This is a genomic window from Lysinibacillus antri (assembly GCF_003977595.1).
Taxonomy (GTDB): Bacteria; Bacillota; Bacilli; order Bacillales_A; family Planococcaceae; genus Ureibacillus; species Ureibacillus antri.
This window is the reverse complement of the sequence record NZ_RYYR01000033.1, coordinates 1-44,881: the sequence shown is the minus strand read 5'-3', so window position 1 is coordinate 44,881 and position 44,881 is coordinate 1. Positions and strand designations below refer to the sequence as shown.

The window sequence follows — 44,881 nt, the reverse complement described above, 5'->3', positions numbered from 1 at the left end:
TAAGGTAAAACTAAAAGGCATGAGTCCAGTACAGTACCGAACTCATGCCCAAGTAGCTGCCTAATATTCATGTCTAACTTTTTGGGTTCACTTCATTTTGGGGTTCTTTTTAATTTGCAAAAAAACCAATTGTTAGAAACTCTAAGTATGTAAGCATAAAAAAATAATGATAAGCCACTATAACCACTAAGTCTAAAAAAACCAATTTGAAGGAGAGAATCAATGAGGAATTTTTTACGAATGACAATGGTTTTTATGCTAGTTCTTGGTTTTTCTTTAAGTGGCACAATGACGACGAAAGCGCAAGTTCAGTCCGTTCCCAATGCAGGTGTTTTCATCAATGGAAAAATTGTGAATGGCATTAATCCGATAATAGAAGATGGTGTCTATTATTTACCGTTTGTAGATCTGGCAAAAATTTTAAATTATAATTACATCAAATTTGAAGATCAAGCAAGGGCTTATGAGATTACGGATGGCTCTACAGTTATTCGAATCGCGTTAGGTGGAACAAGAGCAAAAAAGGGGAATGAATATATAAACATAGAGCCACCAAGATGGATTAATGAAAAAGCCTATGTTACCTTTCATGCAGCCGGAGCTATTTTTAACTCGTATATTATATACAAGAAAGAAAATGGTTCGATTCAAATCGAAAACCCTGCAACGAAATATGAAGTGACGAAGGGAGATACACTGTATAATATTTCTCGTATTCACCATATTAGTGTGGACGAATTAAAAAGAATCAACAATCTTACTTCCAATATAATTTACGATGGACAAATTTTAAAGCTTCCAAGTGCCGATACATCCAAAGGGGAGATGGAGCCGGTCAAAGAGCATGAGCCTGTAAAAAACAATAGTAATGAATCGGTTGCGCAACAAGTGAAGAAAATTCTTGATGATGCTAAGAAATATATTGGAGCCAAATATAAATGGGGAGCAACATTAGCAGAAGCTCCAAACGCATTTGACTGTTCATCATACACACAATATGTCTTTGGTAATGCAGGTCTTCAACTTCCGAGGGTCTCTAGAGATCAAGCAAGTAAAGGTGTCGCGGTTTCAACAGGTACATTAAAAGCCGGGGACTTAATGTTTTTCACAATGAATGACACGTATACGGATGGACGAGTAGCCCATGTTGGTATTTATATGGGAGATGGCAATATGATTCATGCGTCCACATCAAAAGGTGTTATGATTACAACGAATGTCCTACAAAACCCTTATTGGTCTAAAAATTATCTCTTTTCTAAACGTGTAATCCAATAAGTATTAGCTTTATAGTGCTAGGATTAATATGAATGCATTGATTCAAATTTTCTTTTGAGTCAATGCATTTTTTAATGTTAAATTAAAAACAAGCCAACTACTTTAACTTTTTATGTGCACAGCATTGACATTTTAAGTTAAATTCAAAAAATAGGGGGATAAAATAATGGCAGAAATCAAATTCGAAATCACAAAACAAATTGCGATCCTTTCTGAATCACCAAAAGGATGGACGAAAGAATTGAACCTCATCAGCTGGAATGGACGGGAACCAAAGTACGATATACGAGATTGGGCTCCAAATCATGAAAAAATGGGGAAGGGTGTTACGTTAAGTAACGAAGAGGTGGAAAAGCTGAAGGAAGCATTGCGTTCGCTTGATTAACGAAGAAGTAAAAGGAGCATTATCTGTGAGAATGGGATGTTGCTAGACACAAAAAAACACACGTCAATTGAATTGGACCGTGTGTTTATTGTATTTGATCATTATTCGTTAGGCAGTTGGTTTTGTTTGTAGTAATTTAATACCCATTGCGATAAAAACAACGCCCGTTAATTTATTTAATACTGTTGAGACTTTGGTATTGCCTCTTAATTTTGTCGTTGCCATGGAAGAGAAGTAGGCCATGATTAAACACCATATTCCACCTGTTAATGTAAATGTAAGACCTAAGACGATAAAAGGAATTGGTGTAGCTATTCCTGAATCTGTATGAATAAATTGTGGAAGAAACGCTAAGAAAAATAAAGCTACTTTTGGGTTTGTCACATTGGTGATCATACCTTGAAGGAATATCTTCTTATTGCTTTGTGTTGGCAATGTCTGCTGTTCATTTGTTGTGTTTCTTGTAATGAGCATTTTCAGACCAAGATAAGCTAGATAGATGGCCCCTACAATTTTAATTAAAGTAAATAAAAAAATGGATTGTGTTAAAATAATGGATAGTCCAAATGCAGCCAAAAGTGTATGTACTACTACACCGGCAGTAATACCAAGGGCTGAAAAAATTCCTGCTGTTCTTCCTTGTGATATACTCCTGCTCACAATGTACATCGTATCGGTACCGGGAGTTAAATTTAACAAAATGGCAGCAAATAAAAATACTTCAAAGTTGATTATTCCAAACATCCATACACTCCTCTCTCGAATTATCGTAATATACAAAATATTTTGATGTTAATGGTAATATGATAACTGGAATTTGTAAATATCTTAGTTCAAAATAAAGTTACTTACTTTACTTAATGAAAGGGGGAAAGGTATGACGAATCCTATAAAACCAAGAAGAATACTTTTAGATTTAGCTGTTACGTTAGATGGCTTTATTGAAGGGGAAAATGGAGAAATCGATTGGTGCATCATGGACCCAGAAATGGAGTTTATGAATTTCTTAAATGGCATCGATAGCATTTTATATGGAAGAAAGAGCTATGAATTATGGGGGCAGTTTACGCCTGAATCATTTGAAAATGAATTGGATAAAGAAATGTGGGAAGTTATCAATAGTAAAGAAAAATATGTGTTCTCTAGGTCACAAAAAGGGACAGACTGTAATGCGATCTTCATTAACGATCAAATAACGGAAGAGATGCAAAAGTTAAAGGCGAAACCTGGTAAAGACATGTGGCTATATGGGGGAGCTAGTCTTATTACGACATTTATTAATTTAGGACTTGTGGATGAATACCGACTGTCCATTCATCCAGTAATTTTAGGAAAAGGGAAACCCCTATTTATCGATATTCACGAGAGAGTAAATTTAAAATTGGTAAATACAAAAACATATTCTTCAGGGGTTGTCCAGCTCATCTACCATTCGAAGGACAATTAACGATCAGGAAACTAGAGCATCTTTATGATTTCTATTGTTCAAAATGTAAAGTAAAAAATGATTTCATATAAAGTAGTATAATACTCAATAATCCATTGTGGTAAGAGCTAAATGCGTTGGTAGAGAAAAAGTTCTCTCACCAGCGCATTTTTAACTACTGCACTTCTAACGTGACATCGATATTCCCTCTTGTCGCTTTTGAGTAAAGACAAACGTGATGTGCTTTATAAACTAAATGTTCTAGCTGACTTTTTTCGATGTTCGTTCCTTATAACAAATTTTATTATGTAATATATCATTTAGTTGAGCTTCAAAGAATTATTGGATGAAAATCTATTTGTAGGAAAAAAGTAATTAGATAACGAAAATTAAAAGTGTACAAACCTATGATTTTTCTGCATAATGAATAGTAAATTATCAATATACTTCGAAGTAATTAAAATGGTATGATATAAGTTGCATAAATTATGGTTGCTAGCATTGCTATTGAAAAGGGGACTAAAAATGAAACAGAATAATATTTATTGGATTATGATTGTCCTCTTTACAGTACTCCCTATTCTTATTAATAGTCTTTTGAGCGATGAAGTAAGCAAAAATCACCATTTTATTTGGTCACTCTTTTTAATTCCAAGTATTTTAATGATGAGTATGTACCCAAAATGGAGCGTTATTATATCTTCGGCAGTTTTCTATAGTTCTTTTAAATTGGTTATAGCATTTTTTCAAAACCCAGATGTTGATAAAAATGCAATTACTGTACTGATTCTAGGCTCAATGGTGAATTGGTCTATACATATTACAATCGGTTACTTCATCAATAAATCGCATAAATTACTACAGCTAGTAGAAGAGTTGACTTTAGTTGATGTATTAACGGGAATAAACAATAGAAGGTATTTTAATTTATTTTTAGAAAAGACAATTCCAAATATAGAGAAAACCAACAGTTCATTAATTATGATGACATTAGACATCGACCATTTTAAAAGGATTAATGATACGTATGGTCATTCCTGTGGTGATGAGGCGCTTAAGCATATTTCAAACGTCATTAGAAGGAATGTCAGAGATACGGATGCTTATGTTCGTATAGGTGGTGAAGAATTTGCCATTGTTATGCCTTCTACAAGCCTGGAAGAAGGGGGAATTATTGCGGAACGACTACGTAAGACTGTTGAGGAATCTAGCTTTACTTATAAACAAGAAGTTATCCAATTTACCATTAGTATTGGATTATCCCAGTATCATGGAGAAGCAATAGAGGACTTTATAAATAAGGCAGACAAAGCACTGTATCAAGCGAAGGAAAATGGTCGAAATAATATAGTAGTTTTTGTTTAATATGGATTTAAAATAAGGAACTACCCAAAAAGGAGGAATGTACAATTCAGTGAAAATTTGAGTTGTACATTTTTGCTTTTGGAGTCTTTTGATTTTCGCTACGGTGGACGCTTTGGCGTGGGCACCTTCGATTCAATCAAAAAGCTACTTAGAACAATAGGATATAAGAATACACCAGTAGTATAACCTAAATGAAGAAAACGCGGCCTACCACTGTAAGCCGCGAACTAAATCAAGAAATATTAGCTGGCATTTTAATATGTGTGCTTAGTCCGCTCACTACGCCAACTTTTTTCGAAATTCTGTTAGTATATATTAATCGAGCGGATTTTTATCATTTCTAAAGCTACTATTATAATTTATAAGCACTTATTAGATAGCCTCTTCTTTTTCAACTATTTGAATGATTAAAGTTCTAGCTTTTTTACTAAAGGAACGCCAATTCTATTAAGTAAGAAAGATAGTATGCGCCAAAAAGATTGTTGAGAGTAGGGAAGATGGCGAACGTATAATGCGGTATATTCAGGTGTCCCTTCACCACTTCTTGCTTTTTTAAACTGTCCCGCCCCAGCACTTTGATGATATAAGTACTTATTTTCAAGAGCTAATTTCGTATTGAGATGTCTCAAAACCCGATAAAGCTGATGTTTAGGGAACAATGAAAGGTTATAACCATAAATGGGATTGGTCATCATATCGTTCAAAACAAATGTTCCAGAAATCGCTTCTAATCGCCCATTGATTCGAACCCCTTGAAAAACGAATAACTTCTTCTCCAACAAGTTTTTTATGAATGCTTCTGTGAATTGAGGATTTAAATCAGAATACTTATCAATGTATAGTTGATCATAAAGCTCCACAATGCGCGGGATATCCTTTAGCGAAAGATCATCATTTGTAACGATTGTCATATCTGAAGTCAAACATTTTTCATCTTGTCTTCGTTTTTTACGTTCACTTTTCGTAGGTGTATGTAATCGTTCTTGAGTAGAGACATATATATATCGGCTTGGTAACAATTGAAACTCCTCATTTTTGAAAGCGACCATCGTTTCATTATGACAAATTTCATTGATGGAGCGGAAGCCAAGTTGATAGTTTGGAAAACGTTCTATTAATAGTTCCTTCAATTGATGAATCTCTTCACTAGATAATGGAGAGATGAGATTTGTTGAAAGGCAATAGTTATTGATATACACGATTTTATTGATTTGAATCTTCTTTGCGATTCCACCAATACCATTTAGCAACGTTTTTAATAAGAATCTTAAAGGCTTTGGCGAAACGAAGCGCAACTCTTCTTTGGCGTAGGTAATATAATGAGTAAAGGGCGAACAGACATAAGAATTTTCATAGGTTGCATCATTCACCGTACAAGGGATTAATTTTCTACCCACCGCTGCAAAGAAAATTTCTGTATTGACGTTTTTCATATACTTCGTCGTATCTTCTAAAAACTCTTCAAAATAGGCTTTTAGGAAAGTCCCGTTTTCATAAAAGTGCCAATCTAATTTGTCTATATTGTCTTTAGTGAAAAGCACACCGTTATTCAACATGGTGACGGACCTCTTTAACTGGCATTTTATTTTCAATACGCTTTAATTTTATTAACGGCTGCGGTTCTTCGTATGGACCAAAAGTAATTGTCGGAGTAACATATTTATCTTGTAAAAATGCTAGTAAATTTCCCTGGATATGTTGTTCGGTTTCTTGCCTTTTCATTTCGTCATTTACTAAACATTGCACTTCGATGGCATGCTCGCTATGTTGAATGACTTTATATTCTTTTAAGTTTTCAGAAGCGGTAATACAAGCCCGTCGAATAAAATCAGGGAAAACGTATTCTAATTGATTTTTAATTTTATTTCTTAAAATAAATAAATCGTCCATTCTGCCTTCGATTTGTTCAATCGCTAGTAAGGGTGATCCGCATGGGCAAGGGTCATTTTTCAAAGTGAGAATATCGTTTAACCGATAGCGAATAATTGGTTGGGTACGTCTTCTAAAATCCGTGATGATCGGATAAAATTTTATTTTTTGCGGATCTAAAAACTGCTTTTCAATAAAGACGATATCCTCGTTTAAATGAATCGTCCCATGGCTACACGAGCATCCTAAAAATCCTTCTGTACATTGATAGACTTGATGAATCTTTTGTTGAAATACTTTTTCGATATAGACAGCATCGATTGGGTCCAAAACTTCAGCCATTGTAATAATTTTAATGGGATGAATGGTTAATTTCTTTTCTTGGACTGCTTCAGCAAGACGACGAACCATTGAAGGCGGTGCTGCTAGAATGGTTGGTTGATATTCCTCAAGTCTACGAATGTGTTGTTCAAAGTCATGTAATAAATCAAAGAAAGCAAATTCGATTTTTTTATTTTTAACGGATTCATATAAATTGCTATTGGCACGTAAAAAGAAGGCAATCTTCTCTTTGTTTTTGAATCCATTCGGTAACAATTTTGCTAAGATAGTGCCGGCCCAAGCAGATTGTTCCTCCTCTGAAACTAAGAAAATCCCTCTATTCCCAGACGTTCCGGATGATAACCCGACTGTAGTGTTGCCGATTGTCGGTGAAAAATCGCGATGTTCTTCTGCATTAAGTGCAACTTGAAAAGCGGCTTCTTTCTTTATCCCTTTCGTATTGAGTTCATCAAAGTTGTCCATCATGATTTGTTTATCCATAAAAGGATACTGAGTAATGTTCGTTAAATTTTTGATTTTCAAGCTTTGAAAGTAAGGCGAATGAAGGTTTACCCATTTTAGATGTTTTTGTAATTGTTTATTTTGCCATTTATGAAATTTCTTATTAGAAAACGTTTGAATTCGTTTAACGTTTAAGTAGTTTTGTAGAATGTTCAGTATTTTTATCATTTGAAACCTCGTACTTGTTGAAATGGTTCTTCACAATGAGATGGGATGATTTTGATATTCTTATCTAACGAATGGAGTCGCACAATTTTTTCAAAGTTGTCTTTGTATTCTCTCGCATTATCCATAATGAGATAGGCTAGTTTGCTTGGAGGGCGATTTTCTCGAAAGGCGCGAGATCTCCACACGGCATCTGCAACTAAAAAAATCGTCTCACGGTTTTCATTTGCAAAAATTAATCCATATTGCCCTTTAGCGTGACCTGATAAATTAATGGCTAAGAAACTCCCATCTCCCCAAAGATCAAATAGAGGCTTTTGGAATGCGTCAACAATTGTGCTTATATCTTGATTCCCAGTAGTAATGGTTTTTGTATCTTCTATAAAAAGGACGCGATTCTCAAAATCATCGGGTAATAAATTTGGAATATACGCGGATAAAACCGCACGTATTCCTTTTTTATTTTTCACAGATAGAAACGCCTCTTTTGAGCAAATAAATGCACTAGAAGGGAAGTCTTTCAGTGCGCCCATATGATCTGCATGAAAATGACTTAAAAATATATAGTGAATCTCGTCAGGATGAATGTTTTCCTTCTTTAGTTGGGCCACTATGCTTTCTTCTGCTTTTACATAAACCGGTGTGATTTTTGCGTATAAAGAAAAAGGGAACTTTCTTGTTTCTTCATAAAATCGTTCCGTGTAGCCTGTGTCGAACAATATATAGCCATGAACAGGGTGTTTTAATAAGGCTACCATTGCGGGAAACTTCATTTCATAGGAAGGTTCACCCTTTAAGGCCACTTTTGCGTCATGTGTACAATATCCAGTCTGAAATAATTGATATGTAATCATGCTTGAGCTTTCCACCATTCTGCAAACTTTAAAATGCCTTCTTCTACTGAAATACGCGGTTCGTAGCCTAATTCTTGTTTAGCGGCATCAATATTTAATGTTTGGGAGTGTCCTAGTACCGTCACTGTATAAGGCGTAATAATTGGCTCTTTTTTAATACGGAGGAAGCGATACGTTCGTTCTAATAGACTTGCAATGCGTAATATTTTTTCGTATTGCATTTCTCTTTTTTTCATCGGTTCGTTTAGCACCGCAAACACTTTTTCTAATAAATCGCATAAATAGACCGGCTCACCATTTGTAATGTTATATTTCTTTCCTAAAGTACGCTCATCGGACTGTAGACAAAGACATAATGCATCCACCACATTTTCAACATAGGTAACATCGGTTAGAACCTTGGCCCCGTCAATATACGGAACTCCTGATTGTTTGTTTGCTTTAATTAAGCGCGGAATAATTGCATTATCACCAGGACCAAATAGTGCTCGTGGTCTAATTGTAATGGTAGGTAACCCTTTTTCAAATGCTTCATCAACAATTTCTTCTGCTATCCGCTTTGTTTTTGCATAGAAGTTAATTGCAGGATTTGGTAAGCTACTATTCTCTTTCACATCCACTTTTGTGCGATCTTGCAAATTAAAGTAGATGCTTGGTGTTGATACGTGAACGAATCGTTTCACTTTCGCTGATAGGGCAGCATCCACCATGTTTTGTGTACCAACGACATTTGATTGATAAAAGTCTTCGTATTTCCCCCAAACGGAAGAGAGTGCACCACAATGAATAACATAATCTTGGTTTTCCATTGCTTTGAAAATGCCAGTTCGATCTTCTAAAGAAAGGGGGATGAATTGAACCTCTTTTGGAAATGTTGCAGCTAACGCTTTATTACGCCCGATCGCAGTCACGTGAAAGCCATTGTTTACTAGCCTTTTTACGACATGCTGGCCTAAAAATCCCGTAGCGCCTGAAACTAATATATTACTCATCTATTTATCACCCAATTCTCCATTCCACTCAATATCTAATGTACTCATTTGATAACTGGATATTTTTCTTTTCTTTGATTCTTTCAATAGATAGAGGAAGCTACTTATTTGATCGAAAAAGACTTTTGGATCTTCACGGTTCCAAATAATATCTTTTGCTTTTATCATTTTATAAATTTGCTTTACTAGATTTTTAGAAAATAATGTTTGTAGCATGGCTAAGCCCACCATTGTTTTTTCAGTTCCTACTATATAATGGTCTTTCTTTTCGTTGTGCTTTGTAAGAGGAAACATACAGATTCCACTCGTTGTTCTTGGATTACATTCAATCGGATAAACTTCACCCTGTTTTGTTTCGATTAAATCAAAAGCAATTTGCCCGGTGTATTCATTTTTTTCTATATAGCATTTTACGAATTCTTCTAATTTCCGATTATTATACGGTTCAAAATAAATCGTCGCACCTAACCCAACTGTATCGTTCGTTTGATATGCGCTATAACATTTCATTTGGCCTTTGTCTGCTATTGCGTACGTGCATAGTTGTTTTCCCTCAATTTTTTCTTGTACAACCCAAATCGTTTTCTGAGTAGAAAGGAAGTCAATTAACTCATGTCCTTTCTTAAAAACTACTTCTGTTCCAAATCTTGAATAGGCTGGCTTACATACATAAGTCTCGTCTAAATGAATAGTATTAGCTTCAAATATCTTAGCGATAGCCGTTTTTGACTTCATTTGATTTGTATCGATGACGATTGTGTAAGGGATCTTTATGTATCCATCATAATTTCTGATTAAAGTTTGAATGAATAATCCTTTATGATGAAACGTGTTGATCTTTTCTAACGGCTCACAAAAAGGACGACAAAATTGAGAGAGTGGTTCGTATCCTGCTGCGATATGGAACACCTCTTCGCATGTAGGGATCAGTAAATCGATATTATGATCTTGTACAATTTTGATTAAATCTTGTATATACGTATGTTGATTTTCGTTCGGTGCACATACACGATAGGATCTTTCAAAAAGGTTAGAGTGCATACATAGGTGTTTCGGTAAACTTTCTGCCATAAATAATGTATGCCCTTGTTGCTTTAATAAACGAGCGAAATAATAAGTAGCTGGTGCGCGGCCTCCTGTGAGTAAAATGTTAATACTCAAACACAACCCCTCCGATAGAAAGTCCTGCAGAAGTACCGATTAGCATTATCTTATTGCCACGTTGAATTTTATTTTGCATGATCGCTTCATGTAACGCCATGGGAATACTCGCAGCGATTGTGTTGCCATGATTGTGAATGATGTTCATAAATTTCCTTTCTTCAATGCCTAATTTATTTCTTAAAATTCGCATCGCCATACCACTTGCTTGGTGTGGAACAACTAAATCAATGTCATTCATCGTGCAATCCGAAGCTGCTAATAATTTTTCTAAAAAAGCAGCGATATTTCTTGAGGATAATTTAAATACAGATTTCCCGTTCATATCGAATAAAAAATCATCTTTTTTGCCATTTGGGTTATTAGGGTGTAGCTTTGTTCCACCGCCTCGTATTTCGGTAAAATGCGCACCATCACTGAATGTTTCCATATGGCCACATAACACTTTAGATGGTTCGTTTTCGGGCGTCTTTGTTAAAACAACGGCAGCTGCGCCATCTCCAAAAAGAATCACATTTTCTTTTTTGTCCCAATCTAAACCAACTGATGCAACCTCGCTTGATACAAGTAGTACGTTTTTGTATCGACCACAATGTACTAAGTAAGAAATCGTATCAAAGCCAGTGACGAAACTTAAACAGGTAGAGTTGATATCAAAACAAGGAATTTTAGAGTCGTTTAATCCTAATTGCTGTTGGATCAGTGCTGCGTTACAAGGGATAGGTTGTTCCATTGTCCCGCTTACACTCACGATACAATCAATGTCTGTTTTCTGTAGCCCTGAAGCCTTTATTGCATCATTTGCTGCATAAGCCGCCATTTCTGAAGCAGTTTCCTGTTCGACGAAAGAGCGTACTACAACACCTGATTTTTGTTCTACCCAACCATTCGTTACACCTAATAATTCATCAATCTCATGTGAATAGACTTTTTTCATCGGTAAATATTTACCAGTACCTAATATTTTTACATTTCTAACTTGGGACATTCTGTTCTTCCTTCCGAAACAAAAAATAAAAATTGAATTTACTCAAACTCTATTCCATCTCGGTCTATAAATCAATTTCTAAAATTACTAATTTAACAATTTACCAGGAATTACATCTAACTTATTTGAGAATAAGGGCAAAGTTTATAATTTCCTCCTAAATGACACCAAGTAATTAAAGCCTTATAATAGGGGAGGCATCTAAGAGATATTTTTTGTGTTCATTAAATCGAAACGCATTTTAATGTATGCACGTGGTTAAAATTGAAAGTAAATACGTTTCGACATGAACAATTCGAAACGAACATCTATACATAAAAGGAGAAACGAACATGACAAACAACGATTTACTCATCCGATTACGATATGCATTAGATATAAAAGATACGGATATGGTGGAGATTTTCCAATTAGGTGGCATCAACGTAACAAAAGAAGAAGTACGTAAAATTTTAACGAAACCAAAAGAAACAGAAGAAGGGGAATACGATCTAACACCAACTGATAATTTTACCCCATGTGACTATGACATGTTAGAAGCATTTTTAAATGGATTTATTACATTTAAACGTGGAAAGCAAGAAGCGAAGCCAGAGCAAGATAAAAAGCCAGTACAGCCACTAGCGAAGAGAGATACAGCAAATAACTTATTTATAAAACGAGTGAAAGTAGCGCTTAGTTTAACAACAGAAGACATGATCGCGATTTTTTATGATGGCGGATTAAACGTATCGAAGGGCGAGATTGGAGCAATTTTACGAAAAGCAGATCACCGTAATTATAAAGAATGTGGTGATAACTTCACACGCAATTTCATTAAAGGATTAACCTACAGACACAGAAAAGATATTTAATTTATTACCCACAATAAAACTGAGGCATGCCTAAAAGTGAAAAATGTATAATTCAATTTGAATTGTACATTTTTGCTTTTAGAGGCCATTGATTTCCGCCTGAAGTGAGGACATTGAGCCAACTTTAGCTGAACATGGAGTTTGTATAGAAGATATTCGTTGGATTTTGCTCACACATGGTCATGTGGATCATTTAGGCGGCGCTTATAATGTTTGGGAAAAAAAGGACGACAAGCAAAAGTGGTCGTTCCTAAAAAGGAAGCTTAACTTTTGCGAAATCGAAATGAACAAATTATAGATTAAAAAGCTGTACAAGGGAAGTACATCACTGACCCAGGTATTCAAGAAAAGCATATGAATATGTTACTATCGAATAGTAGGAAAGGAAATTGAACCAAGCCTAGAAGTAGTTGAAGGCGATTCTATTAATCTTGGTGATGAGGTTATATTAAAGGTTGTAGAAACGCCTAGTCACTCAATTGGTTCAGTTACATTTGTTTTGGAAGGGTTAAACTGGGCATTTGCAGCGGATGCAGTTCAAATGTATGGCGGGTTAAGCGGTATGCCAACGATTGAAAATGCAACGTTATATCGCAACAGTGTCAAACGCTTATTAGAAGAAGTTTGTCCAAAGCAATTATTCTTAGGATATCCATTCCGAAACAAGAATGGTGTTATACAAAGTGCTCAAATTGAAGGCGAGCAAGTAGCGAAGGTGTTACAAGCTAGCCTTGAAATGGATGCCAAATTAAGTGATGTAGTGAAGCGTCATTTATCGGATGGACTTCCTACCGAGCAACATGAACTGTATGCTCCATTTTCTAGTATCGCTGATGAAATGGGATATACAGGGAATCCAAGGCACTTACCATGTGCATTCTTTGTTATAATGAATGGCTATTTAGAAGAAAGAATTAGATAACAAATAAAATTAGTGAGAGGGGGCGGACTCTATGATTCAAAAAAAATATGATAGTGCATCCCAAGCAGTTGCTGACATAAAAGACGTTTCAACCTTACTTGTGGGTGGTTTTGGAAGAAGTAGATTACCTTCACAGCTTGTGGCTGCTCTTGTTGAACAAGGTGCTCTAAAGTCAGGTGGTAGTTTCTTCTCGCAAGCTGATTTATTAACTATATAGCATCATCTTTAAATAGAAATTAAACCGCTTTCATAAAGTTGCTAGTGTTTCTTCTTGTTATTTTTAATTCCGTAATACTTCTACTTATGGTAGGAAAGTAAAGAGAGAATGTTAGCTGTATTAGTATTAGCATTTTCCGTTATTTCTTTAATGCATGGATTAGCACAAAGTTTCGCCATGTTATTTGTACTCCGTCTATTAATGGGGATTGTAGAAGGTCCACTAATTCCGCAAACTCAATCCATTTTAGCGATTGAGTCATCTGAGCGTCGTCGTGGATTTAACTTAGGTTTTACAATGAATATGAGTAACGCTATATTCGGTAGTATTTTGGCGCCTGTTGTGATCGTGGCATTAGCGACAAACTTTGACTGGCATACTGCATTCTATTTAACAATTATCCCTGGGATCATTTTAAGTTTCTTCATTTTCAAAACAATGAAAAATCCAGATCCAAAGAAATTACATTCGGTGCACTCAGTAAAATCGAGTGAAAAAGTGAAAGTGAAAGATATTTTAAAACACCGTAATATTTGGTTATCGATTATCGTATTTAGTGCAGGTATGACAGCACTTATGGCATTCCAAATTTTTGGGCCAACATATTTAGTGCAAGCAAAAGGTATTTCAGATGGTCAAATGAGTTTAATTATGGCAGCTTTTGGGGTCGGATACGCAATTTTTGGATTCTTAATTCCAACAATATCAGAAAAAACTGGTCGTAAACCGGCATCAATTATTTCTGCTTTAATGTTAATGGTTTTCCCACTGGCTTTAGTATTTACAGATTCAATTCCTTTAATGATGGCGTTATTATTTATCGGTTCGATGGGTTCAGAGATTATTGGGATGTCCATGTCAGTTATTCCTGTTGAATCTATTCCGTTACAATATTCAGGATTAGCAGTAGGGTTAACAATCGGTATTGGCGAGTTATTCGGAGGTTTCTTAAATCCAATGGTAAATGGTGCATTAGCCGATACATTTGGTATTCAAACTCCATTATTCGTAGTTGCAGGGATAGTTGCATTAATCTTCTCATTCTTCTTTAAAGAAACGGCACCATCAAAAACAGGTACAGCCGACGTGCATACAGCATTAGATTCAATCGAAGAAGATGCAAAAGCTACAGTTCGTGTGTAAATGTAATAAGTAAATGAAAACTTAGTTGTTTCCTTTTAAAAGGGGATGGCTAAGTTTTTTGTTTGTGTGCTTTGCAAGCCGTTAATTACAAATTAGTGGAAAATTAAATAAATATGCTGCTTGATAGCTTCTACGCAACCGTAATCGCTGGAGGAATCATAGGTAGATACGGATTTTTATAGTACAAGCACTAGATCAAGAACGAAATTTTTTGGAAATTTGGTGAAAGTGGTTTTCATGGAGCCGATGAAAACCAAACTCACTAGAGAAGTAGGTGAAAGTGGTCTTCATGAAGCTGATGAAAATCAAAATCGCTAGAAAAAATGATGAAAGTGGTCTTCATGAAGCCGGTGAAAACCAAAATCGCTAGAAAAAATGATGAAAGTGGTCTTCATGAAGCCGATGAAAACCAAACTCACTAGAAAAAATGATGAAAGTGGTCTTCATGAAGCCGGTGAAAACCAAAATCGCTAGAAAAAATGATGAAAGTGGTCTTCATGAAGCTAATGAAAACCAAAACTGCTAGAAAAAATGATGAAAGTGGTCTTCATGAAGCTAATGAAAACCAAAACTGCTAGAAAAAATGATGAAAGTGATCTTCATGAAGCTGATGAAAACCAAAATCGCTAGAAAAATAGGTGAAAGTGGTCTTCATAAAGTCGACAAAGATAAAAACTATTTAGAATTGTTTCAATCCAAAATGTCTTCACGAAAAAACGCATAAAAAGAGCCCTTCAAATATTACTTGAAGGACAAAGCTTTGAGATAGGCAAAAACTTTATACATAATAAGCCCACTGATGTACACCAACCATTTGAAAATTCTTATTTAGTATTCTGCTTATTCTCCTTTTGGAAGGTACTGCATTACACCAATCATGGATTATGTTAGTTGTAATTTTTTTATCTGGAAAAAGTAGCTTAAATTCTTTTACACTACGCATAACTGCAGACTCAATAATTTCTGGGTGTCCACATTGCACACAAATACACTTATTCCCCTCAACAAAATCTAGCAGCGAGTTACAAAATCCACACATAATCCCCTTTTGAAGCCGATCGTAATCATAAGCTGGGATTTGTTTGAAAGGGGAATCTTCCAAATGGAGTGACAATAGTTTGTCCGCCAATATCCTATGATTTCGTGATAGCTTTGATGGAATTGTATTTAATTGTTTTAAATAGCGGTGGATCTGTGTTGGAAAAATAAACGGTTTATCTAGGGGAGATTGATATAAAGTGAATTCTGGGTTAATGAAAACGACATACGCATTAATCGAAATACGATAACCTAGATTCTGTAGTAATTGACGAAACAAGGATTCAGTTCGCGTCAATTGGGTAAGTGGATTCATAATTTCTGTTTTGGGCCGTTTGTATATTCGGTCAGATTGATAATAGTAGTCTCCCTCAAAATTTTTAACCTCAAAAATATCAATAGAATCTGACAGTATTAATAAGGAATCAATTTGATAGGTAGAATTGTTTGTTTTTAACAGTAAATCGTTTAACACGAGGCAATCACATTGTAACTTTTCAATGAAAGTATCAAACAAACACTCGCCTTCGTAGCCCTTTTTGAGGTTGTAATAATATTGTTTATCTTTGTCGGACAACTGCATTCGAATGTTTAAGGAATTCAAAATCTGTAGTTCAGTAGATTCAGTTCTAGTTTTAAGAAAAATCTTCCTTCGCCTCCCTTATTCAAAAATCTATAACTCTATTTTATTAAAAAATGTAAAAATTTCCATACCCATTTTCAGATTGGTTCTAATTGGTATAAATAAGGGACTGATGTTTGTATTGTAGTTTCTTTTCCTTTGTAAATAAAAGTAGCTAGTATTATAGGCCTGGTAGTTTTTGTGAGGTATAAATTCGAATGAATCGTTCGTACCCATAATAGTTCTTAAGGGTAAAAGATAGAAAAGGGAAATGAGGATAAAGGTTATTGAATAGAACGCTCGATATAATAAAATAGTCATTAGATAGAAATTTCATAAATAAAGGGAAAATAGTAATAGGAGGAAGTTTTTGAGATGAGTCAAATAGGAAGTTACAGTATCATTGTGAATCAAGCAAAGAAATCAATCGATATGTCAGTAAAAGGGACATTTACTCCTCAACAAGCGGAGAGTTTCCATAAAGACTATCAAAGCAAAGTGGCATCAATTAATGCTAGTAATTTTATACTAAAAGTTGATTGTAAAGATATGAATATCATAACTCAAGATATGCTGCCAGCTTTAGAGGTTTCATTTAAAATGTATAAAGAATCTCAATTTAATAAAGTTGAATTTATTATCCAAAAGAGTCCTGTTGTAAAAATGCAATTAAACCGAATTGCTCGAAATACCGGTCTATTGAATTCTGAAGTTGTTGAAGTTTAATATTCGAAAATAAAGTGAAGGCTAATCTCGGTTTTCACTTTTTCACTTTAAAAATAATGCGAGCGATGTTAATGAAATATTGATTCAATATAAAAAGCAATCTCACCAGTATAAAACAGGGGAGATTGCTTTATTTGTTAGCTTAGATCGCCCAATCGCCATTTCGGAATATTGGAACCACTGTGCCATCTTGTTTAATGCCATCAATATTCATTTGTGCTGACCCAATCATGAAGTCAACGTGCACAGTCGAAGTATTCATACCATTTGCTCTTAGTTCTTCAGGGCTCATTGTTGTTCCACCTTGAATCGTAGTAGGGTAGGCCGAACCAATGGCTAAATGGTTTGAAGCATTTTCATCAAATAAAGTATTGAAGAATGTAATCCCTGATTGTGAAATAGGGGATGGATCTGGAACAAGGGCTACTTCACCTAAACCAGTGCCGCCATCATTATCAAATACTAATTTTTTAATGGCTTCGTCGCCTTTTTCTGCAGAGATATCCACGATTTTTCCATCTTTAAAGTGAACTTCAATGCCTTCAATTAAAGTACCCGCATAGCTTAGTGGTTTTGTACTACGAACGACGCCATCCATTCTACGCGTATCCGGCGCTGTGAAAACTTCCTCTGTTGGCATGTTCGCAATAAATTCATCACCTTTAGGATTATAGCTTTCTGCACATGCCCAAATGTGGTTTTTAGGTAAACCTAATGTAAGGTCAGTACCAGGAGCCGTATAGTGAAGTGCATCAAATTGGATATCATTAAGAATTGCTGCTTTTTCATTCAACGTTTTTTTATGTTGATCCCATGCAGCAATCGGGTCTTCTTCATAAACACGACAAGTTTTAAAGATTTGATCCCATAACGCATCTACTTGTTCTTCAGATGTAGCAAGATGCGGGAATACTTTTGCAGCCCAACCTGCTCCAGCTGCCGCAGCAACTGTCCATTTTAAGTCATCATTTTGAGTAGCTTTTCGTTGGACGTGGAAGGCCTTACCAAATTCACTTTGGAATGTAGCTACTTTTGTTGGATCTACTTCGTTTAATAGGCCTGGGTCACTTGAAATAATGGATAATCTGCTTACTCGATGATTTAATACGTGATCTTCTGATTCGTCGATTTCGTATTGTGGGATATTTGTTAATACTTCTGTTGGCTGATGAAGATAGTTTAGTTTAGTAATTTCATCGTCTGCCCATTTTACAATTACTTTCTCGGCACCTAATGCATAGGCTTCTCTTGTAATTAAACGTGCTAATGGAGCTTGATCAACGGTAATCGTCATTTTAACCCAATCGCCTGGCTGTACATTAATTCCTTTTGCTACTAGAAGTTTTGCATATTTTTGTAAATTTGCATCAAAATTCGCTAACATTTGAATACCTCCAATAATATGGTTCAGTTACTTATCTTAACATAATCGAGAGAAAACTGACTGAATTGAACCCTCCCTGTACAACCTAATTACTTTGTAAAGCGATTGGCATAGCTGCTGGCGACGAAAGATTCTGGTTTGATTTTTGGTTTTAAGCCAATTGATTCAAGCCTTGAAACCATTTCTTTCACAAAGACTCTTGTTTTATTCTTTTTCCCAGAACCGATATCGATATGTCCTTCAATTGTAAAGTTTGCCCCCTTATAAATGTGAGGGATCACGATGTTTATTAATTGCTCTTTATGGTCCTTTGTAAACATTGAAACAACTTCCTCAGTTAATGTTGTCTCATAAGAAATCCGTTCATGTAAGTTCAGCATCTGTCTGGGGACGGTTACTTTCCGAATACATGCCCAAACCCCTTTTCTTTCTTGTTGAATGACGATGCCTGTAATGAACTTTGTATAGTGGTTAAATACTTGTGAATCTGTTCCAAACATCAAACGGAAATTTCCTGAGGGGTCTTTTTTCATAAACGTGATGATATGTTGAAAAACTTGTTCAAACGACATGTTCTTTTGACTTAAATTTTGAAAGGTGATCGTGCTATCTATTTCTTTCCCCATAACTCCTACCTTTCTTTTATTAGTCGGGTGGTTACTATAAGTCTATTCAAATACTAGTGTGAATAGTTCTATCAATAGCGAACATAAAAAACCCCTTACCTATGAAAAAGTAAGGGGAACGGTTGTATTAAGCTGTTTTTCCATCTTTGCGTTTTTTTGCAATATCAGCAGTTGCTGTAAATAGAACGTCTGATGATGAGTTTAAGGCAGTTTCACAAGAGTCTTGTAAAACCCCAATAATAAAGCCGACACCTACAACTTGCATTGCAACATCGTTTGAAATTCCAAATAAGCTACATGCAAGTGGAATAAGGAGTAGGGAACCTCCAGCTACACCGGAAGCACCTGATGCTGAGATAGCAGAAAGTACCATTAAAATAATAGCTGTCCAAATATCCACTTCGATGCCTAACGTATGTGCCGCAGAAAGTGTTAGTACTGAGATTGTTACTGCTGCACCAGCCATATTAATTGTTGCACCTAAAGGAATTGAAACAGAGTATGTATCTTCATCCAAACCTAGCTTTTTACATAAATTCATATTCACAGGGATATTTGCTGCTGAACTACGCGTAAAGAAGGCTGTTAAACCACTTTCTTTAATTGTTCTCCATACAAGTGGATATGGATTTTGACGAGTAAAGCCAAAAACAATAATTGGATTTACAACTAATGCAACAAAGAACATACAACCAAGAAGTAAAATTAGAAGTTGTCCATATTCAAGTAATGAAGAAAGACCATTTGTTGCAATAGTATCAAATACAAGACCCATAATCCCGAATGGTGCTAATTCGATGACCCATTTTACGATACGTGTAATACCATCAGATACGTTTGCAATGACAGTTTTTGTTGTATCAGCTGCATTTTTTAATACCAATCCTAATAAAATCGCCCAAGTTAATATGCCAATATAGTTTGCATTTAATAGTGCATCTACTGGATTGTCTACAACGTTAAATAATAGAGTTTCAAGTACTTCTAATATCCCGCCTGGAGGAGCTACATCTTGTGCACCTGTAGTAAGGGTTAAGGAAACAGGGAAGAGGAAGCTTGCTACAACTCCTACAACACCGGCTAAGAAAGTGCCAATTGCATATAGCACTAAAATTGATTTCATGTTTGTCTTCGTACCACTCTTATGATTTGAAATGGCATGAACTACTAAAAATAATACTAATATAGGTGCTACAGCTTTAAGTGCACCAACAAATAAAGAACCAAGAATGGATACCCATTTAGCCGAATCGGGTATTGTTACCGCTAATAGAGCACCAATAATGATCCCTATTAAAATTCTAGTGACTAAACTAATATTATTCCATTTTAGTATGATGTTTCTCATGTTTTCCCTCCGATGTTTTTCCTGACATATACTAGTAGAGTGTACATTTGTATTACCCTGATGGACATTTGTGATAGAGATAGTTTATCACGATTAATTAATTTTAGGAACAAGTATTTAATAAAAATAAAAAATTTTTAATATTTTAAATATTTATACTATTCTAATTGTCATAGGTGTATATTAACGGAATTGAGAATTTATTTTATTACCAAGGATAAGTGTAGTGGTAAAACATATAAGAAAATATACAAGAAAAAACGCTACAAACTCTAGTCATTGGAGTTTGTAGCGCTTTTCGCTTTTTTTATAAATTATCAATAAAATGTTTAATTCGTTTTACGGCTTCTTGTAATTGTTCTAATGAAGTCGCATATGAACATCGGATATGACCTTCGCCACTAGCCCCGAATACATCACCAGGGACAACTGCAACGCCTTCTTTCATTAACAGTTGTTCCGCAAACTCTTGAGAGCTTAAGCCTGTTGACTTAATAGAAGGGAATGCATAGAAAGCACCACCAGGGTTATGGCATTCTAATCCAATCTCATTGAATGACGAAACAATATAATTGCGACGACGACGATAACTTTTCACCATTTCATCTACTTCTGGACGACCGTTTCGAAGAGCTTCAATTGCCGCATACTGTGCCATTGTCGATGCACACATTAATGAATATTGGTGTACTTTTAACATGGCATTAGAAATTTCAGGTGGCGAACAGACAAAACCTAGACGCCAACCTGTCATAGCAAAGCCTTTTGAGAACCCAGAAACTAAAATTGTACGTTCTTTCATACCTTCTAGGGCAGCCATACTTGTGTAGTCTTCGTCATAGGAAAGTTCCGCATAAATTTCATCTGCTACAATAAGTAGATCATATTTTTGGGCAAGTAATGCGATCTCTTCTAATTCGTGCTTACTAAGCATAGTTCCAGTAGGATTGTTTGGTGAACATAGCATAATGGCTTTTGTTTTATCAGTAATTACTGCCTCTAATTGATCAGGCAGTATTTTAAAATCGTTTTCTTTTAAAGCTTGTACCTGTACAGCCACACCACCAGCTAATTCTACCATTGGAACATAGGATACAAAGCAAGGTTCTACAACAATCACTTCGTCACCTGGGTCTAAAATCGTTCTCATCGCAATATCGATTGCTGAACTTGCCCCAACTGTTACGATAATTTCGTCTTTTGGTGAGTACTGAACATTAAACTCGTTATACATGTAATTTGCAATTTCTTCGCGTAACTCTAATAATCCTGCATTTGGTGTGTAAGAAGTAAAGCCACGTTCAAGGGAACTAATTGCCGATTCGCGGACGTGCCAAGGAGTAACAAAATCAGGTTCCCCTACGCCTAATGAGATGACACCTTCCATCCCTGCAGCTAAATCAAAAAAACGGCGAATACCGGATGGCTTTAAATCATTAACCAATTTAGATACATACGTATTTTTTGTTGATTTCATTACGGTGACACCACAATTCTTTTGTCTTTATTCTCTGGTTCGAAAATGATTCCGTCATGTTTATACTTTTTCAAAATAAAATGAGTTGTTGTTGAAAGAACCGAATCAAGTGTTGAAAGTTTTTGTGATACGAAATTCGCGATTTCATTCATTGATTTTGCTTCTACAATAACGGATAGATCATATGTTCCTGACATTAAGTAAACAGAATTTACTTCGTCAAAGCGATAAATTCTCTCAGCAATTTCATCAAAGCCCACACCGCGTTTTGGCGTCACTTTCACATCAATCATTGCGCGAACGCCAGGATGTTCCTCGACTTTTTGCCAATCCACAATGGAAATATATTTCACGATTACTTTATTATCTTCAAGTCGTTTCATCGTTGCGGAAACTTCATCCACACTAAGTCCAGCCATTTTTGCTATATCTTCTACTGCAATTCGTGCATCTTTTTCAAGTATTTCAACTATTTCCATTTCTTTTTCCGTTAATTTCATGGAAAGACCTCCAGATAGATTAGAATATTTTTCAGAAAAAAGGACATTTTTCGCCATAATTAGCGCTAGTAGGTAGTTTTCTAATTATAACAAAATTATAGCCATTTCTATGATTTTAACTGTGTTTTTTTATTACCTCAAGACAATTTCTAAGAAATAGCAAAATGTTCATTTTTGAAGTGTTATGGTACAGATTTATAGTAAGTTTTTTCTTTTAATATTTTTTGATTATTCGTAAGTATCATTGAGTTTCCCTAATTTAACAAAATTTAACACGTATATTCTTGATTTTTATAATATTTACAAAACCTTTACATTGTTACTGCACAAAATTTACACTGCGAATTTATTCTACTAGTAGACAAAATAAGACGAGAAAATCCGCTATTATCTTGGAGGTAATAAATGAATACTTTGCTCAAAGTGAAAATGACATTGTTGATACTTTCTGTGCTCGCTATTTTATCAGCATGTACAAGTAATGGAAATAATAGTACAGATGTATCGAATGAACAGCATTCAACAATTTCAATATCAGGTTCTACCTCAGTAGGACCGCTTGCTGAAAAATTGGCACATAAATATTCAGAGAATGAGAATGTAAATATAGAAATAAATCAAATTGGATCTTCTGCAGGTATTACAAATGCTATCAACGGTGTTTCGGAAATAGGGATGTCTTCGCGTGATTTAAAAGAAGAAGAAACAGCTAGTGGATTGCATGAAGTCGTGATTGCTTATGACGGAATTGTCGTAGTAACGCATCCAAGTAACAAAGTAAAAGATCTTACAATAGATCAAGTAAAACAAATATTCACAGGTGAAGTGACTAATTGGAGTGAGCTAGGTGGGGATGACATGGAAATCGTCGTTGTCTCTCGTGAAGATGGTTCCGGTTCCCGCGATGCATTTCAAGAAATTGTAGATTATAGCTCAGGTGAATTAGTAAGAAGTTCGATTATAGCAAGTGGAAATGGAAATATTAAAACAACAGTTGCGAATAATAAGCATGCAATTGGCTTTATATCATTTGAGTACATTGATGATACGATTTCAACGGTAGATATTAATGGTGTAGAAGCTACTGCAGAAAATGTGCTACAGCAAAAATACAGTTTGTCTCGACCTTTCCTGTTTGTATATAAAGAAGGCAAATTAACAGAAGGTGGCCAACAATTTATTGATTTTATTTTAAGTGAAGATGGCCAACAAATTGTTGCAGAGGCAGGAGCGATTCCAATTAAATAGTAACCTTTATACAAGGATGACGATCAATTAATTTCTAAAAGTAAACTTGGAGGAAAAAACAAGTGTCTATCCAAATAAACCACAACGAAGAAATCGGCAAGGCAAATAAAAGAAAATATTTGTTAGAGAAGGTATCGGCAAGACTTTTCTTGTTGTGTGCGCTTCTTTCAGTAATCACATTATTGTTAATCATTGGATTTGTATTTTATAAAGGTTCACATCCTTTTATCGTGGAAGGCTATAGTTTTATTGATTTTATCTTTGGCACTGATTGGGTACCAAGTGAAGATAAATTTGGTATATTCCCAATGATTGTTGCGTCCATTTTCGCGACAATTGGGGCATTAATTATTGGAGTTCCAATAGGGTTATTTACAGCCATTTTCTTAGCTGAAATTGCTACCAAAAAAGTAGCTAAAGTTATATCCCCTGCGATTCAGTTATTAGCAGGTATCCCGTCTGTTCTATATGGTGTATTTGGACTTGCGATCATCGTTCCGTTTTTACAGAACACATTTGGTTTAGCAAAAGGACAAAGCTTACTAGCTGTTATTTTAGTGTTAGCCATTATGATGTTACCGACAATCGTAACAGTAGCAGAGACAGCGATTCGTGCGGTGCCAAATACATATCGTGAAGGCTCATTAGCTCTTGGTGTATCACAAATTGGTACGATTTTTAAAGTTGTTGTACCTGCTGCCAAATCAGGGATTATGACGGCCATTGTATTAGGATTAGGTCGTGCAATTGGCGAAACGATGGCTGTAATTCTAGTAGCAGGTAATAGTTTAATTGTTCCTACTAGTCTTACGGATAGTGTTCGCCCGCTAACAACCAATATTGCGTTAGAAATGGGTTATGCTGCAGGTACGCATCAAGAAATGCTATTCGCAACAGGAATTGTGTTATTCTCGTTTATCTTAATTTTAAATTTTGTATTAGCAAAAATCAGTGCGAAGGGTGGTAACTAAGTTGAGACAAGTAAAAGATAACATATTCCGTGGACTTTTATGGTTTTCAGCATTCCTTTCCGTTGCCGTCCTCGTCATGATTGTTGGTTTTATCTTTTATAAAGGAATTGGTTTGATTAGCTTTGATTTCATTTTTGGCAATTATTCACCAGATGGAGATGGTGGAATCTGGCCGATGATTGTTACGACAATTTATACAATTGGAATTTCTTTGGTCATTGCAACGCCAATCGGTATACTAGCAGCACTTTATTTACAAGAGTACGCTAAACAAGGTCGATTAGTAAAAATAATTCGATTTGCTACAGAAAGCTTAACTGGTATACCTTCGATTATTTATGGTTTATTTGGAGCCGTATTCTTTGTAACGACTTTAAAATTTGGTATGTCTATTCTAGCGGCTTCGTTAACATTAACGATCATTGTATTACCGGTTATTATTAGAACTACAGAGGAAGCATTAAAGACTGTTCCACAAGCCTATCGTGAAGGCTCGTTGGCATTAGGAACAACAAAGTTACAAACGTTATATAAAGTAATTTTACCAAATGCAATGCCAGGGATATTATCAGGTATTATTCTTTCTATCGGGCGTATTGTTGGTGAATCAGCGGCAATCTTTTTAACTGCTGGAACTGTGGCTGCGCTACCAGAGAGTATTTTCTCATCAGCTAGAACATTAACGGTTCATTCTTATTTAGTAACACAAGAAGCTGGCGATATTGAACTTGCAGCAGCAGTGGGCATTGTTCTAATCGTAATTATTTTAGCTATTAACCTTTCAGCAACGTATTTATCAAAAAAATTAAACAAGGCAGATCAAAAATAAGGAGTATGACTATGAGTACGGCAGTTATGGATCGAAGTGAGATAGAAGTCAACCAAAATCTAGCAGGAGAGGTACTTTCACAGATGAAACAAACTAAAGAAGCTAAAGCATCCAAAATAAATGTAAAAGATTTAAATTTGTTTTATGGTGAAAAACAGGCACTATTCGGAGTGTCTCTTGATATTCTTGAAAATGAAGTAACTGCTCTGATTGGTCCTTCAGGTTGTGGTAAATCAACTTTCTTAAGAACATTAAATCGGATGAATGATTTGATTGATGGCGTAAAAATTACAGGTGATATCGTCATTGATCATGAAAATATATATAAAACGAATGATGTAATTAAATTACGTACAAAAGTCGGGATGGTATTTCAAAAACCAAATCTATTCCCAATGACGATTTATGATAATGTCGCTTATGGTCCACGTATGCAGGGCATTAAAAATAAAAACGAATTAAATAAAATTGTTGAAGAGAGCTTACGCGGTGCTGCAATTTGGGATGAGGTTAAAGACCGTCTTAAAACATCTGCACTAGGCTTATCAGGTGGTCAGCAACAACGAGTTTGTATTGCTCGAGCAATTGCGATGAAGCCAGATGTCATTTTAATGGATGAACCTACTTCAGCCCTTGACCCAATATCTACGTTAAAAGTAGAAGAGCTCATTGCAAATATGAAGGAAGATTATACAATTGTCATCGTAACTCATAACATGCAACAAGCAGCAAGGATATCTGATAAAACGGCGTTCTTCTTAAATGGAGAAGTGGTTGAATATGATGATACAGATAACATTTTTTCAACACCAAAAGATCAAAGAACAGAAGATTATGTAACAGGTCGATTCGGATAATTGGAGGAGTAGTAAATGGTCATTCGTGAAAACTTTGAAAATAATTTAAATGAATTAAAGAGAAAGATTAATGAGATGGGCAAACTTTCGATTGACGCCTTAGAAAAAGCTTATAATGCTTTAGAAACACAAGATGTTGAAATAGCTTTAAAAGTGATTGAAGAAGATACAGATGTTGATAATCTTGAAAATGAAATTAACCAATTTGCCATCTGGTTAATGGCGAAAGAGCAACCGGTAGCAAGAGATTTACGTGTCATTATCGGTGTACTTAAAATTTCATCAGGGATTGAGCGTATTGCGGATTTTGCAGTAAATATAGCAAAAGCAACTATTAAGATCGGTAAAACGAATTCATTATTGCAAACTACTCATCTTGAGCAAATGAAAGAACTTTCTATACTTATGCTACAAAAAGCACTTCAATCTTTTTCGGAAGAAGACATCGTTTTAGCTAAAGAGGTAAGTGAGTTAGAGGATAAAGTGGATCAATATAATGTTGAAACTTATAAAATACTTACGACTTATTTAAGTGAACATCCAGAAGAAACAAACCAGCTAGTACAATTATTATTTGTAAATCGCTATCTTGAACGTACAGCTGACCATATAACAAATATCGCAGAAAGTGCAGCATATTTAATAAAAGGTCAAATATATGATTTTAACCAATAGCACTTTAAAAAGAAGCAGATTCTCAACATGGAACTGCTTCTTTTTTTATTTGTTCAATTAATAGTAATTTATCGGGGCTAACCATTTGATGTTGAATTTTTGAGAGAATTTGAAGTTTAAAATAGGTTATATACACTATTTACCACTATTTGTAAATGCTTAAATATGTAGAAAGTTGTAGACTTTATTACTAGATTCTAATAAAATTTAACTATTATTACTATATGTTTGCATTTCACAAGAATTACGATTTCATAGACTTTGGAGCTGATAGAAAAATGAAAATGACGGTTAGTAGGAAACTATTGCTTGGCTTTTTTGCAATACTCCTTTTATTAGCTATTGTAGCAGGAATTGGCTATATACAGCTTAATAATGTGAATAATAAGTATTATGAAGTAATTGATGATCGTTCGCAAAAAATTCAGCTTGCAACGGATATCATGCTATATACTTCCAATGAACAATTGGCTCTTAGAGGATTTGTTATTTATGGAAATCAAGAGCAACTGGATGCACTAGATACTGCAAAGAAACAATTTCAACAAACGATTGATAACTTATCATCTGTTATTAATGAACCTAAAGGGATTTCAATAATGGATAATTTAATAGCGACTGAGCAGGAGTATATTACAATCGCTGAAAAAGTTATCGCTTACAAGCAAAAAAATGATAGGGAAGGGTACTTAAAAGTCTTGACTGAAGAAGGAATCCCTACCATAAAAAAATTGCAAGCACTATCTAAAGAATTTCTACAATACCAACAAAATAATATGGCACTTGCAAGTGAACAGCTTTCAAAAGAAACAAATGCTACAACAAATATAATCCTTACAATTAGTATCATTGCGATTATTATTGGTATTTTAGTAGCATTATTTATTAGTAGACTTATTTCGAACCCAGTACGACTTGTATCAAATGCCGCACAAGAAATTGCAGATGGTAACCTTGCAATCGAGGATGTTCATGTGAAAAATCGAGATGAGATCGGTGAATTAGTTAGCGCTTTTAATCAAATGAAAACAAACTTACGAACAGTGATCCAAGAAGTTAGTTCTACATCAGAACAAGTGGCTTCCTCTTCTGAACAATTAATGGCCAGTAGTGAACAAACGACTTCTGCGACAAATCAAGTGGTGGTATCCATCCAAGAACTTGCAAACACAATTGAAGTTCAAGGATTAAATACGGAAGAAAGTGCTCGTGCTATAAGTGAAATTACAATCGGTGTTCAACGTATTGCAGAATCTACTTCTGTTGCTGCAGATGGAGCGATGGAAACGGCAACCCAAGCATCTAATGGGAATGAATCCATTCAAAAAGTAGTAGAGCAAATGAAGGTCATTTTCAATACAACAACAGAAACAAATTCCGTAATGAAGCAACTAGAAAGTAAATCCCAGGAGATCGGAAAAATAATTGATGTGATTACTGGTATTGCAGAACAAACAAACCTTTTAGCATTAAATGCAGCAATTGAATCTGCAAGGGCAGGAGAACATGGTAAAGGATTTGCTGTAGTAGCTGATGAAGTTCGAAAATTAGCAGAACAGTCAAGGGAATCCGCAAACCAAATTGCAGAAATTATACAGTTGATTCAGGTGGATACATTACGAGCTGTTGAAATGACGAATAAAGGAAATGAAGTTGTAGAAAGTGGATTACACTTAGTTGAACAAACGGGCCAAGTGTTTGAACAGATTGTTAGTCAAATAGAAGAAGTAAATATTCAAACACAGGAAATCTCTGCAACATCTGAAGAAATGTCAGCAAGTACTCAACAAATTAATGCAGCGATTGAAGAAGTAGCGCAATTAGCGAAGGCATCTTCAACCAATACAACAGAAATTGCTTCAGCCTCTGAGGAACAACTCGCAATTAGTGAAGAGGTAACTGCATCCGCAACATCATTAGCAGGACTAGCAGAAGATCTAAGAGGAATGGTTGGCAAATTTAAAATTTAATAGTTGATGAACAGGACGCATTTTTATTGTGTCCTGTTCTTTTATATTGCCATTATTTGATTTCCAGTAAACCTATACCATCTTTCATTCTTTGGACACCCTCTTCACAAACTCCATAGGAACGCCATGAGCAAGACTCACAAATTACCCCGATATCTGTAGGAAGGATATGGTCACTCACCCTTTCTTCAATATCTTTCCACGTTAAAATTTCACCAATACGTAACCCTAGTTTCTCTAAAATCGTTTGGTCTCTTTTATAAATATTTGAGTTTTGGCAATGATATTCACCTGAGTTCGGATACTTATCACATAAATGATCAGGTCCCTCAACAAGCAGTACTGTTGTTTGTGGATTAGCTCTTAATAGTTGATGTAATTGCGTCATATTTTCTACGTATTCTTTTGAGTAACCCATCCCGCGATAACCCAATAAACATAAAATATGATGTCCCCGTAGCTTGTACAATTGAATACCTCCATTTACGTTAATCTTTAATAAAATTATATTAACTTAAATGATGAAAGTAAATAATTGGATAGCGATTTATCTATCCTAATAAACATGGTATTATGTACCCAAAGAAATCATAAGTGGGACTGGGAGCGATTATAATGGCTGTATTTCGCAAAACATTAAAAGGGATTGGAACTGTTGGTGGAGGAGTAATTGGTGGAACTGTAAAAATCGCAGGAAAAGCAGTCGGTACAAAGTGGAAAGGTACAGGGGAGTGGCTTGAGGATGTAGGGGAGAGTGTTCAAACAGCGTCGAAAATTGCTTTGGATAATGCAGGGCAATTTATAGACGGTGCCGTTCAAAGTACATATGGTGTGATTAAAAAAGATGAAGAGAGTAAGCAAAATGGATTAGATGACTTAAAAGATTCTACAGGTAGAACGTTTAAAGGGATTGGTTCGACACTAAAGTATACTTTCAATAATGCAGGTTCAACCTATTCGGGTATCAAAAATGGGGATAAAGAACAGGCGATTGTAGGGCTCAAAAATCTAGGGAAAGTTGTTGCGGTTTCAACGCTGGCAATTGGCGTAGTAGATTTATTGGATGGGGTAGATACAGTAGAAGCAGAAGATCTAGAAACAAGAAATGACCATCTAGCTGGAGACGTTCATCCTGAAACAGGGGTACCATTTGTTGAGAAAACAATTAATGGACAAGTTGGCACATATCCTGTATTTGAATCTCAATTTAACGTCGTCATTGCAGAACAATTATATTTAGAAAGCGACCATGTTCATTTTTCAGTAGCAAATGATACATTATATGAAGCAATAATAGAAAATCCTAATCTTGCAAGTGATTTAGGGCTGTCTCAACTTGATGTGCAAGCTTTAGCAAATGGACAAACACCAGATGGCTTTACATGGCATCATAATGAAGAACCGGGTGTCATCCAGTTAGTAGATGAGGAAACGCATCAACAAACAGGTCATACAGGTGGACGAGAAATTTGGGGCGGCGGAAGTGCGAACCGTTAAAACCACATTTGTCAGAAGGGAGTAAAACCATGATCGATCTAAAAGAAAAGGTGAAAAAATTTCCTTCTACTCCAGGTGTGTATTTAATGAAAGACGCTTCGGGACATATTATTTATGTTGGAAAATCGAAAAATTTAAAATCTAGAGTAAGTTCGTATCTAATCAACTCAAAAAGTCATTCACCAAAAGTAGTGAAGCTAGTAAAACAAATTAGAGACATTGAGTATAGAGTAACCGATACAGAGTTTGAAGCTTTCTTACTAGAATGCCAATTAATAAAAGAGTTAAAGCCACATTTTAACAAATTAATGAAAAACCCAAAATCTTATATTTATATCGAGATTGGAATGGAGAAAGTACTTCCAACGATAAAAATGACCTACGAAAAAAACAATGCAACTAATTTATATTTCGGTCCTTTTACAAGTAAGAATACAGTGGAGAAGGCAATAGCAGGGTTAAAGGAATTTTATCAAATGAACTGTAATCAACCGAAGAAAAGCAACTCGCCATGCTTAAATTATTCGCTTGGCATGTGTATGGGGACTTGCTTTAATCCTGCTAATTACCAACAATACATCACCGTCATTCAGAGGGTTATTCGATTACTAGAACATGGCGATTCTACCATTCTAGATGACATGGAAGAGGCAATGGTTAATCTTTCTGTTAAGTTTGATTTTGAAAGCGCGACAAAAATTAGAGATACGATCAATGCCATTCATTCGTTATTAAATAAAGAAAAAGTGATTGAATTTGCAAAAGAAAATGAGTTTATCGTCGTTATGGAACCAATCGATGAACAAAAATTCAAGCTGTTTCTCATACACAATACAAAAGTTGTTTATCAACAGTTGTTAAGTATGAATGATTTGAATTGTTCTTCAATAGCCTCCGAAATTAATAACCATATCACCATTACCGAACCGCTATTAAGTATTCAGAAGGACATGATTGATGAAGCGCAAATTATATACAGTTATTTAAAAAGTAATGCATGTAAATATTTCATCATCCCTAAAACAATGGAGCTTAAGGACATTCATAAAGCTATGGAGGACGTTCTTACTACTTCCTGCTAATATAGGATTTTATTCCAACTCAATCGTATAAAGAAGATGAAAATGAACGCTTATTATAAAAGCCCGAATCCTGTTTTGTGGATTTTCGGGCTTTTCGCTATTCATAGTCTCTTTGCCTTTGAACTTGAGATAATGTGGTTAGAAAAATCACTACTAGTACAATAGACAGGATAATATATTTGAAGTTCAAAATGATTAATCCCCAACCATTAAGAAAAGCCTTTACTAAAATGGTCATTAAAAGGGCTGCTAGTAACGCCATCAGGATTTTATTAATTGCGGTATCTCGTTGGTGAATAATTGATTTTCCCATACGCCATAATAGAACCACTAAAATCATGACGCCTGTCAGCATTAAAACCATTGGAAGAAACAAATGCCACCCATAACCAACATGCACTTCACTATTTAATAAGAGATCAGTAAAGGTTCCACTTAATTTTAAGTCCACCAAAATAGGGGTTGCTAGTTTATGGGATAGGTAAAATAGAAAAAACGTAGAGATAACGCCGATTGTATAAAGGAGTAATTCAATATGATTATTCGATTTATTCCTCACATTTTTCCTCCTATGAAAGTTAGTTATTACTACGATATGTATAAGCAATTGGAAATAAAACTATTGAAGAAATAAGAAAAGAAGATCTCTTATTTTGTAAGAGACCTTCTTTGGCAAACATCAAATTATTTGCGTTTTTTGTTTTTTTGGTTGTTGTTATTGTTGTTATTTGCTTGATCGATATTTAGTTCTTGTGCGATTTCTTCACGGTTATTGTTGTTTTGGTTGTTGTTGTTCTTTTGTTGGTTTTTATTTCGTTTAGCCATGATTATCACCTCCGATAAATATTGTGTGCGTATATTAAAAAATTACACGCTAAAATTTACGAAAAATGAGGTATACATTTTTAAATTTCAAATCATCACAAGCTGGAGCTAAGCGCTCGAAATTCGAATTAAACGTTCCCAAATCAAGCTAAGTGATCTCAAAAGTGACCAAGCGCTCTCAAATGGAGCTAAGTGATCTCAAAAGTAGCCAAGCGCTCTCAAATTGAACCAAGTGCCCACAACCCAATCTAAGCTCAAGCAATGAAAAGCATTAGAAGTTCCAACTAAAAAATCCTAATTCACTCGTTTTGTGAATTAGGATTAATCGATTATAAGTAACTAAGTATAGATTCTTTCACTTCTCCCAGTGTAGACGTTCCACCAATATCACCAGTTTTGATACCGGATGCTAATGTTTTTTCAATGGCGGTTAATACTTGTGTCCCTGCTTTTTGTTGGCCTATGAAATCAAGCATCATTTTACCTGTCCAAATTTGACCAATTGGGTTGGCGATTCCTTTCCCTGCAATATCCGGAGCCGAACCATGAACAGGTTCAAACATAGAAGGATACTCGCCCTCAATATTTAAATTTGCTGCAGGTGCAATCCCGATACTTCCCATAATCGCTCCACCTAAATCCGTTAAGATGTCACCGAATAAATTGGAAGCAACGATGACATCGAATTCATGGGGCTTCATAACGAAAAATGCGGCCAATGCATCAATATGGTTCACGGAAGTTGTGATTTCTGGATAATCTTTTCGTACTTCTTCAAATATTTCATCCCAAAATGGCATCGAGTATGTAAGACCGTTTGATTTCGTAGCGCTTGTTACAGAGCCGCGAGAATTTTTGGCTAACTCAAAGGCGTAACGCATTGCACGTTCTGTTCCTTTTCTTGTGAAGATTGCATTTTGAATAGCAATTTCGTCGGCACCTTGATGAATACGACCACCGCTGTCGGAATACTCACCTTCAGAGTTTTCACGAACTACGGTAATATCAAAGTTGCGCGGATTTTTTAATGGCGACTCAAGACCTGCTAAAAGCTTTGCTGGACGTACATTTATAGACTGCTTCATTTCACGACGAATTTTAATCAGTAAGCCCCAAAGTGAAATATGGTCTGGTACAAGTTCTGGCATGCCGACCGCACCTAAGAAAATTTGATCATACTGCTTTAACGTTTCAATTCCATCTATCGGCATCATTTCGCCGTGTTCTAAGTAATAATCACAACCCCAAGGAAAGTATGTCCATTCAAATTGAAAATTCCCATCTAGTTCTGCAACGCGATCTAATACCTCAATTGCGGCAGGAACTACTTCTTTGCCGATTCCATCACCAGGAATTACTGCTATTTTATATACTTTCACCTTCAAAACATCCTTTTTATAAAATTTCGAATATAATTAAAATATACATTAATTTACTTATGAAAAATACGTTTTCTAAGAATAATTTTTCACTATAAGAATATGGGAAGTATTTATCCTGCAATAACTGGTTCAAGATGAAGTTTCATTTTATTAAGAATGGTGAAACTGACGCTATTTAGATATACTAATAATCAGTCTATTTAAAGTTTTTGGACTATATAAGTAAGAGGTGATTATTTGAAAGCGAATGAATGGAAGTGGGCTTTATCCATTTTATTTATTATTTTATTGGCTTACATTCTCCCATATACCCTATTAACAGACGTGGCGAAATGGTATGGAAGCTTCTTAATATGGCTACTTCTCGCAATTTTAGTAATTGGTATCAATTATTTTTTAACAAAGGATTGGAAGTGAACATATGACAACAGCTATGGTTTGGTGGGGGATTGTCATTTACATTCTCATTGCCTTGTTTATTGCCTACTTATCAAGAAGTGGCAAACAAACGAATATGGGCAGTTATTTTCTTGGAGATCGAAAAATGGGTGGGATTGTCTCTGCCCTAAGTTATAGTGCAACTACATATAGTGCTTTCATGTTAGTCGGATTAGCCGGGTTAACCTACAATGGAGGCGTTGGAGCTTTAGGGTTTGAATTAATTTATTTAATGGGTGTTTCCCTTGTTGCCTTTTTTGGTCCACGATTTTGGGTAGTAGGGAAGAAGTATGGCTATATTACACCATCTGAAATGTTAGGTGATCGTTATGAAAATCGACTGGTTGCTGTAGTCGTATCGATTACAAGTTGTCTCTTCTTAATACCATATAGTGCAGTTCAGCTATCGGGGGTCGGTTACTTATTACAAGGCATGACAAACAATGAAATATCCTATACAACGGGTGTGGTTATTGCGACTGTTGTAGCCATTATTTTTTCGTATATTGCAGGGATTCGCTCTGTGGCTTGGACAGATTCATTGCAGGCAATTTTTATGATTATTACATCTACTATAGTCGTTCTTATTTTGGTTCATAGTCTAGGAGGATTTAACGAATTTTTCGGCACTATAGAAACCGAGCGTCCTAACCATCTAACGGTACCAGGTAATGGTTTTTGGAGCTTTGTAACATTCCTTGGTATGACGATTCCTTGGTTCTTCTTTAGTCTTTCAAATCCACAAGTAAGTCAACGCTTATATATGCCTGCCTCGTTAAAAAGTTTACGGACGATGTTAATGGGCTTTATGATTTTCGGATTAATTTATACACTTGTTGCTGTTATGTGGGGATTTTCAGCAGTTGTTATGTTTCCAAATTTAGAAAAGGCAGATTTAGCAACGCCAATGGTTTTATCTTCGGATGCTGTCCCTCCGATTTTAGGAGTAATCGTAATGGTAGGAATTGTTGCTGCAGCGATTTCAACCATTGATTCAATTTTACTAACGTTGTCATCATTATTTGCAAGGGATGTTTATGGTCATTTCAAAAAAGGGTCAACGGATGCAATGCAACTACGTGTAGGGAAAATTGTGATTCCAATCATTGCGGTCTTAGCTTATTTATTTGCCGAGTTAGAATTAGATCTAATTGCCGTGTTATCTGTTGCTTCTTCAGCAGGGTTACTCGTGGTTGTTCCATCAATTATAGGTACTTTCTTCTGGAAGAGAGGGACAGCTGCCGGCGTATTAACAAGTGTCATCGTTAGCGGACTGATTGTCATTATACTCGAATTGTTTAAATTGAAACCACTCGGACTAGCTTCAGGTATGTGGGGAATTACAATCTCCACTATACTGTTCATTGGAGTGAGTTTAATAACAAAGGCACCTGAACAAAAAGCAAATGAATTTATTGATGTGATAAGAATTGAATTGAAAAAGTCTAAATGATAGAAAGGGGGCGTTCGAAAAGTGATTTTCGAACGCCCCCTTGCGACGAGGATAGTGACAATTTATTGTTCCTACCGCAGGAGCACAGATTTTTAGCGAAATTATATCATTAGAAGCCTAGCTGTCCAGAAGTGTAATACTTTCTGCACAGCTCCTTGTTCTCTTTGTATTAAATCGATCGTGCATGGTGAACTAAAGAAATGGCTGTACTATTAATTTCTTCGATTGCAGCATTTAATTCCTCTGTTAAAGAAGCTTGCGTTTGTGTCATGTCGGACATGGTGTCAATATGTACTAGTATTTCATCCACTAAAGAGGTCATTTCATTTAAACTGCCTTCAATTTTCTTTGTCGCATCCGCACTACCTAACGCTAATTTTCGTACTTCATTGGCTACGACCCCAAATCCTTGCCCTTGTTCACCTGCGCGGGCAGCTTCAATCGATGCATTTAATCCTAAGAGATTCGTTTGATCCGCAATTCCTTTAATGAAGTCTGAAATATTTCTTGTTTCATTCGTAGTTGTTTTTACTTTTTTCGCTGCGGCAGTAGAGTGTTCCTGAGCTGAAGCTAGTTCTTGCGCATGGGCAGTGACGGATTCTATTCCTTGTGTCATTTCTTCAATAGCTGTAGAGAGTTGGCTAATTTGATTAATAATTGAATCTACCGCTTGAGCTTTATTCTTTTCGAAAGTGATATCTCTTATAGTGCCCGCCACACGTAAAGGAACACCATTTGAATTACGTGCTGCTTCACCACGTGCTCTAAACCAACGATATGTACCATCTTTCTTTCTAAGGCGATATTCTATGTCAAATGTACTTCTTCCGGAATAGTCATTTAAATAGTCGACAAGAGCTTGAACGGATTTTTCTGCATCTTCTGGATGTAGGCTGTCACTCCAACTACTTAAAACGTTTGGAAAATCTGTTTCATCCTTGTAGCCAAGCACTCTTCTGAATTGATCAGACCACCAGAATGCATTATTTGGATTAACTGGATCACCTTCTACGACTTCTAAATCCCAAGGTGCTTCCTCTAATACAAGCATCATTAAATCATAACGTGTGACTAAACTATCTAATTGTTCATTTTCTAATTTCTTTTCATGAATATCAAATAAAGCTCCTACAACTCTTAATGGTACGCCCTTTTCGTCTCGCAATGTCGTACCTGTTGCTTGGAACCATCGATATACGCCATCTTTTCTACGTAAACGATACTCAATGTTATAAGGCGTTCTTCCAGAGTGATCATTTAAATGGTCTGCGAAGGCTTGAATGACCCATCCTTGTTCATCTGGATGGATTTTAGAAGCCCAGCTATCGAGTACATTTGGAAAATCCTTTTCATCCTTGTAACCGAGCATTTTCCTAATTTCATCGGACCAAATAAATTCATTGTGAGGATTAACAGGATCCCCTGCAATAACTGTCATATCCCACAGTCCAACTTGAATGGCCTTTGTTACTAAATTTAGGCGAAGTTCTGTATCGTCTTTTAATGCACTCGTTGTTTGTAGGGCACAATTAAAATTCTCTAGTATTTCCTTTACCATTTCGTTGGTATTTGGAGACTCCAATGTTGTACCGTAGTTTACTTTGATTGCTTCTTTTAAATTACGGCTTTGTTCTAATAAGTATTGTAAATGTTTTTGGGATGAATCTTTAAAAAACATACTCAATTTCGTCCTTTCCATTTATATAAAATTGTCCCATTGCTCCTAAGATAAAAGAGTATTGTCCGCAAATGCTTTTTTGAGTAAACCATTTATATTATTCAACATATAGGAGTCTTACCTTTCTGAATTAATACTCTTTTTCCACTCAGTAGAGTCTAACACCGGCAATTTACTTAAGCAATAGTAATATAAACACATCAGATTATTTAAAAGTATTATTATTTGGGTATATAGTTCTATTTTGTGTGGGTTTTTAGTCATGATATCGTACACTGTTAAGATGGACCTAAATAGTAAAATATGAAAACAATAATAGTTACATTTTTTTGAAAATATATAATATTATTTTGCCAAATGAAATTAAGCTATTAAAAAAATAGATTATTGAGTCGATAGGTAATCATGATTCAATTAATAAAATGCGTTACTGTCGAATAAAGTGGAAGGGAAGACAATAAGGGGGATGAATTGATGTCTAATTACTTAAGGAGTGCTGTATTTGAACATCAGTTTTGGTTACATGTGCTAGGTGACCATGCGCGCTTTATTCATGATTCACTTTATCCTTCCGAAAAAGATGATATAAAAAAAGCAGCTTTTTTCATCAAGCATTTTGATCAATTGCGTAGTCAAGTTGATACATTGAACGAATCGAATATTGAAGCTTTTACAACTAATGTTGAGCAACTGGTAGCTCAGTTGAGGCAATTTAAACTTTCCTTAATTAAACGGCATTTATTGGGTCAAATGAAAATACATCTAACACCAACTTTTATAAATCATATGGTAAATGAATTGGAGGAATATCAATTGATTTTGGGCTACTTGAGAGTAAAAAAGGTACCACCAATTTTTCATGAATTACATCATCATTTAGTTTGGTTAGTCGATGCAGCCGGTCATGCTGGTGCGATAAATGATCAGTTAGATGGAGTAGAGAAAAGATTGAAAGAGAAAAGTCATGAATATACGGAACACTTTGAACAGTTTTATTTAAAAGCAGTAGAGTTAACAGGATACTTACGCACTAATGTAAAGAAATTCCCAGCATTAAGTAAGTTTAATCATGATGTAGAAGTGAAAATGGGTCTATTTAAAACGTTTTTAAAGGAGCTTGAAGAATTAGAGTTAAGCGCTCAAGTTTTAGGTACATTTTCAGCATCGATGGCCGACCATATGGCAAGGGAAGAACAATATTATCTGATGAAATTAGCCGAGTCGACACGAATGAAATAATAAAAAAGCAACTTACCATGATGTTCACGCATCGCATGTAAGTTGCTTTTCTAATTTTAAAATAACAATTTATGCATTTACTTCTTCTAATTGGTTAAGTGTGCGTTTTAGTACTTCTAACTGTTCGTCATTTAATGGAATCATTGGCAAGCGAACACCACCAACAGGTACGCCATTTAGATTTAATGCAGCCTTTACAGATGTCGGATTTGGTGTTGCAAATAATACTTTCATAATGGGTAATAATTTACGATGATCGCTAGCAGCTTGTTGGAAGTTCCCAGTTAAGAATTTTTGAATCATTGCTTGCATTTCATTGCCAATAATGTGTGAGGCTACTGAGATTACACCTGCTCCACCAATCGATAAAGCTGGGATTGTTAAACCGTCATCCCCACTATATAATGAAAAATCTTCTGGTGTTTTTTCGATGATCTCTGCCATTGCATCTAAATTGCCGCTTGCTTCTTTGATGGATACGATGTTTTTAATTTGAGAAAGGCGTACAACCGTATCAACCGAAATATTAACGACACTACGACCAGGAACGTTATATAAAATAATTGGCAATGCTGTACTTTCTGCAATTGCTTTGAAGTGTTGATATAATCCTTCTTGTGATGGTTTATTATAGTATGGTGCAACGAGCATTATTGCATCGACACCGGCATTTTCTGCTTGTTTCGTTAATGCGATAGAACTACGTGTATTATAAGAGCCAGTACCTGCAATGACCGGAATGCGACCATCTACAACTTTTACTGCAAATTTAAATAATTCTACTTTTTCTTCGTCTGATAACGTTGGAGATTCTCCAGTTGTACCTGAGACAACTAATCCATCCGTACCGTTTGCAATTAGATAGTTAATTAAGTTTTCAGTGGCTTGCCAATCAATCTCCTCATTTTGTTTAAAAGGAGTCACCATAGCCGTTAAAATTTTTCCGAAATTCATTTCTTCTCCACATCCTTTACATTTTTTATAGAGGGAGAAGGGCGTTAAATGATAAACGCAAAAAAGCAACAACGAGGGCTCGTTGTTGCTTAGAAATATAAGTTCATTTCTTTGCGTAAGATAGCCCTCCATATAGAAACCTATATGACAGTTCTGCATTTATTCAACAACAGAACCAGCTTCAAGAAAATGAGATTCTTAAAAGCTTCGGCAAATTCCCCTTTTCACAATTATCAATGGATCTCATTATCCTCAAACTGTGTACTAATGGTCTTTGCGCCTCTATCCTTACTTCAAAATTTTTGAAATAAGAGAATATTTAATTAACAAGTATTTTACATGTTTATAGAATGAAATGCAATGCTGTTTTCTAATGTATTGCTACTTGTTTAGAAAATTATGTAACTATACAGGATTATTGCGTATAAAAAATAAAAAGTTGCTTAAAAAATATGTAAAAGGATATACCATTTTATACGAGGGAATTTGATACTGATGAGGGACTATTAACTTTGTATTAAAACCTCTACTTCGAACATTCTAATCTCACAAGGAGGTGAGAAGAATGGCTGATCGCAGTTCAAATAAACTACAAGTACCAGGTGCACAAGCTGCAGTAGATCAAATGAAGTTTGAGATCGCTCGTGAGTTTGGTGTAAACCTTGGACCAGAAGACGCTTCACGTGCGAATGGTTCTGTAGGTGGAGAAATTACAAAACGCCTTGTTCAAATGGCAGAAGCGCAATTAAAAGGACGATCTGGACAATAATACGTGACTGAGGGCTGATACAAAAAAACCTATTTTTTGTGTCGGCCTTTAAAATTGTATTTGGCTTCGGGTTGTACTACCTTTTTTCATTTTTAAGTTTTTGTAGTTCTTTCATTAAATATTGTACTTGTAGCTCTAGTTCTTGAATTCGGTTTTCATCTCCTGTACTTGTGGCATCACTCTCTTCCATATCTTGCTGTAATTCATCAAGTGCTAGGAAAGCTGCATAAGTTGAGATAATGCCTCCAATCGTTGAAATAAGTCCACCAAATGCCCCAAGTTTAGCGGTAAAGTTTTCATTTTTATCATTTTGATTTTGTCTATTGGGTGGGTCAACTCTGGGTGTGGTAGGTTGAACATTTCGGATATTGATATTTCTATTTTGAAATTGCATACTTTCCCCCCATTCCTCGTTCTCTTTGTAGTGTATGAAGCGTTGTTGGGAAAGGAGACAACAAAAGTTCTTTCATATGAATAGGAAAAGGGAGCCCAAGCTACAATGAGCGAGCCTCCCCAAAGCACCAATTATCCGCTAATTCGATTTTTATAAAAAATTGATTTAATCATCATAAATATTAATCTAAAAAAAGAAATTAGCATCTTTAAAACACTCATTCTAAGAGGTTTGTAAATACCCGTAATTACAAAAAATAATAAAATATAAAAAGATATGTTTGTTACGTTTGGTTGAATTGATATTAAACTGAGTAAGGCTATTACAATACAAAATGCGAAAATACTTACAATGGTTAATTCCGTTATCTTATTTTCACGTTCTTTTATTTGTTTTCTTCTCATGATCTAACTTCCTTTATACATATTTTGGGGCTAAAGTGACGAATGACATAAGATATTTTGCCTAAATAAATTGTTTACTATACATCGAGTGAATATGAAAAAATATCGATAAAAGTCGAAAGAAAACTCATACTAAATTTTGAGGTGAAATAGATGTATAAATTACTGTCACATAACGATTTAGATGGAGTCGGGTGTGGAATATTAGCGAAGTTGGCGTTTAATCAAGAGGTGAAAGTACGGTACAACTCAGTGTCTTCACTTAATCGAGAAATTGAGTTTTTTCTTGAAAATGATTCACCAGATACGTTTTTATTTATTACCGATCTCTCACCAAATGAAGAGAATGTAAAAAGACTAAATGCCCATTTTGGAGAAAATGGAAAAGTTCAGCTGATTGATCACCATAAAACAGCCCTCCATTTAAATGATTATGAATGGGGTAGCGTTGTTGTGGAAAGGGAAGATGGGAAATTAACCTCTGCAACGTCACTGTTTTACGAATTTCTAGTATTGAATAATTTATTAGAAGCGCGTGATTCCATCAATGAGTTTGTTGAACTGGTAAGACAATATGATACGTGGGAATGGGAAAAGAATGAAAATCATAAAGCACATGCCCTCAATTCTCTCTTTTATTTAGTGTCCATTGATGATTTTGAAGAGACAATGATGGAACGGTTGCGAAATAGTGATGATTTTGATTTTGATGAATTTGAAAAACGACTTCTAAATATGGAAGAAGATAAAATCGATCGTTATATTCGCCGGAAAAAGCGTGAAATAGTTCAAGCAAAAGTAGGAGAATATTACGCGGGAATTGTTTATGCAGAATCCTATCATTCAGAGTTGGGGAATGAACTTGGAAAAGAATATGCTCATCTAGATTATATCGTTATTCTAAATATGGGTGGAAAGCGAATATCTTATCGTACAATCCATGATCATGTTGATGTCTCAGCAGTAGCTGGTCATTTTGGAGGAGGAGGCCATCAAAAAGCATCAGGTTCCGCATTAACAGACGTAGCGTATAAGCAATTTGTATTAGATACCTTTCATCTAGAGCCATTGCAAGAAGACGCCAAAAAGAATCGCTATAATTTAAAGGAATCTGCCTTTGGTACTTTATATAAAACGAAGGGTGACGATTTATTCCTTCTTTATCATCAAAATGGAAAATGGACTGTAGATAAAAATAAAAAAACAATGTCCGAAACATTTACTACTTTTGATGAAGGGGAGAGATTTTTAAAACGCAATTTTGAAGCTTTTTTAGTAAAAGATGATTTCTTCGTAGAGTATTTAATAAAAGAAGTGAAAAATAATAATTCAAATAAAAAGTAGAATTGTTAAAGTAGGGATGGTGTCATACCACTCTACTTTTTTATTTTAGAAAGAAGTCATGCATTTTAGAAATAACGAAAAATTAATATACTTTTGAATTATTTAATGGAGAAAGTTGGCTGTGACTTTGGTATTATTAATGAAGTACAATCATTATTAGAGATATAAAGATTTTAAAGTGAGGCTATCAAACATGATGGGGTTTCTTAGTATGAAAGAACAGTTTTTTCAGTTATTTAACAAGCAGTCCGATAGTATTGTCGTTGTTAATAGTGAGGGAAATATAGCATATTTAAATTCAAAAGCTGAGAATATGTTTAAAGTGGAAACTAGTAATATGGTAGGGCAACCAATTAACTCATTAGTAGTAAATTATCATTTGCCAAATAAAGATGAATTGCAAATTGGCTTAAAAAGCGGGCTTCATTATTTTTGGCTAAATATTGATCAGCAAACCATTACTTTTGAAAAGGATTCGTATACGATACTTTTACTTAAAGAAGTAGATGAAAATAATCAGCAATTGAAGTTAGAATACGAGGGGAAAAATCACCTCATAAATAAATTAGGAAACCTCCAAAATGGGATTTTTAGTGTGAAAAAAGATAATCAAGGTAATTTGCGCTATACAATGGCAGTTGGTAAGTTACTAGACGAGATTGGCGCAAATTCATCGAAATTATATAACAATACTCCTTTTGATGTTTTTCCAAATGACATTGCATCGTTAAAACAAGAGCATTATGAAAGAGCCTTTGAAGGATATCGATCAACCTATGAACTTGAGTTAAATGGAAAACTTGTCTATGTGGATGTATCGCCAATTATGATAGGTGGAGAAATAACGGAAGTCATAGGTACGGTTTTGGATATTTCAGAGCTACGGACGACGCAATATGAACTCCAAGCAAATCAAAGGCAGCTTCAATCGATTTTTGAGCTTAGTCAAGAATATATAATAATTTTTGATAATAATCGAAACGTGATCAATGCGAATCCAAAAACAAAGGAATTATTGGAACTGCTTAATGTATCAATTTACGATCTTATCCCTGAAACTTATCTAAGTAGTATTAGAAGATATTTTGATAACGCACTTCAAGGGAAAGTCCAAAATTTTGATCTTAATTTTGTTAATAAAGAACAAGATGAAAATGTCATTAATGTCACGTTATTCCCAAACATTATTAATAATCAAATTATGGGTGTCTATTTGGTTGGGAAAGATCTGACTGAACAAAGAAAAATTCAAGAAACAAATGCGTATTTAGCGCATCATGATGAATTAACAAAACTTAGTAATCGAAGAAGAATGGAACAAAAAATTAGTAATGCACTTCAACAAGCACGAGAAAATAGTAGTCAGCTAGCCATTTTATTAATTGACCTGGATCGATTTAAATCCGTTAATGATACACTTGGACATGTCGTTGGGGATCGATTGCTAGAGCAAATTGCATTACGTATTAACAATAGTATTAATCGTCAAAAACATTCTGCTGCTCGTATGGGTGGGGATGAATTCATGATTTTATGTCCCGAAGTAGAATCGCAAGAAGAAGTCATCGAAATAGCGAAAAACTTCTTAGAAAATCTAACAACACCAATTTATATTGAAGACTTAGAGTTATTAATTACGGCAAGTATAGGGATTAGCATGTACCCTGAAGATGGTCATGATTTTGTAGAACTTATGAAAAAAGCGGATATCGCCCTTTATAAATCAAAAGAGCTAGGTCGAAACATGTATCAACTATTCGATCAGTCGATGAGTAAAAGAAACTATCAATCATTTATTTTAGAAAGAGATTTACGAAAAGCCATTATGAATGATGAATTTGTTGCTTATTTCCAACCTCGTGTGAACGCACTGACAGGAAAAGTGACAAGTGCAGAGGCATTAATTCGTTGGAATCATCCACAAGTGGGTTTAGTTTCTCCAGGAGATTTTATACCCCTTGCTGAGGAAAGTGGTCTAATTATTCCGATGGGGAAATGGATGAAAAGAAGAGTATGTGAGCAATTAGTGGCCTGGAGAGAGGCTGGTATCCCACTTGTCCCAATTAGTGTCAATATTAGTTCACAACGTTTTTTACAAAAGGATTTTGCAAAAGACATACGGGCATTATTAGAAGAGTATCAGCTAGAGGGGAAATATTTAGAAATAGAAATTACTGAAAACTCGATTATGAAAAATGAAGAGACTGTAACGAAAACATTAGAGGAATTAAAGGAATTAGGTGTGAAAATCTATATTGATGATTTTGGGACAGGCTATTCTTCATTCAATTATTTAAAAACCTTCCAACTTGATGGGGTTAAAATTGACCGTGCCTTTATTCAAAATATTTCATCTGAATCAGAAAATGCAAGTATTACAACGGCCATGATTAAAATGGCACATCACCTTAAATTAGAAGTAGTTGCAGAAGGTGTGGAAACGAAGCAAGAATTAGATTACTTAGTCGAGCAAAATTGCCTACAAATCCAAGGGTACTATTTTGGTCGCCCATGTCCAATCGAAGAATTTGAAGAGAAGTATTTACTAACTGTATAGACCTATATAACTCAACAGCCAAATCGAGAACTCGATTTGGCTTCAGACTGTAGACAAACTCGATAAATTTCGAGTTTGCCTACAGTCTTTTTTCTTTTACAATAAACTCAAGAGATTTCTAAAGGTAAAACG

The 44,881-nt window shown here is 35.2% G+C and carries 45 protein-coding genes, 1 pseudogene and 1 riboswitch; of the genes and pseudogenes, 24 read left to right on the top strand and 22 right to left on the bottom strand.

Annotation, left to right across the window (positions count from 1 at the left end):
* The first annotated feature begins 222 nt into the window (after positions 1-222).
* Positions 223-1,278, top strand: coding sequence for a C40 family peptidase (locus tag EK386_RS17395; protein ID WP_126660446.1), 1,056 nt, complete (start codon positions 223-225; stop codon positions 1,276-1,278).
* 166 nt (positions 1,279-1,444) lie between these two features.
* On the top strand, positions 1,445-1,663 hold the full coding sequence (locus EK386_RS17390) for a YdbC family protein (protein ID WP_126660445.1): 219 nt from the start codon (positions 1,445-1,447) through the stop codon (positions 1,661-1,663).
* 108 nt (positions 1,664-1,771) lie between these two features.
* On the opposite strand, the gene EK386_RS17385 is transcribed toward EK386_RS17390, so the two are convergent.
* On the bottom strand, positions 1,772-2,407 hold the full coding sequence (locus EK386_RS17385; RefSeq protein WP_126660444.1) for a LysE family translocator: 636 nt from the start codon (positions 2,405-2,407) through the stop codon (positions 1,772-1,774).
* Positions 2,408-2,540: 133 nt separating this feature from the next.
* Between EK386_RS17385 and EK386_RS17380 the strand changes: the two genes are divergently transcribed.
* The gene (locus tag EK386_RS17380) at positions 2,541-3,110 is read left to right on the top strand and encodes a dihydrofolate reductase family protein (RefSeq protein ID WP_126660443.1); all 570 of its coding nucleotides are present in this window, start codon (positions 2,541-2,543) and stop codon (positions 3,108-3,110) included.
* 154 nt (positions 3,111-3,264) lie between these two features.
* On the opposite strand, the pseudogene EK386_RS17375 reads toward EK386_RS17380, so the two are convergent.
* Positions 3,265-3,360: pseudogene (locus tag EK386_RS17375) on the bottom strand (Organic hydroperoxide resistance protein OhrA); the annotation flags it as partial.
* Positions 3,361-3,614: 254 nt separating this feature from the next.
* Between EK386_RS17375 and EK386_RS17370 the strand changes: the two are divergent.
* Entirely contained in the window at positions 3,615-4,454 is an 840-nt protein-coding gene (locus tag EK386_RS17370) for a GGDEF domain-containing protein (RefSeq protein ID WP_126660442.1), read from the top strand.
* A 407-nt stretch (positions 4,455-4,861) separates the two neighbouring features.
* On the opposite strand, the gene EK386_RS17365 is transcribed toward EK386_RS17370, so the two are convergent.
* From EK386_RS17365 to EK386_RS17340, 6 genes are read right to left on the bottom strand one after another with little or no spacing between them, the layout of a single operon-like run.
* Positions 4,862-6,010: a hypothetical protein gene (locus EK386_RS17365; protein WP_126660441.1), complete on the bottom strand. Its 1,149-nt coding sequence runs from the start codon at positions 6,008-6,010 to the stop codon at positions 4,862-4,864.
* A complete protein-coding gene (locus tag EK386_RS17360) occupies positions 6,000-7,334 on the bottom strand; it encodes a F390 synthetase-related protein (RefSeq protein WP_126660440.1) in 1,335 nt (444 codons plus the stop codon). The genes EK386_RS17365 and EK386_RS17360 overlap by 11 nt, the downstream gene beginning before the upstream one ends.
* Positions 7,331-8,185, bottom strand: coding sequence for an MBL fold metallo-hydrolase (locus EK386_RS17355; protein ID WP_158674465.1), 855 nt, complete (start codon positions 8,183-8,185; stop codon positions 7,331-7,333). Before EK386_RS17355 ends, EK386_RS17360 begins: the two co-directional genes overlap by 4 nt.
* Complete coding sequence (locus tag EK386_RS17350) at positions 8,182-9,177, bottom strand: NAD-dependent epimerase/dehydratase family protein (protein ID WP_126660438.1); 996 nt, start codon at positions 9,175-9,177, stop codon at positions 8,182-8,184. Before EK386_RS17350 ends, EK386_RS17355 begins: the two co-directional genes overlap by 4 nt.
* The gene (locus EK386_RS17345) at positions 9,178-10,338 is read right to left on the bottom strand and encodes an ATP-grasp domain-containing protein (RefSeq protein WP_126660437.1); all 1,161 of its coding nucleotides are present in this window, start codon (positions 10,336-10,338) and stop codon (positions 9,178-9,180) included. It abuts the gene before it with no gap.
* The gene (locus EK386_RS17340) at positions 10,328-11,326 is read right to left on the bottom strand and encodes a beta-ketoacyl-ACP synthase III (protein ID WP_126660436.1); all 999 of its coding nucleotides are present in this window, start codon (positions 11,324-11,326) and stop codon (positions 10,328-10,330) included. The genes EK386_RS17345 and EK386_RS17340 overlap by 11 nt, the downstream gene beginning before the upstream one ends.
* 332 nt (positions 11,327-11,658) lie before the next feature.
* Between EK386_RS17340 and EK386_RS17335 the strand changes: the two genes are divergently transcribed.
* The 5 genes from EK386_RS17335 to EK386_RS17315 all read left to right on the top strand — a co-directional run bounded on the left by EK386_RS17335 (position 11,659) and on the right by EK386_RS17315 (position 14,462).
* Complete coding sequence (locus tag EK386_RS17335; protein WP_126660435.1) at positions 11,659-12,180, top strand: YehS family protein; 522 nt, start codon at positions 11,659-11,661, stop codon at positions 12,178-12,180.
* Positions 12,181-12,292: 112 nt separating this feature from the next.
* Entirely contained in the window at positions 12,293-12,478 is a 186-nt protein-coding gene (locus EK386_RS20675; RefSeq protein ID WP_126660450.1) for an MBL fold metallo-hydrolase, read from the top strand.
* Positions 12,479-12,679: 201 nt separating this feature from the next.
* Positions 12,680-13,102 (top strand): RuvC family protein, encoded by a 423-nt coding sequence (locus tag EK386_RS17325; RefSeq protein WP_126660434.1) that lies wholly within the window; start codon positions 12,680-12,682, stop codon positions 13,100-13,102.
* A 31-nt stretch (positions 13,103-13,133) separates the two neighbouring features.
* Positions 13,134-13,319, top strand: a complete 186-nt coding sequence (locus EK386_RS17320) for a CoA-transferase (protein WP_246027713.1) — start codon at positions 13,134-13,136, stop codon at positions 13,317-13,319.
* A gap of 108 nt (positions 13,320-13,427) precedes the next feature.
* A complete protein-coding gene (locus EK386_RS17315) occupies positions 13,428-14,462 on the top strand; it encodes an MFS transporter (RefSeq protein ID WP_246027712.1) in 1,035 nt (344 codons plus the stop codon).
* 778 nt (positions 14,463-15,240) lie between these two features.
* On the opposite strand, the gene EK386_RS17310 is transcribed toward EK386_RS17315, so the two are convergent.
* Positions 15,241-16,146: a nuclease-related domain-containing protein gene (locus tag EK386_RS17310; protein WP_246027714.1), complete on the bottom strand. Its 906-nt coding sequence runs from the start codon at positions 16,144-16,146 to the stop codon at positions 15,241-15,243.
* A gap of 351 nt (positions 16,147-16,497) precedes the next feature.
* On the opposite strand from EK386_RS17310, the gene EK386_RS17305 reads away from it, so the two are divergent.
* Positions 16,498-16,848, top strand: coding sequence for a hypothetical protein (locus tag EK386_RS17305; RefSeq protein ID WP_126660433.1), 351 nt, complete (start codon positions 16,498-16,500; stop codon positions 16,846-16,848).
* 142 nt (positions 16,849-16,990) lie between these two features.
* On the opposite strand, the gene EK386_RS17300 is transcribed toward EK386_RS17305, so the two are convergent.
* From EK386_RS17300 to EK386_RS17280, 5 genes are all read right to left on the bottom strand, one after another.
* Complete coding sequence (locus EK386_RS17300) at positions 16,991-18,232, bottom strand: aminopeptidase (RefSeq protein WP_126660432.1); 1,242 nt, start codon at positions 18,230-18,232, stop codon at positions 16,991-16,993.
* An 89-nt stretch (positions 18,233-18,321) separates the two neighbouring features.
* Positions 18,322-18,858: a ribonuclease H-like YkuK family protein gene (locus EK386_RS17295; protein WP_126660431.1), complete on the bottom strand. Its 537-nt coding sequence runs from the start codon at positions 18,856-18,858 to the stop codon at positions 18,322-18,324.
* A 127-nt stretch (positions 18,859-18,985) separates the two neighbouring features.
* Positions 18,986-20,206 (bottom strand): serine/threonine transporter SstT, encoded by a 1,221-nt coding sequence (gene sstT, locus EK386_RS17290; RefSeq protein WP_126660430.1) that lies wholly within the window; start codon positions 20,204-20,206, stop codon positions 18,986-18,988.
* A gap of 307 nt (positions 20,207-20,513) precedes the next feature.
* Complete coding sequence (locus EK386_RS17285; RefSeq protein WP_126660429.1) at positions 20,514-21,683, bottom strand: aminotransferase; 1,170 nt, start codon at positions 21,681-21,683, stop codon at positions 20,514-20,516.
* Positions 21,683-22,183: an Lrp/AsnC family transcriptional regulator gene (locus tag EK386_RS17280; RefSeq protein WP_126660428.1), complete on the bottom strand. Its 501-nt coding sequence runs from the start codon at positions 22,181-22,183 to the stop codon at positions 21,683-21,685. The genes EK386_RS17285 and EK386_RS17280 overlap by 1 nt, the downstream gene beginning before the upstream one ends.
* 405 nt (positions 22,184-22,588) lie before the next feature.
* Here EK386_RS17280 and EK386_RS17275 point away from each other — a divergent pair, with 405 nt between their 5' ends.
* The 6 genes from EK386_RS17275 (at position 22,589) to EK386_RS17250 (ending at position 28,733) form a co-directional block, all read left to right on the top strand.
* A complete protein-coding gene (locus EK386_RS17275) occupies positions 22,589-23,431 on the top strand; it encodes a phosphate ABC transporter substrate-binding protein (protein ID WP_126660427.1) in 843 nt (280 codons plus the stop codon).
* 62 nt (positions 23,432-23,493) lie between these two features.
* Positions 23,494-24,402, top strand: a complete 909-nt coding sequence (pstC, locus tag EK386_RS17270; RefSeq protein WP_126660426.1) for a phosphate ABC transporter permease subunit PstC — start codon at positions 23,494-23,496, stop codon at positions 24,400-24,402.
* Between the two features lies 1 nt (position 24,403).
* Entirely contained in the window at positions 24,404-25,231 is an 828-nt protein-coding gene (gene pstA, locus EK386_RS17265; protein WP_126660425.1) for a phosphate ABC transporter permease PstA, read from the top strand.
* Between the two features lie 83 nt (positions 25,232-25,314).
* Positions 25,315-26,088: a phosphate ABC transporter ATP-binding protein PstB gene (gene pstB, locus EK386_RS17260; RefSeq protein WP_126660448.1), complete on the top strand. Its 774-nt coding sequence runs from the start codon at positions 25,315-25,317 to the stop codon at positions 26,086-26,088.
* A 15-nt stretch (positions 26,089-26,103) separates the two neighbouring features.
* Positions 26,104-26,763 (top strand): phosphate signaling complex protein PhoU, encoded by a 660-nt coding sequence (phoU, locus tag EK386_RS17255; RefSeq protein ID WP_126660424.1) that lies wholly within the window; start codon positions 26,104-26,106, stop codon positions 26,761-26,763.
* 278 nt (positions 26,764-27,041) lie between these two features.
* Complete coding sequence (locus tag EK386_RS17250) at positions 27,042-28,733, top strand: methyl-accepting chemotaxis protein (RefSeq protein ID WP_158674464.1); 1,692 nt, start codon at positions 27,042-27,044, stop codon at positions 28,731-28,733.
* A 52-nt stretch (positions 28,734-28,785) separates the two neighbouring features.
* On the opposite strand, the gene EK386_RS17245 is transcribed toward EK386_RS17250, so the two are convergent.
* Complete coding sequence (locus tag EK386_RS17245) at positions 28,786-29,202, bottom strand: DUF1284 domain-containing protein (RefSeq protein ID WP_126660422.1); 417 nt, start codon at positions 29,200-29,202, stop codon at positions 28,786-28,788.
* A 146-nt stretch (positions 29,203-29,348) separates the two neighbouring features.
* Here EK386_RS17245 and EK386_RS17240 point away from each other — a divergent pair, with 146 nt between their 5' ends.
* Positions 29,349-30,230: an HNH endonuclease gene (locus EK386_RS17240; RefSeq protein WP_126660421.1), complete on the top strand. Its 882-nt coding sequence runs from the start codon at positions 29,349-29,351 to the stop codon at positions 30,228-30,230.
* Positions 30,231-30,259: 29 nt separating this feature from the next.
* On the top strand, positions 30,260-31,312 hold the full coding sequence (locus tag EK386_RS17235; protein WP_218939076.1) for a GIY-YIG nuclease family protein: 1,053 nt from the start codon (positions 30,260-30,262) through the stop codon (positions 31,310-31,312).
* Positions 31,313-31,409: 97 nt separating this feature from the next.
* Here the strand turns inward: EK386_RS17235 and EK386_RS17230 are convergent, their stop codons facing one another.
* From EK386_RS17230 to EK386_RS17225, 3 genes are all read right to left on the bottom strand, one after another.
* Positions 31,410-31,871: a hypothetical protein gene (locus EK386_RS17230; RefSeq protein WP_126660420.1), complete on the bottom strand. Its 462-nt coding sequence runs from the start codon at positions 31,869-31,871 to the stop codon at positions 31,410-31,412.
* Between the two features lie 125 nt (positions 31,872-31,996).
* The gene (locus EK386_RS20350; RefSeq protein WP_179966057.1) at positions 31,997-32,137 is read right to left on the bottom strand and encodes a hypothetical protein; all 141 of its coding nucleotides are present in this window, start codon (positions 32,135-32,137) and stop codon (positions 31,997-31,999) included.
* Between the two features lie 329 nt (positions 32,138-32,466).
* The gene (locus tag EK386_RS17225; RefSeq protein ID WP_126660419.1) at positions 32,467-33,516 is read right to left on the bottom strand and encodes a tartrate dehydrogenase; all 1,050 of its coding nucleotides are present in this window, start codon (positions 33,514-33,516) and stop codon (positions 32,467-32,469) included.
* 240 nt (positions 33,517-33,756) lie between these two features.
* Here EK386_RS17225 and EK386_RS17220 point away from each other — a divergent pair, with 240 nt between their 5' ends.
* Positions 33,757-33,936: a hypothetical protein gene (locus tag EK386_RS17220; protein ID WP_126660418.1), complete on the top strand. Its 180-nt coding sequence runs from the start codon at positions 33,757-33,759 to the stop codon at positions 33,934-33,936.
* Between the two features lie 4 nt (positions 33,937-33,940).
* Positions 33,941-35,410: a sodium:solute symporter family protein gene (locus EK386_RS17215; protein WP_126660417.1), complete on the top strand. Its 1,470-nt coding sequence runs from the start codon at positions 33,941-33,943 to the stop codon at positions 35,408-35,410.
* A gap of 169 nt (positions 35,411-35,579) precedes the next feature.
* Here the strand turns inward: EK386_RS17215 and EK386_RS17210 are convergent, their stop codons facing one another.
* Positions 35,580-37,088 carry a methyl-accepting chemotaxis protein gene (locus EK386_RS17210; RefSeq protein WP_126660416.1) on the bottom strand — a complete coding sequence of 503 codons (1,509 nt, stop codon included), beginning with the start codon at positions 37,086-37,088 and terminating at the stop codon, positions 35,580-35,582.
* 474 nt (positions 37,089-37,562) lie between these two features.
* Between EK386_RS17210 and EK386_RS17205 the strand changes: the two genes are divergently transcribed.
* Positions 37,563-38,327, top strand: coding sequence for a DUF2935 domain-containing protein (locus EK386_RS17205; protein WP_126660415.1), 765 nt, complete (start codon positions 37,563-37,565; stop codon positions 38,325-38,327).
* Between the two features lie 69 nt (positions 38,328-38,396).
* On the opposite strand, the gene dapA is transcribed toward EK386_RS17205, so the two are convergent.
* Entirely contained in the window at positions 38,397-39,281 is an 885-nt protein-coding gene (gene dapA, locus EK386_RS17200) for a 4-hydroxy-tetrahydrodipicolinate synthase (RefSeq protein ID WP_126660414.1), read from the bottom strand.
* 113 nt (positions 39,282-39,394) lie between these two features.
* Positions 39,395-39,574, bottom strand: a riboswitch (Lysine riboswitch).
* Positions 39,575-39,846: 272 nt separating this feature from the next.
* Between dapA and EK386_RS17195 the strand changes: the two genes are divergently transcribed.
* A complete protein-coding gene (locus EK386_RS17195) occupies positions 39,847-40,050 on the top strand; it encodes an alpha/beta-type small acid-soluble spore protein (protein WP_126660413.1) in 204 nt (67 codons plus the stop codon).
* A gap of 76 nt (positions 40,051-40,126) precedes the next feature.
* Here the strand turns inward: EK386_RS17195 and EK386_RS17190 are convergent, their stop codons facing one another.
* Entirely contained in the window at positions 40,127-40,444 is a 318-nt protein-coding gene (locus EK386_RS17190) for a hypothetical protein (protein ID WP_126660412.1), read from the bottom strand.
* Between the two features lie 131 nt (positions 40,445-40,575).
* Positions 40,576-40,848: a hypothetical protein gene (locus EK386_RS17185; protein WP_126660411.1), complete on the bottom strand. Its 273-nt coding sequence runs from the start codon at positions 40,846-40,848 to the stop codon at positions 40,576-40,578.
* Positions 40,849-41,001: 153 nt separating this feature from the next.
* Between EK386_RS17185 and EK386_RS17180 the strand changes: the two genes are divergently transcribed.
* Positions 41,002-42,192 carry a DHH family phosphoesterase gene (locus EK386_RS17180; RefSeq protein WP_126660410.1) on the top strand — a complete coding sequence of 397 codons (1,191 nt, stop codon included), beginning with the start codon at positions 41,002-41,004 and terminating at the stop codon, positions 42,190-42,192.
* A gap of 211 nt (positions 42,193-42,403) precedes the next feature.
* On the top strand, positions 42,404-44,749 hold the full coding sequence (locus EK386_RS17175; RefSeq protein ID WP_158674463.1) for a sensor domain-containing protein: 2,346 nt from the start codon (positions 42,404-42,406) through the stop codon (positions 44,747-44,749).
* Positions 44,750-44,881: the final 132 nt, after the last annotated feature.

Excerpts from the sequence above, each read along its gene's own strand:
- EK386_RS17360 (WP_126660440.1), bottom strand. The coding sequence starts at position 7,334 with ATGATAAAAATACTGAACATTCTACAAAACTACTTAAACGTTAAACGA.
- EK386_RS17315 (WP_246027712.1), top strand. The coding sequence starts at position 13,428 with ATGTTAGCTGTATTAGTATTAGCATTTTCCGTTATTTCTTTAATGCAT.
- EK386_RS17180 (WP_126660410.1), top strand. The coding sequence starts at position 41,002 with ATGTATAAATTACTGTCACATAACGATTTAGATGGAGTCGGGTGTGGA.
- EK386_RS17250 (WP_158674464.1), top strand. The coding sequence starts at position 27,042 with ATGAAAATGACGGTTAGTAGGAAACTATTGCTTGGCTTTTTTGCAATA.
- EK386_RS20350 (WP_179966057.1), bottom strand. The coding sequence starts at position 32,137 with ATGGCTAAACGAAATAAAAACCAACAAAAGAACAACAACAACCAAAAC.
- EK386_RS17320 (WP_246027713.1), top strand. The coding sequence starts at position 13,134 with ATGATTCAAAAAAAATATGATAGTGCATCCCAAGCAGTTGCTGACATA.
- EK386_RS17370 (WP_126660442.1), top strand. The coding sequence starts at position 3,615 with ATGAAACAGAATAATATTTATTGGATTATGATTGTCCTCTTTACAGTA.
- EK386_RS17335 (WP_126660435.1), top strand. The coding sequence starts at position 11,659 with ATGACAAACAACGATTTACTCATCCGATTACGATATGCATTAGATATA.
- pstB (WP_126660448.1), top strand. The coding sequence starts at position 25,315 with ATGAAACAAACTAAAGAAGCTAAAGCATCCAAAATAAATGTAAAAGAT.
- EK386_RS17285 (WP_126660429.1), bottom strand. The coding sequence starts at position 21,683 with ATGAAATCAACAAAAAATACGTATGTATCTAAATTGGTTAATGATTTA.
- EK386_RS17235 (WP_218939076.1), top strand. The coding sequence starts at position 30,260 with ATGATCGATCTAAAAGAAAAGGTGAAAAAATTTCCTTCTACTCCAGGT.
- EK386_RS17205 (WP_126660415.1), top strand. The coding sequence starts at position 37,563 with ATGTCTAATTACTTAAGGAGTGCTGTATTTGAACATCAGTTTTGGTTA.
- EK386_RS17300 (WP_126660432.1), bottom strand. The coding sequence starts at position 18,232 with ATGTTAGCGAATTTTGATGCAAATTTACAAAAATATGCAAAACTTCTA.
- EK386_RS17210 (WP_126660416.1), bottom strand. The coding sequence starts at position 37,088 with ATGTTTTTTAAAGATTCATCCCAAAAACATTTACAATACTTATTAGAA.
- EK386_RS17175 (WP_158674463.1), top strand. The coding sequence starts at position 42,404 with ATGAAAGAACAGTTTTTTCAGTTATTTAACAAGCAGTCCGATAGTATT.
- EK386_RS17240 (WP_126660421.1), top strand. The coding sequence starts at position 29,349 with ATGGCTGTATTTCGCAAAACATTAAAAGGGATTGGAACTGTTGGTGGA.
- EK386_RS17385 (WP_126660444.1), bottom strand. The coding sequence starts at position 2,407 with ATGTTTGGAATAATCAACTTTGAAGTATTTTTATTTGCTGCCATTTTG.
- phoU (WP_126660424.1), top strand. The coding sequence starts at position 26,104 with ATGGTCATTCGTGAAAACTTTGAAAATAATTTAAATGAATTAAAGAGA.
- EK386_RS17365 (WP_126660441.1), bottom strand. The coding sequence starts at position 6,010 with ATGTTGAATAACGGTGTGCTTTTCACTAAAGACAATATAGACAAATTA.
- sstT (WP_126660430.1), bottom strand. The coding sequence starts at position 20,206 with ATGAGAAACATCATACTAAAATGGAATAATATTAGTTTAGTCACTAGA.
- EK386_RS17215 (WP_126660417.1), top strand. The coding sequence starts at position 33,941 with ATGACAACAGCTATGGTTTGGTGGGGGATTGTCATTTACATTCTCATT.
- dapA (WP_126660414.1), bottom strand. The coding sequence starts at position 39,281 with ATGAATTTCGGAAAAATTTTAACGGCTATGGTGACTCCTTTTAAACAA.
- EK386_RS17395 (WP_126660446.1), top strand. The coding sequence starts at position 223 with ATGAGGAATTTTTTACGAATGACAATGGTTTTTATGCTAGTTCTTGGT.
- EK386_RS17390 (WP_126660445.1), top strand. The coding sequence starts at position 1,445 with ATGGCAGAAATCAAATTCGAAATCACAAAACAAATTGCGATCCTTTCT.
- EK386_RS17190 (WP_126660412.1), bottom strand. The coding sequence starts at position 40,444 with ATGCAATTTCAAAATAGAAATATCAATATCCGAAATGTTCAACCTACC.
- EK386_RS17380 (WP_126660443.1), top strand. The coding sequence starts at position 2,541 with ATGACGAATCCTATAAAACCAAGAAGAATACTTTTAGATTTAGCTGTT.
- EK386_RS17355 (WP_158674465.1), bottom strand. The coding sequence starts at position 8,185 with ATGATTACATATCAATTATTTCAGACTGGATATTGTACACATGACGCA.
- EK386_RS17280 (WP_126660428.1), bottom strand. The coding sequence starts at position 22,183 with ATGAAATTAACGGAAAAAGAAATGGAAATAGTTGAAATACTTGAAAAA.
- EK386_RS17340 (WP_126660436.1), bottom strand. The coding sequence starts at position 11,326 with ATGTCCCAAGTTAGAAATGTAAAAATATTAGGTACTGGTAAATATTTA.
- EK386_RS17195 (WP_126660413.1), top strand. The coding sequence starts at position 39,847 with ATGGCTGATCGCAGTTCAAATAAACTACAAGTACCAGGTGCACAAGCT.
- EK386_RS17305 (WP_126660433.1), top strand. The coding sequence starts at position 16,498 with ATGAGTCAAATAGGAAGTTACAGTATCATTGTGAATCAAGCAAAGAAA.
- EK386_RS17295 (WP_126660431.1), bottom strand. The coding sequence starts at position 18,858 with ATGGGGAAAGAAATAGATAGCACGATCACCTTTCAAAATTTAAGTCAA.
- EK386_RS17275 (WP_126660427.1), top strand. The coding sequence starts at position 22,589 with ATGAATACTTTGCTCAAAGTGAAAATGACATTGTTGATACTTTCTGTG.
- EK386_RS17185 (WP_126660411.1), bottom strand. The coding sequence starts at position 40,848 with ATGAGAAGAAAACAAATAAAAGAACGTGAAAATAAGATAACGGAATTA.
- EK386_RS17350 (WP_126660438.1), bottom strand. The coding sequence starts at position 9,177 with ATGAGTAATATATTAGTTTCAGGCGCTACGGGATTTTTAGGCCAGCAT.